This is a genomic window from Ferrimonas sediminicola (genome assembly GCF_005116715.1).
GTDB lineage: Bacteria > Pseudomonadota > Gammaproteobacteria > Enterobacterales > Shewanellaceae > Ferrimonas > Ferrimonas sediminicola.
Map to the genome: position 1 here is coordinate 1 of NZ_SWCI01000002.1, position 57,001 is coordinate 57,001.

Annotated in this window: 51 protein-coding genes and 2 tRNA genes (1 of these 53 cut by a window edge); 23 read left to right on the forward strand and 30 right to left on the reverse strand. The window is 60.6% G+C overall.

All coding sequences use genetic code 11. The features are described 5' to 3' along the window. Window positions 1-259: 259 nt before the first annotated feature. Window positions 260-344 (reverse strand) — tRNA-Tyr (locus FCL40_RS03375). A 279-nt stretch (window positions 345-623) separates the two neighbouring features. Further along, window positions 624-708, reverse strand: a tRNA-Tyr gene (locus tag FCL40_RS03380). 356 nt (window positions 709-1,064) lie between these two features. Between FCL40_RS03380 and FCL40_RS03385 the strand changes: the two genes are divergently transcribed. Together FCL40_RS03385 and FCL40_RS03390 are read left to right on the forward strand one after the other, a co-directional pair. Further along, window positions 1,065-1,550 (forward strand): VC2046/SO_2500 family protein, encoded by a 486-nt coding sequence (locus FCL40_RS03385; protein ID WP_169306987.1) that lies wholly within the window; start codon window positions 1,065-1,067, stop codon window positions 1,548-1,550. A 115-nt stretch (window positions 1,551-1,665) separates the two neighbouring features. Beyond that, the gene (locus FCL40_RS03390) at window positions 1,666-1,950 is read left to right on the forward strand and encodes a DUF406 family protein (protein ID WP_136851393.1); all 285 of its coding nucleotides are present in this window, start codon (window positions 1,666-1,668) and stop codon (window positions 1,948-1,950) included. 64 nt (window positions 1,951-2,014) lie between these two features. Here the strand turns inward: FCL40_RS03390 and FCL40_RS03395 are convergent, their stop codons facing one another. Beyond that, a complete protein-coding gene (locus FCL40_RS03395) occupies window positions 2,015-2,473 on the reverse strand; it encodes a YchJ family protein (protein WP_136851395.1) in 459 nt (152 codons plus the stop codon). Next, window positions 2,470-3,039, reverse strand: coding sequence for a YybH family protein (locus tag FCL40_RS03400; RefSeq protein ID WP_136851397.1), 570 nt, complete (start codon window positions 3,037-3,039; stop codon window positions 2,470-2,472). The genes FCL40_RS03395 and FCL40_RS03400 overlap by 4 nt, the downstream gene beginning before the upstream one ends. A 197-nt stretch (window positions 3,040-3,236) precedes the next feature. On the opposite strand from FCL40_RS03400, the gene smrA reads away from it, so the two are divergent. Then, complete coding sequence (gene smrA / locus FCL40_RS03405) at window positions 3,237-3,818, forward strand: DNA endonuclease SmrA (protein ID WP_136851399.1); 582 nt, start codon at window positions 3,237-3,239, stop codon at window positions 3,816-3,818. 30 nt (window positions 3,819-3,848) lie between these two features. On the opposite strand, the gene minE is transcribed toward smrA, so the two are convergent. From minE to minC, 3 genes are read right to left on the reverse strand one after another with little or no spacing between them, the layout of a single operon-like run. Next, a complete protein-coding gene (gene minE, locus FCL40_RS03410; protein ID WP_136851401.1) occupies window positions 3,849-4,103 on the reverse strand; it encodes a cell division topological specificity factor MinE in 255 nt (84 codons plus the stop codon). Continuing rightward, the gene (minD, locus tag FCL40_RS03415; RefSeq protein WP_136851403.1) at window positions 4,103-4,915 is read right to left on the reverse strand and encodes a septum site-determining protein MinD; all 813 of its coding nucleotides are present in this window, start codon (window positions 4,913-4,915) and stop codon (window positions 4,103-4,105) included. Before minD ends, minE begins: the two co-directional genes overlap by 1 nt. A 24-nt stretch (window positions 4,916-4,939) precedes the next feature. Continuing rightward, a complete protein-coding gene (minC, locus tag FCL40_RS03420) occupies window positions 4,940-5,593 on the reverse strand; it encodes a septum site-determining protein MinC (protein ID WP_136851406.1) in 654 nt (217 codons plus the stop codon). Between the two features lie 125 nt (window positions 5,594-5,718). Here minC and FCL40_RS03425 point away from each other — a divergent pair, with 125 nt between their 5' ends. The 4 genes from FCL40_RS03425 (at window position 5,719) to FCL40_RS03440 (ending at window position 10,185) form a co-directional block, all read left to right on the forward strand. Further along, complete coding sequence (locus FCL40_RS03425; RefSeq protein ID WP_136851408.1) at window positions 5,719-6,003, forward strand: YcgL domain-containing protein; 285 nt, start codon at window positions 5,719-5,721, stop codon at window positions 6,001-6,003. A gap of 20 nt (window positions 6,004-6,023) precedes the next feature. Continuing rightward, window positions 6,024-6,992, forward strand: a complete 969-nt coding sequence (locus FCL40_RS03430) for a lytic murein transglycosylase (protein ID WP_136851410.1) — start codon at window positions 6,024-6,026, stop codon at window positions 6,990-6,992. A gap of 99 nt (window positions 6,993-7,091) precedes the next feature. Continuing rightward, window positions 7,092-7,550 carry a YcgN family cysteine cluster protein gene (locus tag FCL40_RS03435; RefSeq protein ID WP_136851412.1) on the forward strand — a complete coding sequence of 153 codons (459 nt, stop codon included), beginning with the start codon at window positions 7,092-7,094 and terminating at the stop codon, window positions 7,548-7,550. Between the two features lie 760 nt (window positions 7,551-8,310). Then, window positions 8,311-10,185 (forward strand): methyl-accepting chemotaxis protein, encoded by a 1,875-nt coding sequence (locus FCL40_RS03440; protein WP_169306988.1) that lies wholly within the window; start codon window positions 8,311-8,313, stop codon window positions 10,183-10,185. Window positions 10,186-10,232: 47 nt separating this feature from the next. Here the strand turns inward: FCL40_RS03440 and dsbB are convergent, their stop codons facing one another. Both dsbB and nhaB read right to left on the reverse strand, forming a co-directional pair. Next, window positions 10,233-10,784: a disulfide bond formation protein DsbB gene (gene dsbB, locus FCL40_RS03445; RefSeq protein ID WP_136851416.1), complete on the reverse strand. Its 552-nt coding sequence runs from the start codon at window positions 10,782-10,784 to the stop codon at window positions 10,233-10,235. 89 nt (window positions 10,785-10,873) lie between these two features. Beyond that, the gene (gene nhaB / locus FCL40_RS03450; protein ID WP_136851418.1) at window positions 10,874-12,460 is read right to left on the reverse strand and encodes a sodium/proton antiporter NhaB; all 1,587 of its coding nucleotides are present in this window, start codon (window positions 12,458-12,460) and stop codon (window positions 10,874-10,876) included. Between the two features lie 311 nt (window positions 12,461-12,771). On the opposite strand from nhaB, the gene fadR reads away from it, so the two are divergent. Next, entirely contained in the window at window positions 12,772-13,482 is a 711-nt protein-coding gene (fadR, locus tag FCL40_RS03455; RefSeq protein WP_136852216.1) for a fatty acid metabolism transcriptional regulator FadR, read from the forward strand. 47 nt (window positions 13,483-13,529) lie between these two features. On the opposite strand, the gene FCL40_RS03460 is transcribed toward fadR, so the two are convergent. From FCL40_RS03460 to sodB, 4 genes are all read right to left on the reverse strand, one after another. After that, on the reverse strand, window positions 13,530-15,038 hold the full coding sequence (locus tag FCL40_RS03460; protein WP_136851420.1) for a SpoVR family protein: 1,509 nt from the start codon (window positions 15,036-15,038) through the stop codon (window positions 13,530-13,532). A 19-nt stretch (window positions 15,039-15,057) separates the two neighbouring features. After that, a complete protein-coding gene (locus tag FCL40_RS03465) occupies window positions 15,058-16,326 on the reverse strand; it encodes a YeaH/YhbH family protein (RefSeq protein ID WP_136851422.1) in 1,269 nt (422 codons plus the stop codon). Window positions 16,327-16,344: 18 nt separating this feature from the next. After that, entirely contained in the window at window positions 16,345-18,279 is a 1,935-nt protein-coding gene (locus FCL40_RS03470) for a PrkA family serine protein kinase (RefSeq protein ID WP_136851424.1), read from the reverse strand. 739 nt (window positions 18,280-19,018) lie between these two features. Next, complete coding sequence (gene sodB / locus FCL40_RS03475; protein WP_136851426.1) at window positions 19,019-19,603, reverse strand: superoxide dismutase [Fe]; 585 nt, start codon at window positions 19,601-19,603, stop codon at window positions 19,019-19,021. Between the two features lie 188 nt (window positions 19,604-19,791). On the opposite strand from sodB, the gene FCL40_RS03480 reads away from it, so the two are divergent. Further along, window positions 19,792-20,130 (forward strand): Grx4 family monothiol glutaredoxin, encoded by a 339-nt coding sequence (locus FCL40_RS03480; RefSeq protein WP_028111045.1) that lies wholly within the window; start codon window positions 19,792-19,794, stop codon window positions 20,128-20,130. Between the two features lie 65 nt (window positions 20,131-20,195). On the opposite strand, the gene FCL40_RS03485 is transcribed toward FCL40_RS03480, so the two are convergent. From FCL40_RS03485 to rnt, 3 genes are all read right to left on the reverse strand, one after another. Beyond that, window positions 20,196-21,521, reverse strand: a complete 1,326-nt coding sequence (locus tag FCL40_RS03485; protein ID WP_136851428.1) for a Na+/H+ antiporter family protein — start codon at window positions 21,519-21,521, stop codon at window positions 20,196-20,198. A gap of 143 nt (window positions 21,522-21,664) precedes the next feature. Further along, complete coding sequence (locus FCL40_RS18550) at window positions 21,665-21,808, reverse strand: hypothetical protein (RefSeq protein WP_169306989.1); 144 nt, start codon at window positions 21,806-21,808, stop codon at window positions 21,665-21,667. 98 nt (window positions 21,809-21,906) lie between these two features. Beyond that, window positions 21,907-22,587 carry a ribonuclease T gene (rnt, locus tag FCL40_RS03490; RefSeq protein ID WP_136851430.1) on the reverse strand — a complete coding sequence of 227 codons (681 nt, stop codon included), beginning with the start codon at window positions 22,585-22,587 and terminating at the stop codon, window positions 21,907-21,909. Window positions 22,588-22,732: 145 nt separating this feature from the next. On the opposite strand from rnt, the gene FCL40_RS03495 reads away from it, so the two are divergent. Then, complete coding sequence (locus FCL40_RS03495) at window positions 22,733-23,599, forward strand: flagellar protein MotY (protein ID WP_136851432.1); 867 nt, start codon at window positions 22,733-22,735, stop codon at window positions 23,597-23,599. A 107-nt stretch (window positions 23,600-23,706) separates the two neighbouring features. Here FCL40_RS03495 and fadE read toward each other — a convergent pair whose 3' ends face one another. Next, window positions 23,707-26,157, reverse strand: a complete 2,451-nt coding sequence (fadE, locus tag FCL40_RS03500) for an acyl-CoA dehydrogenase FadE (protein ID WP_136851434.1) — start codon at window positions 26,155-26,157, stop codon at window positions 23,707-23,709. Between the two features lie 271 nt (window positions 26,158-26,428). Here fadE and FCL40_RS03505 point away from each other — a divergent pair, with 271 nt between their 5' ends. Further along, window positions 26,429-27,211, forward strand: coding sequence for a class II glutamine amidotransferase (locus tag FCL40_RS03505; protein ID WP_136851436.1), 783 nt, complete (start codon window positions 26,429-26,431; stop codon window positions 27,209-27,211). Here FCL40_RS03505 and FCL40_RS03510 read toward each other — a convergent pair. Beyond that, the gene (locus FCL40_RS03510) at window positions 27,174-27,899 is read right to left on the reverse strand and encodes a DUF3108 domain-containing protein (protein ID WP_136851438.1); all 726 of its coding nucleotides are present in this window, start codon (window positions 27,897-27,899) and stop codon (window positions 27,174-27,176) included. The two genes, FCL40_RS03505 and FCL40_RS03510, sit on opposite strands and share 38 nt — an antisense overlap. A 43-nt stretch (window positions 27,900-27,942) precedes the next feature. Further along, window positions 27,943-28,296 carry an MGMT family protein gene (locus tag FCL40_RS03515; protein WP_136851440.1) on the reverse strand — a complete coding sequence of 118 codons (354 nt, stop codon included), beginning with the start codon at window positions 28,294-28,296 and terminating at the stop codon, window positions 27,943-27,945. A 153-nt stretch (window positions 28,297-28,449) separates the two neighbouring features. Between FCL40_RS03515 and imuA the strand changes: the two genes are divergently transcribed. From imuA to FCL40_RS03540, 5 genes are all read left to right on the forward strand, one after another. Beyond that, the gene (gene imuA, locus FCL40_RS03520; RefSeq protein ID WP_169306990.1) at window positions 28,450-29,115 is read left to right on the forward strand and encodes a translesion DNA synthesis-associated protein ImuA; all 666 of its coding nucleotides are present in this window, start codon (window positions 28,450-28,452) and stop codon (window positions 29,113-29,115) included. Beyond that, window positions 29,115-30,512, forward strand: a complete 1,398-nt coding sequence (locus FCL40_RS03525; RefSeq protein WP_136851444.1) for a Y-family DNA polymerase — start codon at window positions 29,115-29,117, stop codon at window positions 30,510-30,512. The genes imuA and FCL40_RS03525 overlap by 1 nt, the downstream gene beginning before the upstream one ends. Beyond that, complete coding sequence (locus tag FCL40_RS03530) at window positions 30,499-33,591, forward strand: error-prone DNA polymerase (RefSeq protein WP_136851446.1); 3,093 nt, start codon at window positions 30,499-30,501, stop codon at window positions 33,589-33,591. Before FCL40_RS03525 ends, FCL40_RS03530 begins: the two co-directional genes overlap by 14 nt. Before the next feature lie 144 nt (window positions 33,592-33,735). Next, window positions 33,736-33,945 (forward strand): cold-shock protein, encoded by a 210-nt coding sequence (locus tag FCL40_RS03535; RefSeq protein WP_136852217.1) that lies wholly within the window; start codon window positions 33,736-33,738, stop codon window positions 33,943-33,945. A gap of 148 nt (window positions 33,946-34,093) precedes the next feature. Then, complete coding sequence (locus FCL40_RS03540) at window positions 34,094-36,274, forward strand: DUF6351 family protein (protein WP_136851448.1); 2,181 nt, start codon at window positions 34,094-34,096, stop codon at window positions 36,272-36,274. On the opposite strand, the gene trhA is transcribed toward FCL40_RS03540, so the two are convergent. The 5 genes from trhA to FCL40_RS03565 all read right to left on the reverse strand — a co-directional run bounded on the left by trhA (window position 36,271) and on the right by FCL40_RS03565 (window position 41,927). Next, window positions 36,271-36,918, reverse strand: coding sequence for a PAQR family membrane homeostasis protein TrhA (gene trhA / locus FCL40_RS03545; protein ID WP_136851450.1), 648 nt, complete (start codon window positions 36,916-36,918; stop codon window positions 36,271-36,273). The genes FCL40_RS03540 and trhA overlap by 4 nt on opposite strands. 98 nt (window positions 36,919-37,016) lie before the next feature. Further along, window positions 37,017-37,457, reverse strand: coding sequence for a protein-tyrosine phosphatase family protein (locus FCL40_RS03550; protein ID WP_136851452.1), 441 nt, complete (start codon window positions 37,455-37,457; stop codon window positions 37,017-37,019). A 218-nt stretch (window positions 37,458-37,675) separates the two neighbouring features. Next, complete coding sequence (locus FCL40_RS03555; protein ID WP_136851454.1) at window positions 37,676-38,572, reverse strand: DUF808 domain-containing protein; 897 nt, start codon at window positions 38,570-38,572, stop codon at window positions 37,676-37,678. A 92-nt stretch (window positions 38,573-38,664) separates the two neighbouring features. Beyond that, a complete protein-coding gene (locus FCL40_RS03560) occupies window positions 38,665-40,275 on the reverse strand; it encodes a VRR-NUC domain-containing protein (RefSeq protein ID WP_136851456.1) in 1,611 nt (536 codons plus the stop codon). A 23-nt stretch (window positions 40,276-40,298) separates the two neighbouring features. Continuing rightward, complete coding sequence (locus FCL40_RS03565; RefSeq protein ID WP_136851458.1) at window positions 40,299-41,927, reverse strand: amidohydrolase; 1,629 nt, start codon at window positions 41,925-41,927, stop codon at window positions 40,299-40,301. Between the two features lie 210 nt (window positions 41,928-42,137). Here FCL40_RS03565 and FCL40_RS03570 point away from each other — a divergent pair, with 210 nt between their 5' ends. Further along, entirely contained in the window at window positions 42,138-43,901 is a 1,764-nt protein-coding gene (locus tag FCL40_RS03570) for a putative bifunctional diguanylate cyclase/phosphodiesterase (protein ID WP_136851460.1), read from the forward strand. Here the strand turns inward: FCL40_RS03570 and FCL40_RS03575 are convergent. Further along, complete coding sequence (locus tag FCL40_RS03575; RefSeq protein WP_136851462.1) at window positions 43,889-44,773, reverse strand: LysR family transcriptional regulator; 885 nt, start codon at window positions 44,771-44,773, stop codon at window positions 43,889-43,891. The genes FCL40_RS03570 and FCL40_RS03575 overlap by 13 nt on opposite strands. 114 nt (window positions 44,774-44,887) lie before the next feature. Between FCL40_RS03575 and FCL40_RS03580 the strand changes: the two genes are divergently transcribed. Beyond that, window positions 44,888-45,385 (forward strand): lactoylglutathione lyase family protein, encoded by a 498-nt coding sequence (locus FCL40_RS03580; protein ID WP_136851464.1) that lies wholly within the window; start codon window positions 44,888-44,890, stop codon window positions 45,383-45,385. A 112-nt stretch (window positions 45,386-45,497) separates the two neighbouring features. Here FCL40_RS03580 and cls read toward each other — a convergent pair whose 3' ends face one another. From cls to FCL40_RS03595, 3 genes are all read right to left on the reverse strand, one after another. Then, complete coding sequence (cls, locus tag FCL40_RS03585) at window positions 45,498-46,961, reverse strand: cardiolipin synthase (protein ID WP_136851466.1); 1,464 nt, start codon at window positions 46,959-46,961, stop codon at window positions 45,498-45,500. 86 nt (window positions 46,962-47,047) lie between these two features. Next, window positions 47,048-47,899 carry an endonuclease/exonuclease/phosphatase family protein gene (locus FCL40_RS03590; RefSeq protein WP_136851468.1) on the reverse strand — a complete coding sequence of 284 codons (852 nt, stop codon included), beginning with the start codon at window positions 47,897-47,899 and terminating at the stop codon, window positions 47,048-47,050. Window positions 47,900-47,962: 63 nt separating this feature from the next. After that, window positions 47,963-48,811: a helix-turn-helix domain-containing protein gene (locus FCL40_RS03595; protein WP_169306991.1), complete on the reverse strand. Its 849-nt coding sequence runs from the start codon at window positions 48,809-48,811 to the stop codon at window positions 47,963-47,965. Between the two features lie 136 nt (window positions 48,812-48,947). Between FCL40_RS03595 and FCL40_RS03600 the strand changes: the two genes are divergently transcribed. The 3 genes from FCL40_RS03600 to FCL40_RS03610 all read left to right on the forward strand — a co-directional run bounded on the left by FCL40_RS03600 (window position 48,948) and on the right by FCL40_RS03610 (window position 53,468). Continuing rightward, on the forward strand, window positions 48,948-50,936 hold the full coding sequence (locus tag FCL40_RS03600; protein WP_136851472.1) for an SDR family oxidoreductase: 1,989 nt from the start codon (window positions 48,948-48,950) through the stop codon (window positions 50,934-50,936). 130 nt (window positions 50,937-51,066) lie between these two features. Next, complete coding sequence (locus tag FCL40_RS03605; RefSeq protein ID WP_136851474.1) at window positions 51,067-52,191, forward strand: M14 family metallopeptidase; 1,125 nt, start codon at window positions 51,067-51,069, stop codon at window positions 52,189-52,191. 191 nt (window positions 52,192-52,382) lie between these two features. Beyond that, window positions 52,383-53,468: a glycerol dehydrogenase gene (locus FCL40_RS03610; protein WP_136851476.1), complete on the forward strand. Its 1,086-nt coding sequence runs from the start codon at window positions 52,383-52,385 to the stop codon at window positions 53,466-53,468. Here the strand turns inward: FCL40_RS03610 and FCL40_RS03615 are convergent, their stop codons facing one another. Then, window positions 53,469-54,344: a zinc metalloprotease HtpX gene (locus FCL40_RS03615; RefSeq protein ID WP_136851478.1), complete on the reverse strand. Its 876-nt coding sequence runs from the start codon at window positions 54,342-54,344 to the stop codon at window positions 53,469-53,471. It lies immediately after the preceding gene. A 217-nt stretch (window positions 54,345-54,561) separates the two neighbouring features. Here FCL40_RS03615 and FCL40_RS03620 point away from each other — a divergent pair, with 217 nt between their 5' ends. Further along, window positions 54,562-55,647, forward strand: coding sequence for a hypothetical protein (locus FCL40_RS03620; RefSeq protein ID WP_136851480.1), 1,086 nt, complete (start codon window positions 54,562-54,564; stop codon window positions 55,645-55,647). A gap of 2 nt (window positions 55,648-55,649) precedes the next feature. Next, window positions 55,650-55,877, forward strand: coding sequence for a DUF350 domain-containing protein (locus FCL40_RS03625; protein ID WP_136851482.1), 228 nt, complete (start codon window positions 55,650-55,652; stop codon window positions 55,875-55,877). Window positions 55,878-56,606: 729 nt separating this feature from the next. Here FCL40_RS03625 and FCL40_RS03630 read toward each other — a convergent pair. Beyond that, window positions 56,607-57,001, reverse strand: the end of a protein-coding gene (locus tag FCL40_RS03630) for a GGDEF domain-containing protein (protein WP_136851484.1). Its footprint extends 763 nt past the window's final position; the window shows 395 of its 1,158 coding nt (coding positions 764-1,158); its start codon lies beyond the right edge, outside the window; the stop codon is at window positions 56,607-56,609.

The window sequence follows — 57,001 nt, forward strand, 5'->3', positions numbered from 1 at the left end:
TGTTTAGCGTGCTTCTATCCAACACGGTGTCCGTGTGGCCTAGGGATCAGACGGCTCTGATCACCATTACCTTCTGGGGCCACTGGGCACCCCTCCACGGAATTCTCTAGATAGAGTGTTTAGCGTGATTCTATCCAACACGGTGTCCGTGTGGCCAAGGGATCAGACGAGTCTGATCACCATTACCTATTGGGCCACTCGGGAACCCCTTCACGGGGTCTGGTTGTCTGCCGCGGCCATGGGCCAGGGCGACGAATGATGGTGGAGGGGGAAGGATTCGAACCTTCGAAGGCGGAGCCGTCAGATTTACAGTCTGATCCCTTTGGCCACTCGGGAACCCCTCCACGGAATTCTCTAGATAGAGTGTTTAGCGTGCTTCTATCCAACACGGTGCCCGTGTGGCCAAGGGATCAGACGGCTCTGATCACCATTACCTTCTGGGGCCACTGGGCACCCCTCCACGGAATTCTCTAGATAGAGTGTTTAGCGTGCTTCTATCCAACACGGTGCCCGTGTGGCCAAGGGATCAGACGAGTCTGATCACCATTACCTATTGGGCCACTCGGGAACCCCTCCACGGGGTCTGGTTGTCTGCCGCGGCCATGGGCCAGGGCGACGAATGATGGTGGAGGGGGAAGGATTCGAACCTTCGAAGGCGGAGCCGTCAGATTTACAGTCTGATCCCTTTGGCCACTCGGGAACCCCTCCACGGAATTCTCTAGATAGAGTGTTTAGCGTGCTTCTATCCAACACGGTGTCCGTGTGGCCAACGGATCAGACGAGTCTGATCACCATTACCTTCTGGGGCCACAGGGCACCCCTCCACGGAATTCTCTAGATAGAGTGTTTAGCGTGCTTCCATCCAACACGGTGCCCGTGTGGCCGAGGGATCAGACGAGTCTGATCACTGCTACCTTTGGGGGGCGCTAGGAAACCCCACCACGAGTGCGGCGCTATAGTAGCAAAGCGTTCGCATGTGTAAAGCCTTTAGAGCAACTTTTTCCTAAAGTTTTATGTCGTTAGGCCGATAAAGAAACTGAACTCATGATTTTTGGATGTTTTCTATGCAGGCAGAGGCCATATTGGTCAACGAGTGGCAGCTGGGGGATTCCCTGAGCCAAGCCATTCAGACAGACAGACGCAGCGACTTTGGCTTAATGCTAGCCATGTTGTCGCAGGACGTCCGCCTGCACGCCGAATTTCAGCTCCCCAAGGTGAGTCAGCCCGAATCCGAGGACCTGCGCCGGCGCTTCTCTCTGCCGGAACCCGAGCAGACCAAGGCACACTATTGCGATGCCCAGCGCAGCTGCCGTATCGCCAACGCGTTCCACCAGTCCGGCCTGGCCCAGAGCCGACTGCAGCAGTGCCTGGATCCCGATGCACTGGTCTATGAGGGGGAGCACAGCGCCGCCATGCAGTTGGCCCTGGATAACTGCTCCCCCAGCGTCAAGTGCCCCCAGGTGCACCAGTTGGCGGCCCGCCAACCCGGTCACTGGCGTCTCGAGCAGCTGCTGGCCGCCCAGCGTCTCCAGGCCGGAGTCTTGGCCTGACCAATTAACCGAAACGGCCCAAGGGTCGGATCAATGTGATCTCGGTCAATCCGGTGCCCCTATCTTCAAGGCTATACTCTGTTTTGAATCTCCATCAGTTTTTTAGAGGTAACAGATGAGCATTACGAATAAGGGTGCTGGTTGTGACACCTGTGGTTGCTATATGGATATCGGCGCCATCATTGCAGAAGAGGACAACATTCTGACTCTGCCTGTACAGGGGTCTGATGAGCAGTCTGCAATGGGCTTTTTCGATGACTATGTTCAGAAGGCCAAGGCCCGCTTCGCTGATGTGGCTACCGAAACCAAGTGGGATGCGGAGAACCAGCAACTGACCGGTAAACTGATCTTCAGCTGCGCCGCCGAGCGCATCATCTTCGAGATGACCCTGGCCAGCTAAGCGCGCCCATGACTGAAAAAGGAGTGCCTTGGCACTCCTTTTTTACTTTCTAGCCGGCTGCCGATTACAGGCAGCACCTCTTGGCCTTCTTGCCGCTGCCGCAGGGGCAGGGATCATTGCGCCCCAGCTTGACGGCCGGTCGGATCTCGCCACGGCTGTAAAACCAGCGTCCCTCCAGGCGGCGAAACTGGGAGCGCTCCCACAGTGCCAGGATATCCTCTCCCTGGCGGTACCAGGCCCTGAACTCCACCTCACCCTGTTCGCCCTTAGGCGGCGGGGCATCGACGATCTGCAGCCCCACAAACCGGCTCTCCTCACAGCTCCGCGCCAGGACGGCTTCAGTCACATCGTCGCGGGTATCTGGGTCATGAGTATCCAGCAGGTAGGCGGCGGCGCCTTCGACAAAGGCACTGTAGCGGGAACGCATCAGCTGCTCCGGGCTGGCGGCCACGGCCTTGCCGAGCTGGAGCGGCTGACAGCAGCAGTCAAACTGACGCCCGCTGCCGCAGTGGCAATGGCTCATCGGCTTCGGCTCTCTTTATCCTGGGGATCCGCTGGGCGGTACTCCTCATAGAACAGCCCCTGTTTGCGTTCGGCATCCAGGAAGCGGTTGACCTTGGTGCGGTTGGCGGAGTCGCTGATGATGCGCCACTGATTGGTGTCGTCCCTCTGGAAGCTCATGATGAACTTGCCGACGAATTCGCTGGCGGGCTGCTCGGTGCTCCGGTCCGGGGTGTAGACCACCAGGTAGTAGCCGGCATCGGTGACGGTGCCGTCGGACACCAGCCGGTTGACCACCCGGTAGTGAACCTTGAGCTCGGCCCCGCGCTTCTTGATTTTCTTGAACCAGTGGCCAAAGCCCTTGGCAATCTGATCGCGCCCGGACAGCAGTCCCTCCTCCTTGGAGGCACTGATAACACAGGCACCGCTACTGTAGAATTGCACCAGGCGTTCGGTGTCCAGGTCATTGTAAGCCTGGCTGATGTGGCCATAGACCCGGTTAATCTCTTCGTTGATGTCGGCGGCCAGGGCAGGCAGGGCCAACACTAGGGCCAACACCAGGGTCAACATCAGGGCTAGAATGCGCACGTATCGTGCTCCACCATTAATACACACCTCTACTATCGCCGTGGCGGGCAAAATATGTAAAGGTTGAAACCATTACAAAGTTTGACACGAGGGCCTCGGCACCCGTGCGCAAATGCTGAGCGATCACGTCGGGGTGCCCTCAACGCCAAATCTGGATTGGGTATACTATCAGAGTTATCACCTTAGCGGAGGCTAATATGCAGTCAAACGAGATGGATGAATTTTTGCATGCAATGGCCGACGTTAAACCCATAGGCGGTCAGGATAAGCACTCCCTGCGTCAGCCCAAGTCCACTCCCACAGAAGCCCAATTGGCGCGACGACATGCTGCTCAGACCGATGGCAGCGGTGACCGTGATGGGGTCAGTGACCAGGGGGTGGCCCCGGTGGAGCCGGAGGACCCCATCGGTTTTGCCCGAGACGGGGTCCAGCATGGGGTGTACAAGAACCTCAGGCTGGGTAAGTACCAGGTCGACGCCAGGCTTGACCTGCATGGCCTGAGCGTGGCTCAGGCGAAACAGACTTTGTTACAGTTCATCAGGGATTGCCAGAGAGTCGAGGTGCGCACCGCCCTGGTGCTTCACGGAAAGGGGATGCACACCCGACCGTTCAAAGGGCTGCTGAAAAGTTATGTGGCCCACTGGCTGCCGCAGATGCCCGAAGTGCTCGCCTATCATTCGGCCCTCAAGCAGCATGGCGGCAATGGTGCCGTCTACCTGCTGCTCAAGAAGGGAGAGCGTCAGAAGTCGGAAAACCGGGAGCGGCACCAGAAGCGGTGAGGGAGGCCAGCTGGGGTTGCCCTCCTCGGCCTAACGATCTGGCAGAGTGATGTTCAGCTCCAGTACCGACAGATCGGGATCGCGGTTATCCAACTGGACACGGACTGTGTCCGGGCTGACGGACACGTAGTTGGCCAGGACGGCGAGGATATCCCGCTCCAGGGCGGGCAGGTAGTCCGGTCCCTCGCGTCTGGCCCGCTCGTGGGCCACGACGATCTGTAGGCGCTCCTTGGCGGTTTGGGCGCTGTTGCTGCTCTGTTTGCGAAAATAGTCCAGGAACGACATCACTTCCCTCCGAACAGTCGGCGCAACAGTCCCGGCTTCTCAGCGCTGATGAAGCGCATGGGACGCGCGTCCCCCAGGAGCCGGGCGACGGTGTCCTGATAGGCTTGGCCGGCGTCGCTGGCGTCGTCCAGGATCACCGGGGTCCCGGAGTTGGAGGCTTTCAGCACCGCCTGGGATTCGGGAATGACCCCCAGCAGGGGGATAGCCAGAATATCTTCTACGTCGGCCACGCTCAGCATCTCTCCCGACTCTACCCGGACAGGGTTATAGCGGTTGAGCAGCAGGTGCTCGCGAATGGGCTCCTGTCCCAGTTCGGCTCGGCGGGATCGGCTCTGCAGCATGCCGATGATCCTGTCTGAGTCCTGTACCGATGAGACCTCGGGGTTGGTGGTGATGATCGCCTCGTCGGCAAAATAGAGCGCCATCATGGCACCGTTCTCGATGCCCGCCGGGCTGTCACAAAGGATGTAATCAAACTCCTGCTTCAGCCTTTCTAGCACCTGCTCCACCCCCTCCCGGGTAAGTGCGTCCTTGTTGCGGGTTTGCGAGGCGGGCAGAACGAACAGCCGGTCGCATCGCTTGTCTTTGATCAGCGCCTGGTTGAGGTTGGCCTCGCCCTGGGTGACGTTGATGAAGTCGTACACCACCCTGCGTTCGCAACCCATCACCAGGTCCAGGTTACGCAAGCCGATGTCGAAATCGATGATGACGGTTTTGTGGCCTGACATTGCCAGGCCCATGCCGATGGCGGCGGAGCTGGTGGTTTTGCCCACGCCCCCTTTGCCAGAGGTGACTACGATGACCTTCGCCATGTGTTGAGATCCTACTTGGTGTGATTAGAGTGAAACGGGACTGAGGGCGAGCTGGCCCTGAGCCAATCTGGCCAGGGCCGCTTTCTGCCAGTATTCACGGGTGATCTGCTCGCTGAGCCAGAAGTGACCGGCGATGGAGAGCAGTTCCGCCTGTTGATTCAGACAGAGAATCGAAGCGTCCGACTGACCATTGGCGCCGGCGATGGCCTTGCCCCTCAGGGTGCCCAGAACCTGGATGCTGCCATCGGCGATCACCTCGGCACCGGCGCTGACGGAACCGATGATGACCAGATCCCCACCTTCGGCATAGAGCTGCTGTCCCGAACGAATGGAACGTTGCTCCACCCGGGTGGCCTTGGCGCCGCTGCTCCTGCTGCGCGAGCCGGTCAACAGCGGCACACCCGCCTCCCTGGCCTGGAGCTTATGGCCGGCATCAGCCTGGCGTATCCCTAGGGGGTTGAGCCTGGCCCTGCGGACCAGAGACAGCAGCGGGGCCAGCGCCACCCCGGCACCGACCGCCTCCAGATCCAAAACGCAGCTCATGCCATCAAACAGCGAGGGTGCCTGGTTCAGTTGCTGTTGCAGTTGGGCGTCGATCTCCTGCAGGTGGGAACCGGACAGTTTTAGAACGGGTAGGGTAAAACTTGAACTGGTGAATTCGATGCCGTGTTGCTGCATCTTGAAACTTCTCTTAAGGACAGGCCCGGGGGGCCCGGCGAACGCTATTTTTTGGTGGCGGCCATGGTATAGTGGAGGTCACCTTTTCGCAAGCAACCCGGTGGGCGTATTGCCCTGGAAAACAGATGATTTGCGCGATCTATAAAAGTACAAAGAAAGCCGAAACCTACCTCTTCATAAACAAGCGGGATGACTTTTCCCAGGTGCCTCAACCGCTGATGGACACCTTCGGCCGACCTCAGTTTGTGATGATTCTGCCTCTGGCCAAGGTGGGTAAACTGGCTCAGGCCGACATCGACAAGGTCAGGGAGGGCCTGAATCAGCAGGGGTTCTACCTGCAGTTGCCGCCTCCACAGGAGGATCTCCTGAAGACCCACAAGGAGTGGATCAAGTCACAGCAGCAAGAGTGAAGCCAGGTTAGGGAGCGACAATGACACACAAATGGCTAGCAATACTAGGATTGGCGGTGGTTCTGCCGCTGCAGGCTGCCGACAAGGTGAATTTCGAGCAGTACGTAGCCCAGCTTAAGCAGGAAGCGGTGGCGCGTAACTTCAGCCAGGCAACCGTCGACGCCGCGTTCGCCGGCATCAAGTTGCACAAGCGAGCCATCAAGGCGGATCGCAATCAGCCCGAGTTTAAGAAGACCCTGGATACCTATCTGCCACAGGCCGTACCGGACTGGAAGGTCGCCAAGGCGCGCAAGTTGATGGAGCAGCATCGTGAGTTGCTGAAGAGGGTGGGGCGGGCCTACGGGGTCCAGCCCAGGTTTATCGTGGCGCTGTGGGGCGTCGAAACCAACTTTGGCAGCTACACCGGTAACTTTTCGGTTGTTGGTGCCACCGCTTCGCTGGCTTACGAAGGGCGCAGGGAGGCCTTTTTTAAGGACCAGCTGTTTGCCGCGCTGACCATTCTGGAGCAGGGACACATCAGTGCCGAGCAGATGAAGGGTTCCTGGGCCGGAGCCATGGGGCAGTGCCAGTTTATGCCGACCTCCTTCCTGGCTTATGCGGAAGACTTCGATGGGGACGGCAAGAAGGATATCTGGACCAACAAGGCCGATGTATTTGCGTCTGCCGCCAACTATCTGAAGCAGGTAGGGTGGCGGGATGACTTGACCTGGGCCCGCCAGGTGACCCTGACCCAGCCGGTGGCCAAGGAGTTAACTGGTCTCAACGTCAAGAGGACCTTGTCCCAGTGGCAACAGATGGGGGTTCGCCGCTATGACGGTTCCGATCTGCCGACCCGGGATGTTGAAGCGTCCCTGGTTCAGCCTGACGATGCCCAGGGGAGAAGCTATCTGGCTTACGCCAACTACGATGCCTTGATGCGCTGGAACCGCAGTCACTACTTTGTGGCGGCGGTGGGTCATCTCGCCGATCGCATCAAGTTCTCCCAGTAGACGGCAGGGGGGACGCGCTCAGGCTAGTGAAATATTCTGTCATGGCCGTTATAATGCCGCCCCCGACGGGAGAGGTGACGAAGTAGCAGAGGTAGAACGGTGAGCGTAGAGCAACCTTTTTGGCATAAGCCCTTAACCCAGATGACCGAACAGGAGTGGGAAGCGCTCTGTGACGGCTGTGGCAAGTGCTGCCTGAACAAGCTGATAGATGATGATACTGAAGAGGTGTACTTCACCAATGTCGCCTGTCAGCTGCTTAACGACAAAACCTGCGAGTGCAGCCGCTATGACACTCGTTTCAACTATGTTCCCGACTGCTATAAGGTCACGCCGGATAACGTCGGTACCATCGCCTGGCTGCCCACCAGCTGTGCTTATCGCCGCCTCCACGAGGGACGGGGCCTGCCAAGTTGGCACCACCTAGTCGCCGGCAATAAGTCTCAGATGCATAAGCAGGGGATGTCGGTACGTCGTAAGGTGCTCAGTGAGCTGGAGGTCGGTCCGGATCCAGACCTTTTCGGGTTCATCGTGCTTTGGCCTCTCGACGATCTGGACTGACGCGGGTCACTTCCATCAATGAAAAAGGCGTGCTTGGCACGCCTTTTTTGTTTGTATTCAATTCATGGCGGGCCGATACCGCGGCCCCATCCGAAATGGGACTCTGTCTCTCTACCGGTCTGTCGGCGAATTAATGCATATTGACTAATTTGATTGGTGATAGAAAAATTATTGGCTGATCAATTAAATTGATCTAAGAATGCCATGATTATCTATTTAATCGATCGGCGTTTTCCTCCTTATAGGCTACCTTACAGAGAAATAAAATTCACTAAAGGGTCTGTTGCGAGAAAAGAAAATGTGTGGCAGGGCGCACGTCATGGTTACGACGATCTAAATTACCTCCTTAACCAAGTTCAATAACTGGAGAAAATTCTGTCCACATGCATTTGGGAGTGTGATATTACTGTGCCTCCCGTTGGTCCCATGAGTTATCTTTCTGCATGTGACTGAATTATATAGGTTAGCAGATTCTTGGGCGACGGGGGGACTGACGGCGCAGCGGTGTGATGCCCAGGCAATAGCCCCGGCGGCCCTGCGCTGGTCATCCTCGATACAATATCCAAATGCTCTTAACTATCTTAAGAGCAGAGTTCAGCGCGTCTGACCGGCAGAGAGTAATTACTATTGGGCTTTATTGGCGCTTTTTGAAAAATCAAAGAAAGCGTGCGATTAGTCAGTTGGGGTCTGGGCTAAAATAATCCAACCGGATGGGTCTATGAAAGGAATGAGTTTTAAAGCCAGTTTAATGGCTATGTCTATGGGATTACTGGTGTTGGCCTTGGTGGCCACCAGTGCAATATCTGCCAGGAATATGAGCCACGCCGTCAGTGAGGAGGTGAAGTTCTCCATGGAGCAGGCGGTGCGCCATGAGAGCCAGGTGATCAGTGAGCTGGTTGAGCGCGGCCACCGGGCGGTCGATGGGCTGGTGGATCTCTTTGCTCAGCATCCCGACTGGGGAGAGCGGGAGTACCTGTCGGCTCTGCGCGAGGCCGAACTGGTGACCGGCTTGCCGGGGCTGATGCTGGGACAGCAGAGCGGCGAGGCCTACGCCTCCCGGCCATTCAAAGGTTGGCGTGGCGGGGTGCTTGACCCTGGCCAGGATGTTACCGAACGCCGCTGGTACCAAGTGGGGCGTGCCGGTAATGACACCCAGGTAACCGATGTCTATTTTGTCCCCGGTGACACTACCCCCTATCTCTCCATTGTGAAACCCAGCAGCACTGGCGTGGTGGCGGGCAGCCTGGCGATGAGTGAACTTGCCAGGGTGCTCGGCGAGGTGGAACTGGTTCCCGGTACCATCGCCATCCTGGCGGAGCAGAGCGGCAACATCATCGCCACCACCTCTCAGTTTGCGCCGGTGCAGACGCCGCTCTCTGCGGTGCCCGGCCTGGGCAGACAGGCAGCCAGCGTGTTGGCGAATGAGCGGCTCTACTCCGAATACGTGCTCAACGGCATTGATAAGCTGGTGATCTCCAACCGCATCGCCCTGCCTGGCGGCAAAGCGTGGTACTTCCTGATCGCGGTGGAGAAGGACACGGCGTACGCGGCGGTGTCCGAGGCGAACCGGACCGTACTGCTCACCGGCTTGATCAGTGTCCTGGTATCGGCACTGGCACTGGTGGTGGTGTTGCATTATCTGTATCGCCCCATCGTTGCCTTGAGGGAACGGGTGCAGGACCTGGCGGAAGGCGAGGGCGACCTGACCCAGAGACTGGAGGTGCACTCCAGAGACGATCTGGGTCAGATCGCGTCGGGAATCAATACCGTGGTGGCGTCACTGCAGACAATGATGCTGGAGGTGCGCCAGGTGACCGGGGAGTTGGCCCATGGGGTGGAGGTGCTGAAGACCCAGGCGGAGGAGAACGAGGCGATTCTCGCCAGCCATATGTCGGAGACCGACCAGGTGGCCACGGCCATGGAGGAGCTGAACGCCACCGCCGAGACCGTAGCCTCCAGTGCCGCCGAAGCGGCTCAGTACACCCGCGAGGCGAATCAGACCGGAGAGGAGTCCAAGGTGATCGTCGCCCAGGCCCAAAGCTCGGTATCGGCCCTGGTCGGTGAGGTGGAGTCGACCTCCGGCAACATTCAGAGCATGAGTGATGAGACCCAGAGCATCAACTCCATCCTCAAGGTGATCGGGGAGATTGCCGATCAGACCAACCTGTTGGCTCTGAATGCCGCCATCGAGGCGGCCCGTGCCGGTGCCCAGGGGCGTGGGTTTGCCGTGGTGGCCGAGGAGGTGCGGGCCCTGGCCGGGCGTACCCAGCAGAGCACCGCCGAGATCGAGCAGGCACTCGAGGTGTTGTTGCAGGGCTCCAGCCGGGTGGTCAGTGCCATGGCCGGCACCAGGAGGACCTGTGAGGAAACCGCCACTGGCGCCCAGCAGCTCTCTGGCAGCCTGGAGACCATGACCAGTTTTGTGGTGGACATCAATGATCTCAGCGCCCAGATCGCCACCGCAGCCGAGGAGCAGAGCGGTGTGGCCCAGGAGATCAGCCGCAACATGACCGCCATCCGGGAGATGGTGTTAAAACTGTCTGAGAGTGGCAATCAGACCTTGGATGAGGCCAACAGCTTGGCGGCGGTCAATACCCAGTTGCTGGGGATTGTGGGTCGGTTCAAGCTGGATTGAGTCCTACCTAAACAGGGAGGGCTGCCCCGGGGCAGCCCTTTTTCGTGTCAGTGGCAGCTGCCGCCGCAGCACTCGCCGCCGCTCCTCTTCTCCGTCAGGGTGGTTAACCAGAACAGCAGGCAAAGCAGCAGGTGGGCGACAAACAGTCCGATCAGCCACTGAGCCATGGACAGCCCCAGAAAGGACCAGGGAGAGTCGCTGCAGTCACCCGTGGGCATGAATACACTGGGTAGCCATTCATGCAGGGGCGCCCAGGCGGGAAAGTTGGGGATGGCGTCGCAGGTGGAGCCGAACAGTGTCGGTGGCGCAGTCTGCTTGGCGTGCAGGCTCAGGTTCAATGACAGTGCCCAGGCCGAGGCCCCGGCCCAACCCAGAAAGCCGAAGGTCCGCAGCGGCTTGTAACCCGGCCGTATGGCAGTGATCAGGGCGACGGCCAACAAGGAGAATACCGCCAGGCGCACGTAGATGCAGTAGACGCAGGGTTTGAGATCCATGCCGTACTGAAATACCAGGGCGATCAATTCAAGCAGCAGGGCACTGGCCGCAAGCAGCAGCCAGCTGCGTCGTTCACAGGTGAATTGACGGGCTTGGTTCAGCATGGTGACTCCTGAAAAACAATAAAAAAACGCCCTCAAATTGTGAGGGCGTTTTTGTCAGAAGGCAACATGCAGATTTAAATCATTCGCATTTAGTGGCCTGTAATCGCGTTGGCGGCGGCTTCGGCGACAGTATGATGCCCAATCCAGTGCATATCGTAGAAGTACTGGGTCAGGCTATCCAACAGGCCAAACTCGATGGTAGCCAAGCCCACCAGCGACAGGACGATGGTGTAGGGCAGTGCCAGAATCACCATTCTGCCATAGGAGAGCCGAATCAGCGGGGCCAGTGCCGAGGTCAGCAGGAACAGGAAGGCTGCCTGACCATTGGGGGTGGCGACGGAGGGCAGGTTGGTCCCTGTGTTGATCGCTACCGCCAGTACGTCGAACTGGTCACGGGTGATCTTGCCCTCCAGCAGGGCGGCCTTCACCTCGTTGATGTACACGGTTCCCACAAAGACGTTGTCGGATACCATGGACAGCAGGCCGTTGGCGATGAAGAACATGACCGCCTGGGTATTGCCGGAGTAGGAGAGTACCCAGGTGATTACCGGGGCAAACAGCCCCTGCTCAATGATGACGCCCACGATGGAGAAGAAAACGGCCAACAGCGCGGTGAAGGGCAGAGCCTCTTCAAACGCCTTACCCAGGGAGTGCTCATCGATGATGCCGTTGAAGGAGGTGGTCAGGATGATCACCGACAGACCGATGAGTCCTACCGCCGCCAGGTGCAGGGCCAAACCTGCTACCAGCCAGACGCCCACCAGGCCCTGAACGATCAGCATGGCGCGATCCTTGTTGGTGCGGCGCTTGTCCTCATAATCGGCGTAGTCGACCAGAATCTTGCGTACAGACTCGGGCAGCTGTTGACCGTAACCGACGATCTTCAACTTCTCAACCATTACACAGGTCAGCAGACCGGCGGCCAGCACCGGTATGGTTACTGGAGACATGCGTACGAAGAACTCGGCAAAGTTCCAGTTGGCCTGGGCGGCGATGATCAGGTTCTGCGGTTCACCCACCATGGTGCATACCCCACCGAGGGCGGTACCGACACCGGCGTGCATCATCAGGTTGCGCAGAAAGCCACGGAACTGCTCCAGGTCGTCCTTACACAGGTCATCCTGTTCATCGTTGCTGTGGTCGTGATCCTGGGTGAAGTCCTTACCGGACGCCACCTTATGGTAGATGCTATAGAAGCCAATGGCCACGGCGATGATTACCGCGATGACGGTCAGGGCATCCAGGAAGGCCGACAGGAAAGCGGAGAAGAAGCAGAAAGCCAAAGACAACAGGGTCTTGGATCGGACCTTGGTCACCAGCTTGGTGAAGATAAACAGCAGCAGCTGCTTCATGAAGAAGATACCCGCCACCATAAAGATCAGCAGCAGAATCACTTCCAGGTTGGCTTCCAACTCGTGGAGCACGGTCGCCGGAGAGGTCATGCCGATGGCCACTGCCTCGATGGCCAGCAGGCCGCCGGGCTGAAGCGGGTAGCACTTCAGGGCCATGGCCAGGGTAAAGATGAACTCGATCACCAGCAGCCAGCCGGCGATAAAGGGGTCAATTGCAAAGATAATCGGGTTGATTACCAGAAAGGCGATGATTGCCAGTTTGTACCACTTGGGCGCCTGGCCCAAGAAGTTGTGAAAAAAGGCTTGGCGTAAACTCAGTGCCATAGCTCCCTTCCTTACTTAATTTATCGATTTTATTGTGGTGTTGCAGACAGATGGCCGATCATACTCGGATTTGTTGTTAACGTTAACTGACACTGAATATCAAAAATTCTTATTGGTTTTTGATAATGCTAAGGTTCGACCACTTTTTTACAGTTAATCTGGCTGAGAATCCACCGTTTAGCATGTTAAAGTTGTGAACGAACTCAATTTGGTTGAATATTTGGGGCTCGGATCGCATTTTTGGATTTGTGCTTTATTTGCTAAGATAATCCAATTACATCTTGTTCAAGAGTCGTAAGGCCCCCGTGACTATGATAATAAAAGCGCAGAGTCCAGCAGGATTTGCCGAAGAATATATCGTAAAATCTATATGGAACAACAAGTTCGCTCCTGGAACCATCCTGCCGGCGGAACGCGAGCTGTCCGAGCTGATCGGGGTCACCCGAACCACTCTGAGGGAAGTGTTGCAGCGCCTGGCCCGCGATGGCTGGTTGACCATCCAGCATGGTAAGCCCACCCGGGTAAACAACTTCTGGGAGACCTCCGGGCTGAACATCCTGGAGACCATCGCCCGCCTGGATCAGGATGGTGTGCCCGAACTGATGGATCAGCTGCTGTCCGCCCGTACCAACATCAGTGCCATCTACATCCGATCTGCAGTGCGCTATAACCCGGTGCGTGCCCAGGAGGTGTTGTCCCAGTGGAGCGATGTCGACGACGAGCCCGGTGCGTTCTCCGATTATGACTATAACCTCAACCACTCCCTGGCTATGGCATCAGACAATCCCATCTACGCCCTGATCCTGAACGGGTTCAAGGGCCTCTACAGCCGGGTTGGCCGTTACTATTTCAGCCAGGAGGCGGCACGTGAACTGGCTCGTAACTACTACCGAGACCTGCTGAAGTGCGCCGAAGAGGGGGATGCCGATCAGGTGCCGAACCTGGTGCGTAAGTATGGTATCGAGTCCGGTAAGCTGTGGATGAAGATCCGCTCCGATATGCCCAAGGACATTGCCGAGTAGGCGTCAGCCTCCGTCAAAAAAGCCCGCGTATGCGGGCTTTTTGTTGGCTACTCTTCCGTCTTGGTGAGGCTGCGGCCAATGATCTCGGTATGACCGTTCTCCTTCTCCTCCTCCAGGTAGACGTCAAAACCCCACAGGCGGTGGAGGTGCTTCATCACCTCCTCTTTGCTGTCGGCCAGCGGGATGCGGTTCTGGGGTTGATACCTCAGCACCAGTGATCGATCGCCACGCACCTTGACGTTCCACACCTGAATATTAGGCTCCAGGTTGGAGAGGTTGTACTGGGCTGAGAGGTTCTGCCTCAGTTCCCGGTAGCCCTCGTCGTTGTGGATCGCCCCTACCTCCAGATAGCTCTTGCGATCGTCATCCTGGACAGTAAAGAACTTAAACTGGCGCATCACCTTGGGAGAGAGGTATTGGGAGATGAAACTTTCATCTTTGAAATTATTCATGGCAAAGTGCAGGGTGTCCAACCAGTTGGAACCGGCGATCTCGGGGAACCAGCGCTTGTCCTCCTCGTCGGGGTCTTCACAGATGCGGCGGATATCCTGGAACATGGCAAAGCCCAGGGCATAGGGGTTGATGCCACTGTAGTAGGGGCTGTTGTAGTCAGGCTGCATCACCACGTTGGTGTGACTGTGGAGGAACTCCATGATGAACCGGTCGGTGACCAGGCCCTCATCATACAGGTGGTTCATGATGGTGTAGTGCCAGAAGGTGGCCCAGCCCTCGTTCATTACCTGGGTTTGCTTCTGGGGATAGAAGTACTGGGCTATCTTGCGAACGATGCGCACCACCTCCCGCTGCCAGGGCTCCAGTAACGGCGCATTCTTCTCAATGAAGTAGAGCAGATTCTCCTGGGGTTCGGTCGGGAAGCGGGGTGTCTGCTTGTCCTCCTCCTCCGCCGGGGAGGCCGGCAGGGTGCGCCACAGATCGTTGACCTGGGATTGCAGGTAGGCCTCGCGCTCCTTAACCCGCATCTTCTCCTCTCTCAGGGAGATCTCCGCCGGGCGCTTATATCTGTCCACGCCGAGATTCATCAGGGCATGGCAGGAGTCCAGCAGATCCTCGACCGCATCAATGCCGTGGCTCTGTTCACACTCGGCGATGAAGTTCTTGGCGAACACCAGGTAGTCGATGATGGAGTCGGCGTCGGTCCAGGTCTGGAACAGGTAGTTGCCCTTGAAGAAACTGTTGTGACCGTAACAGGCGTGAGCCATCACCAGCGCCTGCATGGTGATGGTATTCTCCTCCATTAGGTAGGCGATGCAGGGGTTGGAGTTGATCACGATCTCGTAGGCCAGTCCCATTTGACCGCGCTTATAGTGTCGTTCAGTTTCAATGAACTTCTTGCCGAAGGTCCAGTGGGAGTAGCCGATGGGCATGCCGACGCTGGCGTAGGCATCCATCATCTGCTCTGCGGAGATCACCTCGATCTGGTTGGGATAGGTGTCCAGCCGGTACAGCCTGGCCACCCGCTCGATCTCCGTGTGATACTGATCGAGCAGCTCAAAGGTCCAGTCCGGTCCGTCTGACAGGGTTCGTTTCTTGGTCATCGGCGTACCCCCAAAGAAATCATGCCGTCTGCTTTTTGAACAGCTCTTTGAATACCGGGAAGATATCTTCCACGGAGCGGATATGTTGCATGGCGAAATGAGGGTGGGCCTGCGCCAGGCTCTCGTACTCTCGCCACAAGGTCTGGTGAGCCCGGTTGGTGATCTCGATATAGGTAAAGTAGCGACAGATGGGCAGCAGCGCCTGGTCCAGCAGTTGCCGGCACAGTGGTGAGTCATCGGCCCAGTTGTCGCCGTCGGAGGCCTGGGCGGCATAGATGTTCCATTCGTTGGCCGGATAGCGCTCCTGCTGAATTTCATGCATCAGTTTCAAGGCGCTGGAGACGATGGTACCGCCGGTTTCCTGACTGTAGAAAAACTCCTGTTCATCCACCTCTTTCGCCTGGGTATGGTGACGGATGAACACCACGTCCAGCTCCTTGTAGGTCCGGGTCAGGAACAGGTAGAGCAGGATGTAGAATCGTTTGGCAATGTCCTTGGTGGCCTGATCCATAGAGCCGGACACATCCATCAGGCAGAACATCACCGCCTTGGAGGTGGGCACCGCCTGTTTGGCGAAGTTGGTGTATTTCAGATCATAGGTGTCCAGGAAGGGGACCGCCTTGATCCTCTGCTTGAGTTCGGTGATCTCCTCTTCCAGGGCCTGGATCTCCTCGGTGCTGGAGCCGGGGGTGTTGGTCAGGGCCTCCAACTTCGCCTCGGCCTCGCGGAGCGCCCGCCGTTTGCCGGAGGTCATGGCGGTACGGCGCGCCAGCGATTCCCTCAGAGAGCGGACGATGTGGATGTTGGAGGGCATCCCTTCCGAGGTGATCCCCGAGCGGACGGTCTTGAACTCCACCAGCTTGTCCAGGGCAGTTTTCTGCAGATTAGGCAGCTCCAGGTCATCAAACAGGATGTCCAGGTACTCGTCCTTGGAGATCTCGAAGACGAAATCGTCGCTGCCTTCACCGCTGTCCGATGCCTGCCCCTGACCGGCCCCCCCGCCCCCGCCCTGGGGCGGTCGGTCGATGCGATCCCCCCGGTGGAACTGGTCGTTTCCCGGGTGCACCACCTGGCGAACGCCGCCGCGGCCGGTGTGAAACACCGGCTCGGAGATGTTTTTGGTGGGCAGGGTGATTCGTTCACCGCTCTCCACATCGGTGACACTTCGGTTGGTGGCTGCATCGGAGACCGCCTGCTTGATCTGCTTCTTGTAGCGTCGCAGGAAGCGCTGGCGGTTAACCGTGCTCTTGCCCTTGGTGTTGAGCCTCTTGTCAATAAAATGGGTCATAGGCACTCTCCCACCGCATCAGGATGACTTGCGTACCCTCAGGTACCATTCGGAGAGCAGGCGAACCTGTTTGCGGGTATAGCCTTTCTCCATCATCCGGTCGACGAAATCGTCGTGTTTCTGTTGCTCATCCGCCGAGGTCTTGGTGTTAAAGGAGATCACCGGCAGCAGATCCTCGGTATTGGAGAACATCTTCTTCTCGATAACGGTGCGCAGCTTCTCGTAGCTGACCCAGTTGGGGTTCTTACCGGCGTTGTTGGCCCGGGCCCGCAGGACGAAGTTGACAATCTCGTTACGGAAATCCTTGGGATTGCTGATGCCGGCGGGCTTCTCGATCTTCTCCAGCTCGGCATTCAGTGCCGCCCGGTCAAACAGCTGACCGGTCTCCGGATCCCGGTACTCCTGGTCCTGGATCCAGAAGTCGGCGTAGGTGACGTAGCGGTCAAAGATGTTCTGGCCATACTCGGAGTAGGATTCCAGATAGGCGGTCTGAATCTCCTTGCCGATAAATTCGACATATTTCGGGATCAGATAGCCCTTGAGGTGTTCCAGGTAGCGTTCGGCCTGCTCTTGTGGAAACTGCTCGCGCTCGATCTGCTTCTCCAGCACATAGAACAGGTGAACGGGGTTGGCGGCCACTTCACTGTGGTCGAAGTTGAACACCCGGGAGAGAATCTTGAACGCGAAGCGGGTGGAGAGGCCGTTCATTCCCTCGTCGACGCCGGCGTAGTCCTTGTACTCCTGATGGGACTTCGCCTTAGGATCGGTGTCCTTCAGGGTTTCACCGTCGTACACCCTCATCTTGGAGTAGATGGAGGAGTTCTCCGGATCCTTCAGGCGGGAGAGCACGCTGAACTGGGCCAGAATGTCCAGTACGCCGGGGGCACACTGGGCACGGCTCAGATCGGAGTTGTCCAAAAGCTTCTCGTAGATCTTCTTCTCTTCGGAGACGCGCAGGCAGTAGGGCACCTTGACGATGTAGACCCGGTCGAGGAACGCTTCGTTGTTTTTGTTGTTGCGAAAACTCTGCCACTCGGATTCGTTGGAGTGGGCCAGGATGATGCCGGAGAAGGGCAGGGCGGACAGCCCCTCGGTACTGTTGTAGTTACCCTCCTGAGTGGCGGTCAGCAGCGGATGCAGCACCTTGATGGGCGCCTTGAACATCTCCACGAACTCCATGATTCCCTGGTTGGCTCGGCACAGGGCACCGGAATAGGCATAGGCATCGGCGTCATTCTGTGCAAAATGTTCCAGCTTGCGAATGTCGACTTTGCCCACCAGAGAGGAGATGTCCTGATTGTTCTCGTCGCCGGGTTCGGTCTTGGCGATGGCAATCTGGTCGAGGATGGAGGGATAGACTTTGGCTACCTTGAACCTGCTGATGTCCCCGCCAAACTCGTGCAACCGTTTGGCGGCCCAGGGTGACATGATGCTTCTCAGGTAGCGCTTGTTGATGTTGTACTCCTGCTGCAGCACCTTGCCATCCTCCTCCAGATCGAACAGGCACAGCGGGGAGTCGTTGACCGGGCTGCGTTCGCCATTGGCGCTGAGGACATAGATGGGAACCTTGGACATCAGCTTCTTCAGCTTCTCGGCCAGGGAGGACTTGCCGCCTCCAACCGGGCCCAGCAGGTAGAGGATCTGTTTAGATTCTTCCAGCCCCTGGGCGGAGTGCTTGAGGTAGGCCACGATCTGTTCGATGGCTTCCTCCATGCCGTAGAACTCTGAGAAGGCCGGGTAACGGGGAACCACCCGGTTGGAGAAGATGCGGGACAGCCTGGGATCCTGAGCGGTGTCCACCATCTCCGGTTCCCCTATGGCTTCCAGTAGCCGCTCGGCGGCACTGCTAAAGGCGTTGTGGTCGGTCTTGCAGAGCTCCAGGTAATCATGGATGCTCATCTCTTCGTCACGGGTTCGTTCATAACGTTGCTGATAGTGCTGTAAAATGGTCATCGGTCACCCCCAGAAATCAGAATTGCCGCGCCGGTGGCAGGGCAGTCATCTCCAACCCTTAGCATTAAGCGTAGACCCAATATTTCGTGTTAGGGCAGCAAACCATAGATTTTTAAGACGAAATATTTCATGGTTTTATCAGGCTCGAGCGGAAAGCTCTGCTCATCTACCTATAAGACCGCACTCAAGGTGCAGGGGTTTCATCTGTATACGATCCAGGTGGCGGAATTGTGCAGAAAATTTGGTTGAAATTGTGGAGGAATCTTTTGCCTTAAAGTGGCGCGAACCGGCTACGAATGGGGTTTTGCTGGTCGGCGAAGGGTGTCACGCAACTGTCACAAATATCCATTAGTAGGTAAGGTAACGTTTTTGCTACAGTGAGCTCGGTTGGTTACACAGGAAGTAGCGTTATGTCAGTGACTCAACACGACCGCGTCTCGATGGAGATGATCTCAACCTACGCCAGATGGTGTGGTATCCACAACAGAGAGCAGTGGCTCGAATACCATCAGCAGCACAGCCGGCCCAGTTGGGTGCCCCATGATCCGGAGCGCTTCTTTTCTCAGTCTGGAGAGTGGCAGGGTTGGGATAAGCTTACCTCAGCAGGGCATTGATGGGGAAAGGCATTTAGCAAAGTAGGGAGCCATTCGGCTCCCTTGTTGTCTCTGACACCGAACCCTCCGGGGGAGAAACGACAAAGGGAGCCGAATGGCTCCCTTGTTCAGTGCGCTGCCAGGCGTTAGCCGGTGAAGTTCTGGTTGACGAACTCCCAGTTCACCAACGCCCAGAAGGCGTTCATGTAGTCGGGACGCAGGTTGCGGTAGTCGATGTAGTAGGCGTGCTCCCACAGGTCGACGGTCAGCAGGGGGGTGACACCCTCCTCGGTCAACGGGGTGCCAGCATTGCTGGTGTTGACGATCTCCAGGCCGCCGTCGGCCTTCTTCACCAGCCAGGTCCAGCTCGAGCCGAAGTTGTTGATGGCCATGTCGGTGAACTTGGCCTTGAACGCGTCGAAGGAACCAAAGGCAGCGTTGATGGCATCGGCAATGGCACCCTTGGCTTCGCCGCCACCGTTGGGGGACAGGCAGTGCCAGTAGAAGGTGTGGTTCCAGATCTGGGCCGCGTTGTTGAAAACACCGCCGCTGGAGCTCTTGATGATCTCTTCCAGAGACTTACCGGCAAACTCGGTGCCTTCGATAAGGCCATTCAGCTTTACCACGTAGGTGTTGTGGTGCTTACCGTGGTGGAAATCCAGAGTCTCGGCAGAGATATGAGGTTCCAGTGCATCCTTGGCGTAAGGCAGTGCAGGTAGTTCGAAAGCCATGTGCGTTCTCCATTTAGCTGTTTTAGCTGTTGGTTTTGTTCCGTATGGGGCTATTGTACTCCCTAACCCTGTGACGTGCATCATGTTCCCAATTGAATGTTCTAACCGGGTTCATCGAAAAAATACATTGGGGTTTGGTTGCACTTTGAATAGAATGAGAATCAAGATCACTACCAAATGTGGTACCCATGGAAACTGTAGAAAAGATTAAGTCACAAATCGCTGAAAATCCGATCATCCTGTATATGAAGGGCTCTCCCAAGCTGCCCAGCTGTGGATTTTCCGCCCAGGCCTCCCAGATGCTGGTGAACTGCGGAGAGGCGTTTGCCTACGTGGACATCCTGCAAAACCCTGATATCCGCGCTGAACTGCCCAAGTACGCCAACTGGCCGACCTTCCCTCAGCTTTGGGTGGAGGGTGAACTGATCGGTGGCTGTGACATCATCCTGGAGATGGCCCGCACCGGTGAACTGCAGAGCCTGGTTACCGAGACCGCGGCCAAGTACAAGGAGCAGGAGGCCGAGTAGGCCTTCTCGCAACGCCGATGAAAAAGGGGCGCCATCTGGCGCCCCTTTTGTTTGCGGGTTTGGGATTACAGCACCATGGCCGCCACCCAGCCCGACGCCAGCAGCGGCAGGTTGTAGTGGAGGAAGGTGGGGACCACAGAGTCCCAGATATGATCGTGCTGACCATCGGCATTAAGGCCGGCGGTGGGACCCAGGGTGGAGTCGGAAGCCGGGGAGCCGGCATCACCCAGGGCGGCGGCGGTACCCACCAGGGCGATAACCGCCGGGGTGGAGAAGCCAAAACCCAGCGCCAGCGGCACGTAGATGGCGGCGATGATGGGAATGGTGGAAAATGAGGAGCCGATCCCCATGGTGATGAACAGGCCTACCAGCAGCATCAAGAAGGCCGCCAGGGCCTTGTCGGTGCCGATCATCGCCTGGATGGAATCCACCAGGGCGGGAACTTCGCCGGTGGCCTTGATCACCGCGGCGAAACCGGCGGCGGCGATCATGATAAAGCCCACGGTCGCCATCATCCGCACCCCCTGGGTGAACAGATCCTGGCTGGAGATCCCCTTGTCCATGCCGCCGAGGTTGAGTACCACGAAGCCCGCCAGGGCACCGAAGATCATCGAGTCCGTATAGAGCTGAATCCCCAGGGTGGCGGCGATGGCCACCATGACCATGGCGATGCGGGTGCCGCTGAGGGGCTGGTGCTCCACATGCTCGCTGCCGTCCAGATCCTTCTCCTCGTACTGCCTGGGTTTGCGGTAGCTGACGAAGGTGGCGGTCAGCAGGCCAAACACCATCCCCAGGGCGGGAATGAACATGGCGCCCATCAGCTCATCGGCCTGCATCTGGAGGCCGTTGCCGACCAGGTTGGCCATCAGGATGTCCTTGAGGAAGATCCCGCCAAAGCCCACCGGCAGCACCATGTAGGTGGTGACCAGACCGAAGGTCAGCACACAGGCAATCAGGCGGCGGTCCAGGTTCAGCTTGTTGAATACGCCCAACAGGGGTGGGATCAGGATGGGGATAAAAGCGATATGGATGGGTACCGCGTTCTGGGAGGCGATGGACATCAGCAGAATCGCCACCAGCAGGGCGTACTTGACCCCGGTAACCGCCTGGTTATCGGGATGACGGCCCAGGCGACCGATGATCGCCCGGGAGAGGCTGTCGGTGATGCCGGTGTGGCTCAGGGCCACGGCGAAGGCGCCCAGCAGAGCGTAGCCCAGGGCAATGGTGGCGCCACCACCCAGTCCGGTGTTGAAGGCATCAATGGTCTCGGCCAGGCTCATATCGCCCAGCAGACCGGCAACCAGGGCGCTGACGGTCAGCGCAATAATCACGTTGACTCTGGCCAGGCTGAGCACCAGGACCAGGAGTACCGCGATGACGACGGCGTTCATTGTTATCTGTTACCTATGGTTGATTGCTATAAAAGGTGAAACGAACCATTTTCAGGGTCAGGAGGGAACTGTCCAGTGAAATATGCACCAGGAGTGCGATTGTGTGACCAAAATCGGCCTTGGTGAGCCGTGATGGGCCGAGGTTAACCGGCCCGCTTGAGACTTTGTTTGTCGAGGTACATCTGCAGGTCCGCTTCGGCAATCAGTTGCTCGGCCGCCGTAGCTGAACCGCCTTGCCACAGGGCCAGGCCAATGCTGGTCACCACGTCCATCTGCTCGACGGTCAAGCTGTGTTATGTGGCGAGAATTTGACGCCATCGAGGTTTTGGGGCCGGATAAGCTGGTCGGGCGATGGAGGGGGCCGTCCAAGGCGGCTCCGGTGCCGTTACTCCTGCCCTTGCGAGTCCTGGGGCTGCCCCTTCTTGATGTTTTCCTCCGGTACCTGCCATCCCCCCAGTGATTTCCACTTGTTGACGATATGGCAGAACAGTTCGGCGGTGCGCTCGGTATCATAGAGGGCGGAGTGAGCCTGCTTGTTGTCAAACTCGACTCCGGCGGTGCGACACGCCTTGGCCAGCACCGTCTGTCCCAGGGCCAGCCCCGACAAGGTGGCGGTGTCGAAGGTGGCGAAGGGGTGGAAGGGCACCCGCTTTATCTTGGCCCGTTCGATGGCGGCATTGAGGAAACCGTGATCAAAGGCGGCGTTGTGGGCCACGACGATGGAACGGTGACAGCCTGCGGCCTTCTGCGCTTTACGTACCGCCTTGAAGATCTCATGCAGGGCTTCCTTCTCCGAGACGGCGCCCCGAAGTGGGTTGTGAGGGTCGATGCCGTTGAACTCCAGGGCGGCGGGCTCCAGGTTGGCTCCCTCGAAGGGCGCTACATGAAAGTGGAGCGTCTGGGCGGGCTTGAGCCATCCGTCGCTGTCCATCTCCAGGGTGACAGCGGCGATCTCCAGTACCGCATCGGTGGCGGCGTTGAAGCCGGCGGTTTCGATGTCGATCACCACGGGGAAGTAACCGCGGAAGCGGTTAACAAGCAGATTTTCTGGTTTAATAGGGGTCATGCCGCCAGCTTTGTTTCTCTCGGGGTGCGCAATTATCGCAAAGCACCGGAATAATGCAAAAAACTTTGGTTGGTGAACATTTGGCCTAAAGCTTTCCGCCAGGGCGCCGATACAGGCGGTAACAGAGAACCTCAGGGTAGCGTAGATGCGATTGAGATATGGTGCAGTGATTGTGGGTGCAATGCTCTCCTGCTCCGCCTCCGGTGGAGTCAGGAACTACGTGGCATCCATCGATCAGTCACACTGGAATCTGGAGACGGCCAGTCCGCTGCAGTGCACCCTGACCCACACCATCCCCAATTTTGGCACCGCGGTATTCAACAGCAGGGCCGGGCGCTCCACCGACCTCAACTTCGTCCTGGAGATGAAGCGCAAGCCGGAGCGGGCCACCCGCGCCAGCCTGCGTTCGGTGGCCCCCTCGTGGCGACCTGGTGTGCCGGCACGGCGCATCGTGGATTTGACCTACCAAGCCCAGTTTGATGCCGAAGTGCCCAAGCAGGCCGCCTGGGTGATGCTCTCCGAGCTGGAGCAGGGGATGCAGCCCACGTTCTACTACCAGGACTGGTATAACCCGGTGAACCAGGTGGCGGTGGGGTTGAGTTCCGCCAACTTCCAGAACAGCTACTTTCAGTTTGTGGCCTGCATCGACAGCCTGCTGCCCTACAGCTTCGAGGATATCGCCTTTACCGTCCTCAACTTCCGGGAAAAAAACGGTGAGTTGACCTCAGACTCACGCCGCAAACTGGAACGGATCCGCGAGTACCTTTCCTATGACCCGACCCTGGAGCTGGTGCTGATCGATTCCTATACCGACAGCTTTGGTTCGGAAGCGGCCAACCTCAAGCTCAGCCATGAGCAGGCGGACAAGTTGAAGCAGTTCTTTGTGGATTCCGGCATCAATGCCGAGCGTATCGTCAGCCAGGGACATGGTGAGAAGCGCCACATCGCCAGCAACACCAGCAACCGTGGTCGGGCCCAGAACCGCCGGGTGGTGATCCGGATGGAGCGTTAACGTTCAGTTTGTGAAGAGGGGGCCTGATGGCCCTTTTTTGGGTCAGCGCCCCAATGACAAAAGAAAAACCCCGGCCTGCCGGGGTTTTTTTGTCAGGTCAGTCGGACTCAGGCAGCCTGGACGGGCTTGCTGGGTTCGACATCGACCGGGTTGGCCTTGAGCTCTTCAGGGGCGAAGTCGTCTACGTTGATGGTTTCCAGTCGACCGGTTTCGGCGTCGCGCAGCAGCTGGGCCTCGTCGGCGGTCAGAACCCCCAGCTCCAGCCCCTTGTCGGCCACCTCATGCAGCTTCCAGAACGGCAGCTTGGTGCCAGCGGCTTTGCACACCTTGTCGAACAGGGGCTCGGCGGCCAGGATGTTGCGCAGGGTCTGCTCCTGGCGGCCCACCGGGTTGTTCTCGTGGGCTTCCAACCACTGGCCGGCAATCAGGCGGTCACGGGCGGCGCAGGGGGTCTGCAGGATCTTGGCCACCTGGTGATCCAGCTTGTCGGAGGTGCGCTTCATCGGCAGGCCCAGGGGGAACATCACAAACTTCAGCAGGCCGCCGAAAGCGGGGAAGTTCTCCAGCAGCTCCACCAGGGAGGTCTGCAGCTTGAATAGGCTGTCCTCGACCGCCCACTGCATCAGCGGGATGTCGTCGCTCTGGCGGCCGTCATCCTGGTAACGCTTGAGAGTGGCGGAGGTCAGGTACAGTTGGCTGAGCAGATCCCCCAGGCGGGCGGAGGTGCGCTCCTTGCGCTTGAGGCTGCCGCCCAGCATCGCCATGGCTAGGTCGGAGAGCAGGGCCAGGTTGGCGCTGAAGCGGTTCATATGCTGATAGTAGCGCTTGGTCACGTCGGAGTAGGGGGCGCTGCTGAAGCGGGCGCCGGTCAGACCGAGCCAGATGCTGCGCACCAGGTTGCTGAACACGAAGCCCACGTGGCCCCATACCGCCTGGTCGAAACTCTCCAGGCTGCGGCCGGAGTCCTTGTCGAACGCCGCTTCCATCTCTTTCAGCACATAGGGGTGGCAGCGGATGGCGCCCTGGCCGTAGATCACCAGGGAGCGGGTCAGGATGTTGGCCCCCTCCACGGTGATGGCAATGGGGGCGCCCTGGTAGCCACGGCCCAGGTAGTTGTTGGGACCCAGACACACCCCCTTGCCGCCGTGAATGTCCATGGCGTCGATGACGCATCGCTGCATCCGGTCAGTCAGGTGCATCTTGACGATGGCGGAGATCACCGAGGGCTTCTCACCCAGGCCCAGGCCGGTGGTGGTCATGGCGTTGACCGCCTCCATCAGATATGCGTTGCCGCCAATGCGGGCCATGGGCTCCTCAATCCCCTCCATCTTGCCGATGGGGGTCTTGAACTGGCGACGGATGCGGGAGTAGGAGCCGGTGGCTGCCGCGGCGGTCTTGATGCCACCCGCGGAGTTGGAGGGCAGGGTGATGCCCCGGCCTACGGAGAGGCACTCAACCAGCATGCGCCAGCCCTTGCCGGCCATCTCGGGACCACCGATGATGAACTCCAGGGGCACGAACACGTCGTTGCCCTGGGTGGGGCCGTTCTGGAACATGGTGTTCAACGGGAAGTGGCGGCGGCCGATGATCACGCCGTCGATGTCGGTGGGGATCAGGGCGCAGGTGATGCCGATCTCCTCCTGGTCACCCAGCAGGCCGTCGGGATCGCGCAGCTTGAACGCCAGGCCCAGCACGGTGGCCACCGGGGCCAGGGTGATGTAGCGCTTGTTCCAGGTCAGGCGCATGCCCAGCACCTCTTTGCCCTGCCATTCGCCCTTGCAGACGATGCCGTAATCGGGGATGGCACCGGCATCGGAGCCCGCCTCGGGGCTGGTCAGGGCGAAGCAGGGGACCTCTTTACCCACCGCCAGGCGGGGCAGGTAATAATCCTTCTGTTCTTCGGTTCCATAGTGCTGCAGCAGCTCACCGGGACCCAGGGAGTTGGGCACGCCGACGGTGGAGGCCAGCACGGAGTCGACGCCGGCCAGTTTCTGCAGAACCTGGGACTGGGCGTAGGGGCTGAACTCCAGGCCACCGTACTTTTTCTTGATGATCATGGCGAAGAACTTGTTGTCCTTCAGGTACTGCCATACCTCGGGAGTCAGATCCGCATCCTGGTGGGAGACGCGGAAGGCGTTCACCATCCGGGACACCTCCTCCACCGGACCGTCCAGGAACGCCTGCTCTTCGGCGCTCAGGCGGGGCATGGGCAGTTGGTGCAGCTTCTTCCAGTCAGGGGCACCGGAGAACAGGTCCGCGTCCCACCAGGTGGTGCCCGCTTCGATGGCATCCTTTTCGGTCTGGGACATCTCGGGCATCACCGAGCGGAACGCCTTCAGGGCTGGCCTGGTCAGCAGGCTCTTACGCAGGGAGGCGATATTGAAGGGGATGGCGATGATGGCGAACAGGATCCAGGCCAGGGAGCCCACGATGCCAAGGCCGGTGCCGATAGCCAGGGCTGCGGCGGCCACCAGGGTAAACAGGGTCAGCGAGGCGCGTCTGTAGATGAGCCCCCCCAACACCAGAATAGAGGCAATGCTCCAAACTAGGGTAGTCACGTTAATTCTCCTTGTGTCACCTGCCGGGAAACGGGCTGCCGGCAAGTTTGCTCTCTGTCACAGTATATGGTCTGGTCTGACCTCTGTCACATAAAAACTAAACGCATGTTTTAAATTCTTCAAGATCTATTTGCGAATATTTGTACAGAGGCGTAGGGCAATGGTGAGAGGCAGGGTGGTGAGCCTTTGAGCAAACGCTGCCCTATCGGGGTGCGTGAACGTTAAAATCTGGTTATTCTTCGTTGTAATAGAGAATGATACGGGTAGAGCTATGTGTGAATTGCTGGCGATGAGCGCCAATGTGCCCACGGACATTGTGTTCAGCTTTACCGGCCTGGTGGAGCGCGGCGGGGTGACCGGCCCCCATAAGGACGGCTGGGGCATCACCTTCTACGAGGGGATGGGGAACCGCACCTTCCGGGACTGCAAGCCCAGTTGCCAGTCCCAGGTGGCCAGCCTGATCAAGGAGTACCCCATCAAGAGTCAGGCGGTGATCAGCCACATCCGCCAGGCCAACCGTGGTCGGGTTTCCCTGGAGAATACCCACCCCTTCTGCCGGGAGTTGTGGGGGCGCTACTGGACCTTCGCCCACAATGGCCAGCTCAGTGGCTACACCGATAAGCTCAAGCCCCAGCGGTTCCAGCCCGTGGGCAATACCGACAGCGAGCTGGCGTTCTGCTATCTGATGGACAAGCTGGCGGAGCGTTTCCCGGAGAAGCCGAAGGAGATGCGTCAGGCGTTCCGCTTTATGGCCCAGGAGGCGGCCAAGCTCAGGGAACTCGGGGTGTTCAACATGCTGCTGACCGACGGCCGTTACCTGTTGGCGCTGTGCAGCAATAACCTGTGCTGGATCACCCGTCGCGCCCCCTTCGGCGAAGCCAGGCTGATCGACACCGACATGGTGATCGACTTCAAGAAGGAGACCACGGAGAAGGACATCGTGACCGTGATCGCCACCCGGCCCCTGACCCACAACGAGCAGTGGCACACCATGGAGGGGGGCGAGTGGCAGCTTTTTAAGGACGGCTTGCCCGTAGCGTCGGGTCGGTCGTGAAGGTCAGCTTGGTGAGCTTCAGTTCCGCCTGCACATCCCCATCCTTATACTGAATCAGGCGCGCCATCACCAGATGGTGCGCCTTGGCCAGCCACAGGTAGGTCTGACGGCTGCTGCCTTCCCCCCGGTCCCGCTCCAGCTTGATGGTCTCCAGGGTGCCGAAGGGCAGGGTCAGGGTGTCCTCGCCCACCACCCTGTAGCGGTACTCACGCTCCTTGGCCTTATAGATGACGGGGTAGCTCATCTCGGTCCTGCCCGCCGCCACGTCCAGCCTCAACTGCTGCTGGTAACTCAGGGGATCGAACCTGGGTTCGCTCCAGGGCAGCCGGGTCTTTGCATCCCGGTACTGGGCATCGATGCGTCCCTGCTCGGGATCGAAGCGGATCCATGCCTTGAAGTCCGGCCCGGTGCCGGAGCGCTTCATCCGGTACAGGGTCGGGCGCACCAGGTCTGAGGCCATCTGGAACTCGCTGGTCTCGGTGCGGGTGTCGGAGAGAAACAGCCAGCCCACCTGACTCTGGTAGCCCAGGCGGTAGTGATCATCGGCCAGCCGCTCCAGCTGGTAGTAGCCGCTGCCCAGCTCCGAGTCGCCACGCCACACCTGGTAATCCGCCCGGTAGGGCAGCAGGGGGTTGGCCTGAATGGCCAGCGCCTGCAGCAGCAGGGCAATCGTCAGCAGGGTTCGCATGGGCACTCCTGAAAAGTGTTCGTCAAAGATCCACGGGCTCTCGTTAAAAGGGTAGTTGCCACAACAGCTCGGCGAGATCCGGCTGCCACTGGTAGCGATTCATATTGATGCGGCTGCCGTTGACCTCCACCCCCTCCTGCCGCAGCCGGTACTGCTGTTCCCGGTACCCCGGCGAGTCCTTGGGCAGGGAGATCCTGCCGCCGGCGCCCAGAACCCGGTACCAGGGCAGGGCCATCTCCTCGGGGACGGTGCGCATCGCCCGTCCCGCCAACCGGGCCCGTCCGGGCAGGCCGGCCAGATCCGCCAGCTGGCCATAGCTGACCACCTTGCCTTCGGGGATCATCAGGCACACCTGCCAGATCCTCTGCTCTCCGGTAAGGGGCTTGGGCTTACTCATCCATCTGTATCCTTCCAACCTCTCTGGAGAGCCAGTGTACTGAATTTTCTTTAAGAGTGCCCAAAGGCCCCACGGGTTCCCCCGGATCCCTTGGATCTGTGGCCAAGATGGTTAATACTGTATATGCGTACAGTATTTTGTTTGGTGCGAAAGATGTTGAAACCCGTTGATTCCCTGCTTAAGCGCGATGACCTGTGGCTGGCCAGCCAGTGGCAGCAGGAACCGTGCGGCATCGCCACCGGTTTTCCCGGCCTGGACCGCCACCTGGCCCGTCAGGGCTGGCCGAACTGTGGTGTGGTGGAGGTGCTGGTGGCCGATCCCGGCAGCGGCGAGGTGTTGCTGCTGCAGAGCCTGATGACGCCGGCACAGGACCAGTGGCTGCTGCTGATCTGTCCCCCCTTCGTTCCCTACGCCCCCGCCTGGAGCCGGAAGTTGGACCTGAGCCGGTTGTTGTGCCTCACCGAGCTGGATCGCAAGGAACAGCTGTGGGCGGCGGAGCAGGCGCTGGCCAGCGGCAGCTGTCAGCGGGTACTGCTGTGGCTCGATGCCCTGTCGGTGAGTGAATCCCGGCGGCTGCAACTGGCGGCGGAACGGGGGGACAGTGTCGCCCTGGTGTTCCTGCCATTGGCGCTGGAGCAGCAGAGCCATCCGGTCGGCCTGCGCCTGAGGCTGACACCCGAGCCCGCTGGCCATCGCCTGCAGATCCTCAAGCAGCGCGGTGGCTGGCCCCAATCGCCCCAGCGGCTGCCCCTGGCCCCCCAGGGCTGGGGGGCGCTCCCCGCCAGGGACGCGGCCACCCTGGTACAAGGGCCCTGGTAATGCTGTGGCTGGGTTTGCACTTCGTGGATCTGCAGCTGCACCATCAGGCGCGGGCGCTGGAGCAGGTGCCCCCCCTGGCCCTGGTGGGCGGGGTGCCTATTCGGGTGCTGCAGCTCAATGAGCTGGCGAGGGCGGTTGGAGTGGCACCGGGGCAGAGCCTGGCCACCGCCTCCGCCCTGTGCCCCGAGCTTCGGCTGCTGGAGCCCATGGCCGACCAAGCCGCCGTGCTGGAGGAGTTGGCGGCCTGGGCCTATGGCTTCAGTGGCCGGGTGGTGCTGGTGCCGCCGGACAGGCTGTTGCTGGAGGTGGGCAGCATGCTGCGGCTGTTCGGCGGCCTGGCCCAGTGGCGTGCCGCCATCAACCTCAGCCTGGCGGCCCTGGGGTTGCCTTGCCGCCAGGGGCTGGGACACACCCCTCAGGCGGCGGCGCTGCTGGCGCGCAGCGGTGAGGATGCCGATACCCTGGAGGAGGAGGCACTACGGGCTCGACTGCTGGCCCTGCCGGTGACCGCCCTGGAGCTGCCGGGAGACAGCACAGAGCGGCTGCTTGGGATGGGGATCCGCCAGGCGGAGCAACTCTACCGCCTGCCCAGGTCAGAACTGGGGCAGCGTTTCGGCAGTGAGCTGCTGCTCTATCTCTCCCGCCTGTGGGGAGAGATGCCCGATCCGCGCCAGGAGTACCAGCCCCCCCCAGGCTTCCATCAGAAGCTGGTGTTGCTGGAAGAGGTGGAGCTGGCCCAGGTGTTGCTGTTTCCCCTGAAGCGGATGCTGGTGGCCCTGGGGGAGTTTCTGCGCCACCGCCAGCTGGCCTGTGACGCCTTTACCCTGACCCTGGTACATCGCCAGGGGCTGGCTCGGCAAGTGGTGCTGCGCCCCGGCTTCGCCGAGCATCGCAGCGAGCAACTGCTGAAGCTGGTGCAGTTGAGGTTTGAGCGCCTGACCCTGTACCAGCCGGTGGTGGAGCTGGCGCTCACCGCGGAGCACTTCAGCGACCTGGAGCCCGCGTCCCGGGGCCTGAGTGCCCAGGTGCTGCCTGGGGGGCCGTCCTCCCCGGCCCGGGAGCTGGTGGCCCAGCTGATGGCCCGCCTGGGAGAGTCCAGGGTCAGGGGGGTGGGCTGCGTGGATGAGATCCGCCCCGAACGGGCCTGGCGCTGGGGGGAACCCGGCGCCCGCAGTGCGCCGGCGCCGCAGCGTCCCCGTCCGCCCTGGTTGCTGGAGGAGCCCCTGGCGGCACAGCGCAGTGACTTGCGGCTGCGTCAGGGGCCGGAACGACTGGAGAGTGGCTGGTGGGACGGTGCTCCCGTGGCCCGGGACTACTACCTGGCCCAGGTGACCGATGGTCGCTGGTGCTGGGCGTTTCGCGATGGTCGGGGGTGGTTTATCCATGGCTGGTTCTGAGCCTGGCTACGCCGAACTGCACTGCCTGAGCAACTACAGCTTCCTGCAGGGGGCCTCCCACCCTGCAGAGCTGGTGGCTCAGGCGGCCAGCCTGGGCTATGACGCCATTGCCCTGACCGACGAGTGCTCCCTGGCGGGGATCGTCAAGGCCTGGGAGGCGGCCCGGGAGCATGGCATCAAGCTGATCACCGGCTGCGAGTTCCGTTTCGGTGAGGCCACCCTGGTGGTGCTGGCCCAGAGCCGCCGCGGTTATGGCCGGCTTTCCGCCCTGATCACCCAGGCTCGCCGGCGCAGCCCCAAGGGGGAGTACGTTATCCACTGGAGCGATCTGGCGCCGGGCCTGGAGGAGTGCCTGCTGCTGCTTAGGCCGGTGGCGGGCACCGAGCGGGCGCGGCTGGATCCGATCCTGGCGACGCTGGTCCCCCTCTACCGGGGGCGACTGTGGTTGCTGGTGGAGCGCCACTTCGCGCCCGATGACGCTACCACCCTGGCCCTGACCGAGGCCCTGGGACAGCGGTGGTCAGTGCCCCTGGTGTGTGCCGGCGGCGTGCGGATGCACGATGTGACCCGCCAGCCGTTGCTGGACCTGCTCTGCTGCGTGCACCATGGTTGTACCCTGGCCCAGGCGGGCTGGCGGCTGGAGGGCAACCGCGAGGCGCATCTCAAGAGCCTGGAAGCCCTGGGACGTCGTTACCGCCGGGAGTGGCTGGCTCAGACCCAGGTGATCGCCGAGCTGTGCCGGTTCGAGCTTGGGGAGCTGCGTTACCAGTACCCGGCTGAGGTAGTGCCCGCCGGGCTGAGCGCCTCCCGCTACCTGCGCCAGGAGACCGAGGCCGGTGCCCGCCGCCGCTACCCCGATGGTGTTCCCGAGAGGGTGGCGGCCCAGATAGAGAGAGAGCTGCAGCTGATCGATGAGTTGGAGTACCACTACTTCTTCCTGACCATCTACGACATCGTCCGCTTTGCCCGGACCCGGAAGATCCTCTACCAGGGACGGGGCTCGGCGGCCAACTCGGTGGTGTGCTACTGCCTGGGGATCACCGAGGTGGATCCCACCCAGGTGAACCTGCTGTTCGAGCGCTTTATCTCCAGGGAGCGCAACGAACCGCCGGACATCGATGTGGATTTCGAGCACCAGCGGCGGGAGGAGGTGATTCAGTACATCTATGGCAAGTATGGGCGGGAGCGGGCGGCGCTGGCGGCCACGGTGATCAGCTACCGCTTCAAGAGCGCGGTGCGGGACGTGGGCAAGGCGCTGGGGCTGGATGAGAGCTACCAGGAGCGCCTGATCAAGCAGGTGGACCGCCGCGACAAGGACACCACCTGGCAGAGCCAGACCCAGGCGCTGATCGGCGAAGAGGGCGTGCCCGCTGGCGCCGCCGCCCACCTGGTTCCCTTGGTGGAGAGCCTGATCGGTTTTCCCCGTCACCTCTCCCAGCATGTGGGCGGCTTTATCATCTCCCAGGGTCCGCTGGCGGAACTGGTGCCGGTGGAGAACGCCGCCATGGCGGATCGCACGGTGATCCAGTGGGACAAAGACGATCTTGAAACCCTGGGGCTGCTCAAGGTGGACGTGCTGGCCCTGGGGATGCTGACCGCCATCCGTCGCTGCTTCGACCTTATAGGCCAGTGGCGGGGCCAGCCCTATGGCATGGATGATGTGCAGCGGGAGCAGCCCCAGGTGTATGACATGCTGTGCCGGGCGGACAGCATCGGCGTGTTCCAGATCGAGTCCAGGGCGCAGAGCAACATGCTCCCCAGGCTGCGCCCAAGGAGTTATTACGATCTGGTGATTCAGATCGCCATAGTCCGTCCTGGTCCCATCCAGGGAGAGATGGTCCACCCCTACCTGCGACGCCGCCATGGCCTGGAGCCGGTGAGTTACCCCAGTGAGGCGGTGCGTGAGGTGCTGGAGCGCACCCTGGGTGTCCCCATCTTCCAGGAGCAGGTGATCAAACTGGCGATGGTGGCCGCCGGATTCTCCGGTGGGGAGGCGGATCGTCTGCGCCGGGCCATGGCCAGCTGGAAGCGCCACGGGGAGTTGGACAAGTTCGAGACCAAGCTGCTGTCGGGAATGGCGGAGCGGGGCTACAGCGAGGCCTTCGCCCGCCAGGTGTTCAACCAGATCCGCGGCTTTGGCGAATACGGCTTCCCCGAATCCCACTCCGCCAGTTTCGCCCTGCTGGCCTATGTGTCCGCCTACCTCAAGTACCACCATCCGGCGGCGTTCTGCTGTGCGCTGCTCAACAGCCAGCCGATGGGGTTCTATACCCCCTCTCAACTGGTGCAGGATCTCCGTCGTCACGGGGTCAGCGTGTTGCCGGTGTCGGTGAACCACAGCGGCTGGGATCATCGTCTGGAGTCGGTGGCCGGCGAAGCCGGGTTGCGGCTGGGCCTGAGGCTGGTGAAGGGACTGTGCGAGGAGGCGGGCAGGGCGGTGGTCTGTGCCCGGCCCGAGGGCGGGTACCGCGACAGCCAGCAACTGGCTTCCCTCAGCGCCCTGGGGCGGCCGGATCTGGAGCGGCTGGCGGCCGCCGATGCCCTCAGGAGCATGGTTGGCCACCGCTACCAGGCCCGCTGGCAGTTGGCGGCGGTGATGGAGCAGTTGCCCCTGTTTGGCGAGGAGCCGCCTCAGAGCCAGGTGACCCTGGCGGCTCCCGAGGCAGAGGAGGAGATGCTCACCGACTTCACCCAGCTGGGGCTGACCCTGGGGGAGCACCCGATGTCGATGCTGCGCCGCCGTGGCCTGATGAAGGGCCAGGTGAATGCCGAGCAGTTGATGGGCTGTCGTCAGGGCCAACCGGTGACTCTGACCGGCGTGGTGGTGGGGCGCCAACGCCCGGGTACCGCCAGTGGCGTAACCTTCATTACCCTGGAGGATGAAACCGGCAATGCCAATGTGGTGGTGTGGAGTCGCACCGCCCAGGCTCAACGCCAGCCTTATCTGACCGCCAGGTTGATGCAGGTGAGTGGCAAAGTAGAGAAGGGGGAGGGGGTGGTGCACCTGATGGCCGGGCGCTTGCTGGACAGAAGTGAACTGTTTGACAATTTCAGGGTGAAATCGCGAAACTTTCGTTAACAAGCTGGTATCATTTTTGAGCTGGGCAGATTAACTGATAAAAAAATCACCAGGGGGTTTGTAAACGCCGATAACCTGAGTATACTTGAACTCGATAACGGGCGGTAAGGACCGTCCGTGCGATTGATTGAAAAAGAGTTAGATATGTCTGAACAAGTTACTGGAACAGTTAAGTGGTTTAACGACGAAAAAGGATTTGGCTTCATCTCCCGTGAAGATGGCAAGGATGTGTTCGTACACTTCTCTGCTATCCAGGGCAATGGACGCCGTACCCTGGTTGAGGGTCAGCAAGTGACCATGACCGTAATTCAAGGCCAAAAGGGTCCTCAAGCTGAGAATGTAAGCGTTATCTAACACTTACCCAAGCAGATTTTTAGGGCCCTTGCCGTCAGGCGAGGGCCTTTTTATTTCCATTTTCATCTGTCTGGCCGGTTCGTCCCCTTGGGGGCGTGCTCCTCTTTGAGCCACACTTACCCCAGGTTGTGTCTCGGGGGAGTGTGCGATGAGGTGGTTTTATTATCTGCTGACTCTGGTACTGGCGATCCTGCTGGGGGTACTGGGTTACTTCCAGTACCTGCGCTGGACTCATCCCTACCATCAGATGCAGGTGAACCGGTTGCCTCCGCCGGTCGACGTGCCTGTGATCGACTACCGGCCTCATCTGGCCCTGGTGACCCGTCCCGATGACACCTACTTCTTCCCCATTCCCCTTGGAGAGGTTGGGCCCAGTCAACCACTCTATGCCGGTCCGCGGCAGTACCCCTTTTTCTGCATGACCCTGCTGGCCGGTTTGGGCCAACCTGCAGTGGATAACCACCAGGGGTATGGTGTTCCCGTGTACGAGGAGCGGGGAGGCCGGCCGGGCAGCCGCATTGTCGGGTATAGCCGCGACTGCGGGCTCCCCAGCCGGCTTAGCTACTACTTTGCCGATATCAGGGGGCAGGTCCGCCGATACGATCCCGGTGCTCCTCCCCCCCCTGAGGCGGTGGCCCAGACCCGGCTGGGCAGTGACTTGGTGCCGGAGATCTACCGGGTGGAGAGTGGCACCATCAACCGTTACATCTATCACATAGCCATGCTGGCCACGCCACAACAGGCCCGAACCGAGGCCCCCTGGTGGAACCGCAAGCTAATCTACCAGTTTCACGGTGGCAGTGGCATCGGTTTCCGTCAGGGACGGGTCAAACCCATCCGGCTGCTGAGCAAACGGCGCGAACAGTTGCGCAGCGGCTATGCGGTGATCACCTCCAGCGGCAACAAGACCAGCTACACCTACGACATGATCCGTGCCGAGGACACCGCCAGGCGGGTCAAGCGTCAATTCACCAGCCTCTACGGCCAGCCCAGGTACACCATCGGCATCGGCGGATCCGGCGGGGGACTGGCCCAGTACCTGATGGCTCAGAATCGTGCGGGTGTATTCGATGGCGCCCTGGCGCTGTACGCCTATCCGGATATGGTGACCCAGACCCTCTATGGCCTGGACTGCGATCTGCTCAATACCTATTACGCCTTTCGCGCCCGGCGCAACCATCGTTGGCAGGACTTTGACAACCGGGTCTCCCTGGAGGGGATGAACGCCAGGGCCGGCTTCGATCATAAGGCGGCCTTCCTTGAGCCGCTCAACCAGCTGCTGCATGGACGCTGGCCCAGTTGGCCCGAGGGATCCAGTGAGTGTATCAACGGTTGGTTCGGCTTGTCGGCCCTGATCCACAACCCCCATCAGGGCTATATTCGCCCCATGTTTTCAGAGCCGATCCAGGCCCGGGGCCACTGGAGCTACTGGGAGGACCTGGTTGAGATCTATGGCCGCGATGCCCGAGGGTACGCCCGCAGTGCCTGGGGCAACATGGGGGTTCAGTATGGGCTGCGCCCCCTGGTCTCCGGGCAACTGACCATGGGCGAGTTTCTGCACCTCAATCGCCACATCGGCAGTTGGCGCAGGCCACACAGGATGGAGGCGGAATCCATCTGGCTGCCATTGGGGAACAAACTGCCCCTGTGGCTCTCCCTGTGGGGCAATCACAACATTACCGAGGGAGCCCCGGCGGAACGGCGGCAACCGGATCCCATCGCCGTGGAGAGGGCCTATCGCAGCGGTCAGGTGTTTGTGGGCAGCAATCCCCTGCCGGTGATCGATCTGCGCCACTACCTGGAGCCGGAACTGGATATGCATCACCTCTCCGCCTCCTTTGAGGCCAGGGCCAGGATTCTGGCCTGGGAGGGGCACAGGGACAACCAGGTGATCTGGGTCTCCCACCGGGACTACACCCCGATCGCCGAGGCGTTTGCGGCGATGGAGGGGTGGCTGGAGGCCAAAGTGCGTGGCGAGCCCAGGCCGGCGGGGCTTGAGGATCAGTGCTTCGATGAGCAGGGCAAGGTGATCTATCGAGGGGAGGATGCCTGGGATGGCGAGTGGAATCACCGGGAGCCCGGCGCCTGCAGTCAGCGTTATCCCCATTTCAGCAACTCCCGCGTCCAGGCGGGCGGCCCCTGGCTGGGCAGCGTGTTTCAGTGCCGACTGATCCCACTGGAACAGGCGGTGGCCCGTGGCCAATACGGCTCCCTGGATGTCGGCCCCTACCTGGCGCGGCTCAAGGCGATCTTCCCCGGAGGCGTGTGTGACCTCACCTCGGCCGATGCGCTGCGTCCGGCCGACCTCAATCCGGCATTGGGCTTTTAGCCGGGGATGACAAACACGGCGATGGCCACACAATGACACACGGCCCCTCCCAGCACACACAGGTGCCAGATGGCATGGGTATAGGGGGTCTGCTTGGCGACGTAGAAGGCCACCCCACCGCTGTAGCACAGGCCGCCTATCCACAGCAGGTTGAAGCCGGCGTCGGGCAGGGACTGGTAGAGGGGATAGATCACCAGCAGGCAGAGCCAGCCCATCACCAGGTAGGTGGTCAGGGCCAGCTTTTTATAGCGATGTACGAAGAACGCCTTGAACAGAATCCCCGCCAACGCCATGGCCCAGATGATGGCCAGCACCAGATCCGCCATCCAGTCGTCCAGGCTGATCACCATCATCGGTGTGTAGGTGCCGGCGATCAGCAGGTAGATGGCGCAGTGATCCAGGCGTTTGAACACCTGCTTGGCGCCGGGGTGGCTGACGGCGTGATAGAGGGTGGAGAACAGAAACAGCAGGATCAGGCTGGCACCATAGATGCTGATGCTGGCGATCTCCCAGGCGTCGAGCACCGGAATCGCCTTGGTAAGCATCAGGGTCAGGCCGACGATGGCGGCGGCAACGCCGAGGCCATGGGTGACCGCATTGGCGATCTCTTCACCGGGGGAGTAGGGTTGGATTTGGCTGTGCATCGGGCTCTCACTGAGATACAGGTCAAACCAGAATGGTAGCAGCAGGAGGTTCAGCTAACAAGTGTTAGCCGAACCGCGTAGGAGATTGAAAATTAGCGTTACTGAATCACCCTGGCCTGTTGCAGCAGACTCATCAACTGGGCCTCATCCAGCTCCAGCTCTGGGATGATCTGCTCGATGGTACCCAGGGCGAGGTCGAAGTCTCCCTGTTGATGGATCAGGTAGGCGGCCAGTCCGGCGGCGGTGCGCTGTCCGCCGCTGCAGTGGACCGCCACCGCCCCTTCGAACTGCTCGATAAAGTTGACCATCTGCTCTAACTGCACCCGGCTGGGGATCTGGCCGCTGGCCACAGGCAGCCACAGAAACGGCAGTTTCCAATCCTGGTAGAGTTGATGGTTGTCCTGATCATCGCACAGTGAGATCACCGCTTGAAATCTGGCCTTGGCCAGGGCCCCCAGTTCATGGGCTTCGGGTTTGCGGATGCCGGCCAGCTTGCCGGGCTCTACCCATCTCGGGGTCAATTCTGCCTCTTGGTTCATGGCGCTCTCCCATTCATGAGTGAGCTCAGTTTAGGGGGCGTATGCTGAATAGAATTTAAACGGAGTTGGCCGAGAGACTGACAACCGCTGAGCTGGTACAGGAGGGGTACAGAAACGGGCCCGGCCGGCGTCACTTTCCTCACAGGATCCAGCGCCTCAGACGGCCGCTGGCGACACCTGGCGAGGAAGGACAACGGCGTGCCGTCGTCCCTGTCGGATCAGCCTCGAACCTTTTGTCCCAGGTGGATCAGTCCCACCAGCCCAAAGCCGGCCAGCAGCCCGGTCAGGCCGTTGAGCAGGGTGGGCACCAGCGCCGACACCACCTGGCCGATGGCCGGGACCAGCGCAGTTTCCGCCGCCGCTTCGGAGATCCACTCGCCGATAAGGTGAACCCCGTGGGTCAGGATGCCGCCGCCCACCAGGAACATGGCGATGGTACCCACCAGGGAGAGTGATTTCATCAGCCTGGGGGCGGCTGCCAGCAGCAGCCTGCCCAGTGACTGGCTGACATCGGAGGGACGTTGACTCAGGTAGAGGCCGGCATCGTCGATTTTGACGATGACCGCCACCAGGCCATAGACTCCGATGGTCATCACCAGGGCGATGGTCGCCAGGGTGGAGAGCTGGGTGATAAAGGGGCTGGCGGCCACCACCCCCAGGGTCAGGACGATGATCTCGGCCGACAGGATGAAGTCGGTGCGGATCGCCCCCTTGATCTTGGTCTGCTCGTACTGGTGCTGATCGCTGCCACTGAGGTCCCGGGGCAGTTGGTGTCCCTCCTTTGACAGCATCTCCAGCACCTTTTCCGCCCCTTCGAAACAGAGGAAGAGTCCGCCGAGCATCAACAGCGGGGTGATCAGCCAGGGGATAAAGGCGCTGATGGCCAGAGCCAGCGGCACCAAGATCGCCTTGTTCAGCAGTGAGCCTTTGGCTACGGCCCAGATCACCGGCAGCTCCCGGTCTGCCTTGACGCCGGAGACCTGCTCTGCGTTGACCGCCAAATCATCGCCGAGCACGCCGGCGGTCTTCTTGGCGGCGACCTTGCTCATGACGGCCACGTCGTCCAGAATTGAGGCGATATCATCCAGTAGGGTGAGAAGACTGGCACCTGCCATGTTGTTGTTTTCCTGTTATAAAAAATCAAATCTGTCGAGGCGGAAAGAGTAGTCCTCATCGTTCCGGCAAGCAAGGGGTAGCCTCGGCAAAGTTACTCAAAACTTACCTGACAAACCGATACCCTGGCCCCCTGACCTTCGAGGAAATTGAGCCAACGGGACTGATTGTCTTGCAGCCTGTCCCCCGGTCCCTTCACCTCCAGCCATCGGGCCTGGCGTCCCTGGACCAGAAACAGGTCCGGATGGCCGCTGCGATTGCCCCTCAGATCGAACAGCAGCCGCTCAAAGCAGGCGCTGAGCAGCGCCCTGGGCAGGCTGTGCAGGGCCTGTTCGGCCAGATCTGCCGGGAACCTGTCCCACTGCACCAGCGGGTTGGCGATTCCCTGCTTGAGGCGGTAGCGCTCCAGCAGCCGCTCAGGCGTCCAGTTCGCCAGCTCGGCCCGGAGGCTGGCCTGGCGTCGAGGGACAAACTCCGGGCGATAGAGATCCCTCGGTCCCTGCTGGTAGGGGTTGACGAACGCGCCGGCCACCGGCGCGAACATCGATGGCCAGATCACCAACCCCAGTAGGCCATTGAGCAGGGCGTTTTCACAGTAAAAGACCCGCCAACCCGCCGCTGCGTAGTGGGCCGCCACCTGCAGCTCCACCCGCTCGCCGCTGTTGGCCAGGACCAGCCTCTCCTGTTTGGGGGCGTGGGTGGTCAGGGGGGACCAGTGCCAATGCCCCTGACGTGCCAACTGCTTGCCCAGGCGTGCCGCCACCGTGGCTTCCTGCTCATCCAGGGGAGAGACCAGCATCCGGGTGACCAGGGTCACGGCCCGCAGCGACCGTTGGCGTTTCAGGGCGATCCGCGCCTGGCGCTCCCGGGATGGGGGCAAGGTGCTTTGGCGGTATAGGACCAAAGCCTGGTCAAACGCCTCCCGGCGTTCCCATTCGCGGGCAACCAGCAGCGCCGTTTTCTGGCGCTTTCGCTCCAGCTCCGGCCAGGGCAGGGGGCCGGGCAGCCCGGGGGCCAGTTGCAGCAGGGCGTCACCATCGCGTTGCTCAAGGCAGCGCTGGCACTCCCGGCTCAGCACCTCCTGGCTCAGCCAGGCCTCCAGGGTTTCCCGGGAGTCTATCTCCAGCCCGTCCGCCGTCAGCGGGTAGCTTTCGAATCGCTGGATGCCGAGATCGCTGACCACAAACTGGGCCAGGTCCTGGTGAAGGTTGCCGAAGTAGAGCAGCCTCAGGGTGTCGAGTATGGCCCGTTGTTCCAGGGCCAGCACCGACAGCCGGTGCTCGGGCAACGGCAGTGGCGCCAGGCTCGCCAGCAGTTCGGTTTTACTCAATCGGGCGTCGGCCTCCGGCACTAAGGCCAGCAGTTCCCTCTTGGTGCACAGGCTGGCCAACTCCTGCCAGCCGGGGGCGGGGTGCCACCGTGCCAGACGCGCGTCGACCAGGGCCTTGGCGCAGTGGTGAAGGTCGGGGATCTCGTCGTACCTGAGCTTGTCCAGCCTGAACAGAGGGCCTTTGCGGGAGAGCAGTCTCACCAGCAGGCGTTGCGGAGCCGGGCCCAGGGCATTGAATCGGATCAGCCAGGCGAGCTCGTCGGCGCTCAGCAGGTGCCGGCACCGGTCCACAACGTGGCGGACCAGGAGGTTGAAGTTGCTCAGGTAGTAGTCGGGCGCCAAGTCGGCACCCGCAGCAGGGAGCGGCGTGTCCATCGGGACAGCTTAGCCGTGAACCGTCAGCGGGCAAACTCCTCGGCAATGAAGACTGGCTCGCCCTCCAGGTAGGTGGCCAGCACCCGGGTTTGCCAGATCTCGTGCACCGGCACCCTGAAGTAGTCTCTGTCCACTAGGACGAAGTCGGCGGCCTTGCCAGGCTCCAGAGAGCCCAGCTTCTCCTCCTGGAAGGCGGCGTAGGCGGCGCCCAGGGTGAAGGCGTGCAGCGCCTCCTCTCGGCTCAGCGCCTGGGCCGGGTACCACCCCTTGGCGGGCTGGCCCTGGTGGTCCTGGCGGGCGATGGCGGCGTACAGCCCCCAGAAGGGGTTGGCGGATTCGATGGGGAAATCGGAACCGCCGGCCAGGGGGATGCCGGCGTCGAGGACGGTGCGCCAGGCGTAAGCGCCGTGGATCCGCTCCGGCCCCAGGCGATCCTCCGCCATATTCATGTCCGAGGTGGCGTGGGTGGGCTGCATGGACGCGATGATCCCCGCAGAGCGAATGGCGCTGAAATCCTCGGCGGCCACCACCTGCAGATGCTCGATGCGGTTGCGTTGCTGCGGTTTACCGTACTGGGCGATCGCCTTGAGCACCTCCCGATTGCCCCGGTCGCCAATGGCGTGAACGTTGACCTGAAAACCGCGGTCGATGACCGTTTTGATCCGCTGCTTCAGTTCGGCCACCGGGTGGATCAGCAGGCCGCGATGGCCCTTCCTGTCACTGTAGTCATCCAGCAGGGCCGCGCCCCGGCTGCCGAGGGCGCCGTCGGCATAGAGCTTGACCGAACGGGCCACCAGGTGGTCTCCCATGTAGGGGGCTGCGACCCGGTTGAGGGTCTCCACGTCAGAGAGCATGGCGTAGATGCGCAGGGGCAGGGCGTCCTGGCCATCCCGTTGCTGATACAGGGCCAGGGTGTCGAAGTCGACGCCGGCATCGTGGACCCCGGTGAGCCCCAGGCTGGCAAGTTGCGCCAGGGCGCGATCCAGTGCCACCCGTTGTTCCTCTCGGCTTCGTCCGGGGATCTTTGCCTCAACCAGTGACATGGCATTGTCCACCAAGATGCCGTCGGCCTCCCCCGCGGCGGTGCGGCCTATCTGCCCCCCCTCCGGGGCGTCGGTGTCCGCGTCGATGCCCGCCAGTTCCAGGGCCAGGCTGTTGGCCCAGCCGGCGTGGCCGTCCACCCGTCGCAGCCACACCGGACGATCGGCCACCACCGTGTCCAGGTCCGAGGCGCTGGGAAAGGCCCGATCCGGCCACAGCTCCTGGTTCCAGCCGCGACCCCGTATCCATTTAGCCTGGGGGGTGGCCTCGGCGTAGGCCTTGATCCTTGCCAGGGCCTGCGCCTTGCTGGTGATGCCGCTGAGATTGAGATCCGCTTGCAGATAGCCCTGGCCCATGACGTGGCCGTGCGCATCGGTCAACCCCGGCAGCAGGGTTCGCCCCCGGCCATCGACCCGGCGGTCGGCATCGATGCCGGAGAACGCCCCGGCCGCGCCGGTGGCGACCACCCGCCCATCTTTTACCTGCAGTGCGCCGAACTTGTGTATCCCCCCATCGGTCAGGGTGTATCCGTTGACATTATCCACCACCAGGGTATCGGCGGCCGAGGTGCAGGCGAAGGCCAGGCTGAGGGAGAGGAACAGGGCACGCATGGGAAATCCTTTTTAACTTATGGCGTTATCTTGTTTTTTAGCTGAGGGACACCCTATCAGCCCCAGGGAAGCCTGTGCAACGCTTTAACCGTGTTCCGGGGACACCGGAATTGAACACGGAGGTGGGAAATTTACTCTAATACATGAAAAATGGGCAATAATTGGCCATAGTGGGGGCAGGGAGTGAGCACCAGCAGGGATGAGGGTGGCATGAGCATGACTGAACAGCAGACTCTAATTGAGCGCGTGCGGGGGAGTGGGCGCAGCAGCGATAGGTTGCAGCGGTACCTGGGGGTGATCCAGGATCTGTTTGCCAACTCCACCGACATGATCTGGGTGACCCATGGCGACCGCTTCATCTGGAGCAATGCCGAGGCGGCCAGGCAGCTTGGGTTTGATTCGCCGCAGCAACTGGTCGGCCTGACCCCCGCCGACATCTCACCGGAACGCCAGCCCGACGGGGCCCTCTCGTCGGTTCGTGCCCTGAAGGAGATCAACTGCGCCCACACTCACGGCCAAAACAGGTTTGAGTGGTGCCACAGCGATCGGCGCGGTGGGATCATTCCCTGCGAGATCATCATCACCGCCATCCCCGTGGTGAATGACGTGGTTATGCTGGCCGTCGGCCGCAACCTGAGGATGGTGAAGGAGGTGGAGCGCCGCCTCGAACTCTCCCAGCGGCTTGACCCCCTGACCGGCCTGCCCAACCGCCGAGCCCTGATGGACGAGATAGAGGCCCAAGTGGCCGACAGTGGTGAGATCAGCCTGGTGTGCATCGGCCTGGATCAGTTTAACCGGGTCAACGAGGAGTTTGGCTTTCGCAGCGGCGACAAGGTGCTCAACCTGGTGTCGCAGCGACTGGCCAAATGCCTGGATAAGCGGGGGATGCTGGCCCGCTTCCACGGGGATACCTTTATGGTGCTGTTGACCCACTGCACGGTCAGCGAAGCGGTCGACCGGGCCGGGGGGCTGCTTGAGCAACTGCGCCGCCCCTTCTCCCTGGGCGGGGTGAGCCTGGGGCTGCAGTGCAGCCTGGGCCTGTCGCTGCTGTGTGAGGCCAAGGACAGCAAAACCCTGTTGCAGCATGCCGAAGCCGCCATGTTTCAGGCCAAGCGCAGCGGCGGCAACCGACTCTGCTGTTACAGCACCCGGTTGGCTGAACAGCAGGCGATGGAGCGTAACCTGGTGAATGAGATCCGCGAGGCGCTGGAGCGACAGGAGTTCTTTCTGATGTACCAGCCGGTGTTTCACCTGGACTCCGGGGTGATCACCGGAGCCGAAGCCCTGCTGCGCTGGCGCCACCCGATGCGCGGCATACTGTCACCGGATGACTTTGTCGATCAGGCGGAGCGCAACGGCCAGATTGTGGAGATTGGCCGTCAGGTGCTGGAGATGGCCTGTCGCCAGATGAAGTTGTGGCTGGACAGGGGATTACCGGTCAGCCAGATGAGCGTTAACATCTCAGTCAGCCAGATAGAGAGCGGCGATCTGGTGGAGCACCTGCTGGCGACTTTGAAGCGGCATCAGGTTCCGCCCGAGATGCTCGAGATCGAGGTGACCGAGTCGATGCTGGCTCACCAGGGTGAGCCGATGGCGGCGCAACTCTGGAAACTGCGTCAGGCCGGCGTGGCCGTCGCCATCGATGATTTCGGCACCGGCTACTCCTCCTTTGGTCGTCTCAAGTCCCTGCCGGTGGACAGGGTGAAGATAGACCGCAGCTTCGTCCGTGAACTGGAGAACGACGAGCGAAACGCCTCCATCATTCAGGCGATCATCGCCCTGGCCCACAACCTGGAGATGGTGGTCACCGCCGAGGGGATCGAGACCGACTATCAGTACCAGTTCCTGCTCAGCCACCGTTGTGAGTGTGGCCAGGGGTTCCTGATCAGCGCACCGGTGACGCCGGTGCGCTTTGAAGACCTGGTGCGTCACCACTGGAAATGCTTGCGTCGTACCATCAATCAGACAAGCTGAGGATTCAGCAGAGGTTTGATGGTGTCGATGACATGGCGCACCCGGGTGGGGTGCGGCTGGTGACGCCGGTAGACCAGGTAGATGGGCTCAGACACGGGGTTGGCCAGTGAGTGCACCGCTACCCTGTCCGGTTCGCCGAACGCCTCCACGGCGTATTTCGGCAGCACGGTGAAGCACAGCCCCCTGGCCACCGGGACCAGCAACATGCCAATGTGGTTGCAGAACCCGCGCCTGGGGAGCTGAGTCAACTGCTGAAACTCACTAAAGTTGGCTCCCAGCAGCAGGCTGATGTGGTGCTCGCCGTCCGGATGAGCCTGGTAGCCCAACCTCATCAGGCTGTCCCAGCAGGGCGTCTGCACCGACCCCGGGGTCACCAGGTAGAGCGGCTCCTCACCGAAGGGCCGGTAGGCCAGCTCCGGTTCATTGCCCATCCGGGTTATCAGCCCCAGATCCAGGTTGCGGCTGAGCAGCTCCCGCTCCACCCCTTCGTTGGGGGCGAAGGTGTAGTCGAGGGTGAGCTCGGGGTGCGCCTGCTGCAGCGCCAGAAGCTCCGGGTAGAGCTTCAGTCCCAGGCTGCCCGGGGAGGCAAAACGGATGGCCCCGGCAAAGGGGTTGTCCGTGGCCAGCTGCTGCTCCAGCAGGGACAGATCCGCCAGGGTACGCTGGGCTTGCCGATAGACCTCGCGGCCGGCCTGGGTCAGCTGAAAGCGCTTGCCCTCCCGTTGCAGCAGCGGCTGGCCAAAGTGGTCCTCCAGCTTGCGCACATGCTGGCTGACGCCGGGCTGGGTCATCGCCAGTTTGTCGGCGGTACGGGTAAAGTGGCCGGTCTCGACCAGGGTGACGTAGGTCTGCAACCAGATCAGGTTGAGCATGCAGGGCGCCTCAATCATTATCTAGTGTTATCATAAGAATCATAAACCATAATTTCAATCGCAGGACCGGTTTGCCTATCCTGTTCCGCACAGTCACTGAACAGGAGAGCCATCATGACTCAGCAATTTCCCCGCACCTTCTCCCACATCGGTATTTCAGTCCCGGATCTGGAGGCGGCGGTCAAGTTCTACACCGAGGTGATGGGCTGGTACCTCATCATGGCGCCAGCCGAGGTCAGCGAAGACGACAGTGCCATCGGCATCATGTGCAACGATGTCTTCGGACCGGGGTGGGGCAGCTTCAAAATTGCCCACCTGGCCACCGGCGACAAGATTGGCATTGAGCTGTTTGAGTTCCCCAATGCCACCGATCCGGAGAACAATTTCGAGTACTGGAAAACCGGCGTCTTCCACTTTTCGGTGCAGGACCCGGATCTGGAGGGACTGGTGGAGAAGATCCTGGCTGCGGGCGGCAAGCAGCGGATGCCGGTGCGCTACTACTACCCAGGTGAGAAGCCCTACCGCATGGTGTACATGGAGGATCCTTTCGGCAATATCCTGGAGATCTACAGCCACAGCTACGAGCTGACCTACTCCTCCGGCGCCTACTGACGCCGCCTGAGTTCTCCAGATCGCTCAGGCGAGAAAGCATCAGACAGAAGGGCCCCAAGGGGCCCTGTGTCGTTTGGGAGGGGGCGTGCGGCTGGCACCCGGTCGGCGCTCGTTACAGCAGCGGGGCAAAGGTATAGAAAAACTGTTCCACCAGTTTCTTCCACAGTGGCCGGTTGGCCCAGTGCACGTCATCGAGCCGATGGCTCTGAGCCAGGTATCGCTGCAGCAGTTGCTCCAGCTTGTGGCAAAGCTCGGGGTCATCCACCGCCAGGGATACCTCCGAGTTGAGCAGCAGACTGCGAATATCCAGGTTAACCGTGCCGATAATGCAGTGATCTCCGTCGATAAGCATCGACTTGGTGTGCAGCAGGCCGCCATTGAAGCGGTAGATGCCAACGCCCGCCCGCAGCAGCTCCGAGAAGAAGGCGCGGCTGGCCCACTCCACCATGAAGGAGTCATTCTTGTCGGGGATGATAAGCTTCACCTCTACGCCACTCTGTGCGGCGGTGCGCAGGGCATCCAGCAGCTGTTCGCTGGGTACGAAGTAGGGGGAGGTGAGTATGATGCTCTTCCTGGCGTGGTAGATGGAGAGCAGCAGCACCTGCTGGATCAGGTTTTCTGGCAGCCCTTGTCCCGACGGAATCACCTGTACCGAGTGACCGGCGTGCTCATGGTTCGGACGCGCCTGCAGTCGGTGGGGATCGATCTCCAGTAGGATGCGGCTGCCGGTTTCATACTCCCAGTCCCAGGCCTGCAGCGCTTGCAGGGAGAGCACCGAAGGGCCGGTAATCCGGATCATGATGTCGACCCATTGGCCGATGCCGGCGGATTGCTTGAAGTAGCGGCTGTCCACCAGGTTCATCGAACCGGTGTAGGCGATCTGCTGGTCGATCACCACAATCTTGCGGTGCTGGCGCAGATCCATCCGTCTCAGGAACATCCTCAGAGGGTTCACACCGAGCGCCTTGACGATCTCGATGCCGGCGGACTCCATCTTGTAGGCCCACAGGCTGTTGAAGAAGTCGCGGCTGCCGGCCCCGTCGAGCAGCACCCGCACCTGAACGCCCCGTTGGCGGGCCTCGATCAGGGCGTTGGCCACTTCGTTGGCGAGACCGCCCGGGTGCCAGATGTAGAACTCCATCTGCACCGACTCCCTGGCGTCACGGATATCCTGGGTGATGCGGCGCAGGATCTCCTGGCAGTTCTCGATCAGTTCCAGATCGTTGCCCATCAGGGCCGGGATCCCCAGGCGCCGCAGGCTCAATTCGTGCAAGGGGCGAGCATGCTGTCCCATGGTCTTGCCCATCTCAGCGGCGTGAAGCAGGCTGCGGTACCATTGCTCGAAGGGGATGGTCATGGCACCGATCCGGCGCTTGCGCTCACGGCCGATGTTCAACTCACCAAACAGCAGGTAGACGATCACCCCGAACAGGGGAATGATGAAGATCAGCAGCAGCCACGCCAGGGAAACGCCGAAGGGGCGCCGCTTGAGCACAATGCGCAGCGACACACCGGCGACCACGATCCAGTATCCGGCGAGAAGGGCGAGGGTGGCAAACTGGTAAAACTGGCTCACATCGTTGGTTAAGTGGCGGTTATGTGAAGCAAATATACACCGAATCGCCTTGGTTGCCAGAGCTTTGTGCCAGTTTTATTGCAAGGTCAACCGCAACTTGGGCTGTACTCGAACTCCACCATCAGCGGAGTGTGATCCGAACTGGTGAATTCACTCAGTACCTGGCTGCTGCCCGGCACCGGCGTCAGCTGGCAGCTGTAGAGGATGTGGTCCAGGGGCTGGCCGAGGAACTGCTTGATCTCTTCCCGGTCCTGGTCACTGAACGCCACTTTGGACAGGCCCTGGCGCCTGGCCAGGGCGGACAGCAGAGTCTGCCGCTGAGAGGACCAGGTGTTGAAGTCGCCGGCAAAGATCACCGGCCCCTGGTGGTTGGCGATCTGCGCCTCCAGCCGGTCCAACTGCTGACGGTAATCGCTGTTGGTGACGAAGTTGATGCCGTGGATGTTCACCAGCATCAGGCTCTGCTTATCGCCCAGGGCCACCTGGGTCAGCAGGGTGGCCTTGGGAGTGTGGGTGATGGGCTCCGCCGGGGTGGTCAGTTTCAGCCGGGCACTGAGGATCGGCGTGGAGGTGAGGCTCATCACGCCGGACTGGCCGCCACCGGACTGTTGCAGGTTGGCACCGAAAGCGTAGTGGTAGGGCGCCATCTCCGGGGCGTCCTCCGGGTGGACATTGGCCTCCTGCAGGGTCAGCAGATCCGGGGTGTAGGCCTGCTGCATCTCGGCAAACTCCCGCTGCCAGCCGGGCTCGCCCAGCTGCTTGTGGACATTCCAGGAGATCAGCGAGAAGCGCTGGGGCAGCGGAGCCGGATCGTCCGTTGCCGCAGTCGCGGCGGGCATAACCCAGGCCTGGGTGGTCGCCGGCGGTGCGGAGGGGCAGCCGCTCAGGCCCAGTGCAAGCAGGCCGGCACTGGTCAGTGATAAAGCGGTGCGAGTCACCCTGAACCCCCTCCATACGCGAATGCGACAAAGGGGTAATGATCGCCTGAGGCGAGGATTTGGTCAATAGGGCAGCAGTGGATGGTCGCAATCGCACCTGTCCACCAGCTGTTGCCACTTGGGATCGCAGTGGTGCTCCTTGGGGAAGATGGCGTGGATCATCAGCTTGGGTTCGGAGACAAAACTGGTGGCGCCGACAGTGTGGAACACGTGCATCCACTGCTCCACGCCGCGGCCGGGGAAATCTGTGGTGGTGACGAATCCGGTAACGTTCATCTGCTTGGAGCCGCGCTGGCGCCAGTCCCTGGGCACCGAGCGCTCCTCCAGCACTCTCTGCAGCAGCTGGCTGGCCCAGGGGTCCTGGTACATCAGTACATCCTGCTGCAGGGTCATCAGCAGGGCACAGACCGTGTCCTCCCAGCCGATGAGGTAGGGCTTGAATCCCTGCTCGGTGAAGATCAGATCCACCATGTTGAAGCTCTCCTTCGCTGCCGTGACCGGGGCGAATCGGCGGACCAGGGTCAGCATGCCCCGGTTGATCATCCGCGCGCTGCCGTACTGGTCAATGATCATCGCCGGAAAGGGCTCGAAACCGCGCAGGGTGGCGATCAGCGATTGGTGTAGCCAGTGGTGTTCGTGGGAGTCGGGTTTGAGGGTGAAGCTGGTGGGGGCGTAACCGGCGGAGGCGAGCAGGTTGTTGGTTTCGCGGACATTGAGTTCGAGGAGCTCGGCGATCTTTTCCACCAGCTCCTGGCCGGGCAGGGATTTGCCCGTCTCCAGGAAGCTGATGTGCCTCAGGGAAGAGCCCACCTTGAGCGCCAGTCCCTCCTGGCTCAGGCCACGAGTCTTTCGCCAAAATTTCAGCAGTCTGCCAAAAGCGCCCTTGGGCATCGTCAGTCCCGCGTCGTGCATCATCAATCCCTTTTATTCATTGATGCAAAAACCATCACATTTACTAGGGCCAATATTACCTCGGAGGTAATAGATAGACTACTAACATACCGCCATTATTAAGAAAGTCATTGTCTACGGATGGAGAAGGGCGGTTATGAGTTACTTTGTTACTGGCGGTACAGGTTTTATCGGGAAATACATTCTGGCCAACCTGGCAAGGCGCGAGGGTGAGATCTTCATCCTGGTGCGGGAGGGCACGGAGGACAAGTTTAAAGAGAACTGCGAGCTGTTGAATCTTGACCCCAGCAGGTTCACGATCATCATGGGCGAACTGGCCGAGCCGATGCTCGGAGTCAGCGATGTCGACAAGGAGAAGATCCACGGTAAGGTCACCGAGTTCATTCACTGCGCGGCGATGTACGACATTACCGCATCGGCCCAGTTAAACCATGACATTAACGTGGGCGGCACTAGAGAAGCCCTGGCCCTGGCCAAGTTTGCCGGCGCCAAGTGTTTCAACCACCTCAGTTCCATCGCCGTTGCCGGCTTCTATCCCGGGGTGTTCAACGAGCAGATGTTCGAACAGGGCGTCGGCCTGGAAGCGAACCCCTACCTCAAGACCAAGTACGACTCCGAGGCGCTGGTTCGCGAGCAGGAGGAGATGGCCTACCGCATCTTCCGCCCCGCCATGGTGATCGGTCACTCCAAGACCGGGGAGATCGACAAGATCGACGGCCCCTACTACCTGTTCAAGACTCTGCAGAAGCTGCGCAACATCCTGCCCAGCTGGATCCCCGCCATCGGCATCAAGGGGGGCGAATTCAACATGGTGCCGGTGGACTACGTGGCCAATGCCATCGATCACATCGTCAGTCAGGAGCAGACCCAGGGTCAGTGCTTCCACCTGGTGGACACCCCCGGGGTGAAGATGATCGAGGCGCTGGATGTGTTCTCCCAGGCGGCCCACGGTTCCCGCCTCTCCGCCGGCATCAGCCCCGGCCTGTTGGACTTCATTCCGGCGCCGATGCGCGGCGCCCTGCTGAGCCTGCCGACGGTGCGTCACCTGATAGATCAGACCCTGGCGGGATTGAAGGTGCCGAAAGAGGCGCTGAAATTACTGGATCTGAAGACCCAGTTTGATGACACCAACACCCGCCGCGCCCTGGCCGGAACCGACATCGCCGTGCCGCCATTGCGTGACTACGCCGGTGTGGTATGGGACTACTGGGAGCGCAACCTGGATCCCAGCCGCATGGGCAGCCGTACCCTGGAGCAGCATATCGATGGCAAGGTGGCGGTGGTCACCGGTGCCAGCTCCGGCATCGGCCGCGCCCTGGCCATTCGCCTGGCCAGCGCCGGGGCCAAGGTGATGCTGGTGGCCCGGGGCATGGAGGAGCTCAAGGCGGTGGAGCAGGAGATCCTGGCGGAGGGGGGCGAAGCCTACAGCTACCACTGCGACCTCAATGATCTGGAGCTGTGCGATCAGGTGATCGACCGCATCCATCAAGACCATGGCGCCATCGATCTGCTGGTGAACAACGCCGGCCGCTCCATCCGCCGTTCGCTGAAGCTCACCTATGATCGCTTCCACGATTTCGAGCGCACCATGCAGCTCAACTACTTCTCGCCGGTGCGCCTGACTATGCGCGCCCTGCCCAAGATGGTGGAGGCGGGCGGTGCCCACGTCATTAACATCTCCACCATCGCGGTGCTCGGCGGCAGCGCCCCGCGTTTCTCCGCCTACGTGGCCTCCAAGGCGGCGCTGGACGCCTGGTCCAAGTCCGCCGGCGCCGAGTACCGGGAGCACAACGTCGCCTTCACCAGTGTGCACATGCCGTTGGTGCGCACACCGATGATCGAGGCCTCGCCCATGTACAAGTTCGCCCCCACCCTGAGCCCCGATGAGGCGGTGGCGATGATCGAGGAGGCGATCCTGGAGCAGCATGTGGAGGTGAACACCGCCATCGGCAGTGCCATGCGCGCCGCCAACATCCTGGCGCCCAAGCTGTATGAGCTGCTGATGTCCACCACCTACAAGATGTTCCCGGACACCGCCGCGGCCCAGGGGCTGCCGGAGGAGGAGGTGAAACCCACTCCCGAGCAGGTGGCGCTGGCGGCGCTGATGTCGGGTAACTATCTGTAGCCCAAAAGCCACACTGTTCCATTGAATTGACACCCGGTCGTCCCTGGCGGTCGGGTGTCTTGCTGTTGGTGCTCCACATCCTGTGTTAGTCTCTGCGACATTCCAGTAAGACCCACACAGGGACAGTTTAATGAAGATCTTCAGCAACTTTGAAAGTGGCGCCATCAACGTGGTCAAGGCGGAGTCCATCGACGACATCCAGCTGACCATCCCCAACGACAACCAGTCCGAGTTCTACCAGTGGTTCCATTTCCGCCTGGAATCCCTGGTGGGTGAGCAGCACAGCATCAAGCTGCTGAACCTGGCCAAGTCCGCCTATCCGGAAGGGTGGGACAACTACCGGGTGGCCGCCTCCTACGACCGTGAGGAGTGGTTCCGCATCCCGGCCGAGTTCGACGGCGACACCCTGACCTTCAAGGTGACCCCTGAGCACAACTCCATCTACTTTGCCTACTTCGCTCCCTACAGCTATGGCCGTCACCAGGATCTGATCCACCACGCCCAGTTGCACCCCGAGTGCACCCTGGAGACTCTGGGTCACACCCTGGACGGCAACGACATGAGCCTGCTGACCATCGGCACCCCGGAGCCCGGCAAGAAGATCGTCTGGGTCATCGGCCGTCAGCATCCTGGCGAAACCATGGCCGAGTGGTTTATCGAAGGCCTGCTCACCCGGCTGCTGGATGACGAAGACAGCGTCGGTCGCACCCTGTTGGGCAACAGCGTGTTCTACGTGGTGCCCAACATGAACCCGGACGGGGCCATCCATGGCCACCTGCGCACCAACGCCATCGGCGTCAACCTCAACCGCGAGTGGGCCGAGCCCTCCATGGCGCGCAGCCCGGAGGTGTTCCTGGTGCGGCAGAAGATGCTCCAGACCGGTGTGGACCTGTTCCTGGACATCCACGGCGACGAAGCGATCCCCTACAACTTCGTCGCAGGCAGCGAGGGTACCCCCTCCTACAGCGAGGAGCGCCAGGCCCTGGAAGACGCCTTCAAGTCGGCGCTGATGGCGATCACCCCCGAGTTCCAGGATGAGTACGGCTATGACAAGGACAAGCCCGGCGAAGCCAACCTGACCGTGGCCTCCAACTGGGTGGCGGAGCAGTTCGACTGCCTCTCCTACACCGTTGAGATGCCCTTCAAGGACCACGACTTCGCCCCGGACGAGGACTATGGCTGGTCGCCCCAGCGCAGCCACCAGTTCGGCCGCGATACCCTGGCGGCGGTGAGTGCGGTAATGGGTCTGGTGTAGTTCCCCTCGAGTCATGGCAACCGATGAGGCCACCTCTTGGGGTGGCCTTTTCTATTTCAGCGCCGGCTGGGGATGACACCCTGGCGAAAAATAATTCTGCAGCTGGCTCACGAACAGCGGCTTTGACCGTTGTTAAGATCCCCCGACAATACAAATGTCTTACGCATCAAAGAAGTTTTGGGGAGATCGAGATGGAGAACATCATTCTGTCGCCGGGTAAGTATGTTCAGGGGAGCGGCGCCATCCGCCGCATCGCCAGCCACGCCCGGGGACGCGCCCTGGTGGTGGCGGACGAGTTGGTGGTGGGGCTGATCCGCGAGGCGGTGCAGGCCAGCTTCGACGACCGCACCCTTAAGGTGGCGTTTGAGCCGTTCGGTGGAGAGTGCTGCAAGGGGGAGATTGAGCGGTTGCAGCAGCGGGTGGCACAAAGTGGCTGCGAGGTCATCATCGGCGCCGGTGGCGGCAAGGCGCTGGATACCGCCAAGGCGGTGGCCCACTTTACTCACCTGCCGGTGGTGATGGTACCCACCATCGCCTCCAGCGACGCCCCCTGCAGCGCCCTGTCGGTGATCTACACCGACAAAGGGGTGTTCGACGAGTATCTGCTGTTGCCGAAAAACCCCGACGTGGTGCTGGTGGACACCGACATCATCTCCCGGGCGCCGACCCGGCTGCTGGTGGCGGGCATGGGCGATGCCCTGGCCACCTATTTCGAGGCCCGCGCCGCCGCCCAGGGGCAGGCCCTGAACCTGGCCGGAGGCGTGCCCACCAACACCGCCCTGGCCCTGGCCCAACTCTGCTATCAGACCCTCATCCGCCAGGGGCCCATGGCCCTGGCGGCGGCGGAAGCCAAGGTGACCACCCCGGCGTTGGAGAACATCGTCGAGGCCAACACCTATCTGAGTGGAGTGGGCTTTGAGAGCGGCGGCTTGGCGGCGGCCCACGCCATCCACAATGGCCTGACCCTGTTGGAGGAGTGCCATCACCTCTACCACGGTGAGAAGGTGGCGTTCGGTACCCTGGTGCAACTGGTGCTGGAGAACGCCCCTCGGGAGGAGATCGTCGAAGTGCTCAGCTTCTGCAATGCGGTGGGGCTGCCTGTCCACTTGTGGCAGCTGGGGATCAGAGAGCTGGACATGGCTAAGCTCAGGAGGGTGGCGGAGCAAGCCTGCGCCGTGGGGGAGACCATCCACAACATGCCGTTCCAAGTGACTCCGGACAAGGTGCTGGCGGCGATCCTGGCCGCCGACCGGCTGGGACGCCGTGGGGTCAGCTGATCACCAGTAGCCCGGGTTTTGAAACGGGGAGGGGGCAGCCTTGAGTGCCATCAGCCGCTCCACCCGCTCCGAGGTGGACGGGTGCGAACGCAGCCAGGCGAGGGGATCCCCCTGTCCGGCAGGCATCAGCATCCCGCGCCACAGAGGCACCTGGTCCCGGGAGAGGTTGAGCAGCGCCGAGGCCAGGGGTTCGGGTGCGCCCAGCAGGCTGGCCGCCCGACGGTCCGCGTCGAATTCCCTCACCCTGGACAGCGCCAGCTGTAACAGGGCACACAGGTGAGGAGTCACCATCAGCAGCAGCAAGGCGGTGATGGAGACCGAGGCCAGGCCGAACAGCATCAGTGGTAACATCAGCAGTGCGCCGAGCCAGGCCAGGCTGGCCAGCATCCGGCACAGCCCGGTGATCATCGCCGCCATCCTCAGCAGGAACGCATCGCTGTGGGCCAGGTGCGCCACCTCATGGGCCAGCACCCCGGCGATCTCGGCGGCGCCGAGCCGACGAAGCAGGCCTTCGGACACCACGATCACCCCGTCACTTTGGCTGCCCATGGCAAAGGCGTTGGCGGTCAGCGACGGTGACCAGTAGAGCCGGGGCGCGGCCTTGAGCTCGGCCCGGCGCGCCAACTCCGCCACCGCCTGTTGCAGGCCTGGGGCGCCCGTCATGGGGACAACCCGCATCATTCGCAGTTGCCACTGGGTGGGAAGGGTCGGCAGCAGCACCGAGACGATGATCAGCATAAACAGCACCAGCCACTCGGTGCCCTCGCCCAGCAGCAGGTGACCGCTGAGCATCAGCAGCAGCGCCATGGCGCCGAGCAGCAGCAGGGTATGGGCGCCGTTCCTCAGGCGGGAACGCAAGTGCAGTCGTGGATCCATCTGGCCTCCTTTTCCATCCCATAGTTAGGTTATGCGGGCAGCGGCCGAGAATATCAAGTGACCTGGCCGATGGCGCCAGAATGAACTCCTGGGTAAGTAAATGCAGAATGCCTATTGAAATCAGTGTTTTTAATATGGTTAAGTGAGCCACCTGTGCGTCTTCCCTGCGAGCCGGGGCGCCCTTGAACCCCAGGACAGAAGAGAGAATCGAGAGACAATGTTTCGAGCGTTATGGTTGCTGATCTGCCTGGTGTTGATTGCCAAGGTGGTGTTCAGTGACCTGAACCGGGGCGCAGAACCTGAACCTCCTGCAGATCCCAGGCTGGCCCAGATCATTGAGCTTGTCGAGCAGGAGAGGGCGGACGCTGCCTATGAGGCGATCGCCGGGTTGCTGCCTGAGATCACCACCGCAGAGGTGAAACAGTACCTCTACAAGTTGAGGGCGAAGATCGAAGTTGACCGCCGTCACTACCACTATGCCGCCGCCTCGCTGACCCTGGCTCAGCAGGCCGGCGATCACTCCATGGTTACCGCGGATCGCATCGACCAGCTCAAGGGGTGGATCGGCAAGATGCAGCAGGAACGGGCCCTGGACGATGGGTACCGCGATGCCAGGAACAATGGCATCGCCGGTGAACTCAAGGGGCAGGTGACCATCCTCTACCTTTATCTCAACGACAACCGCTGGAGTAAGTGGTCGGGGAGGGAGCGCCAGCAAAATCGCCAGTACCTGCAGCAGGTGACCGGCTGGTATCAGCGCCGTGCCCAGGAGTATGGCCTGGCCAAGCCAAGCTTCGACACCCGCTTCTTCTTCCTGACCGCCCCCAAGGGAATCACCAAGGAGTGGTTGCGCTCCAAGCGCTTCTTCAGTGATGCCCAGCAGTTGATCGCCCGGCAATTGGGTTACGGTTCCATGAAGGAGTTTGTCGACACCAAGGCCCCTTCCGGCGAGGTGGCACTGGTGTTCCACTCCAACGGGGAGGCCCGCTCCTTCGCGCTCTCCTGTCGCAACAAGCAGACGGCGCCGCAGTGCCACTACGAGTACGCCATGCTCACCGAGAAGGTGAGCCCCGGCGCACGTCACACCTTTATTCCCCAGGTGCAGGCCCACGAAATGTTGCACCTGTTTGGTGCTGCCGACCTGTATCGTATCCGCAATGCCCGCGACTATGCGGTGACCGACATCATGAACTATTACAGCGACACCCTGGGCCACGCTACCATCGACCCCATTACCGCCTGGTCCATTGGCTGGGCGCAGGTCCCGGACGCCCCCTTCGAGATTGAAAACAAGGAGAAATGAGTATGGAGATCACCTCCGTTGAGCAAAACGCCGTGTTTATGTTCCTCAACCTGAGCTACGCGGTGATCAGCCTGTTTGTCAGCGTCATCGCCCTGGTGATCATCGACAAGTTCGTCTTCCGCCGCATCGACTTCATCGAGGAGATCAAGAGGGGCAACCTGGCGGTGGCCATCTTCCAGTCCACCATCCTGCTGTTTGTCGGCTTCGTGGTCTCCTCGGCCATGAGTTGACCGGCCAAGCAGGGAGTTAAGGACCACAGCACTAAAGCACTACGAATCGGGCACACAACTCGATGTGCCTAGGGTGAGCACTTCTGTGTGGGGGAGGGTAGTTCCCGCCACAGATGATACGTCGGGACCATGGAGAGGGCCCCTGAGGGCTGCGCACGCCACAGACCGGTCATTGGCGTCCCCCGGAAAACGGGTCAACTTCACAGGGAATAAAGCACACTTCGGCTTTCAGGCTCATCTGCCCTAGAAACTGCATCAGGGAGAAAAGGTGTTGTGCAGTTGATCCTAAAGATTGACCATGCATTCGGGCAGGGTGCTAGCCAGTCCAATCTGGGCTGTTTTCATTGTTGCAATACTCACTGCTTGAGAGCTTCGATGAAGGCCTGTTCAGGGTGACAGGGGTCAACCAGCGGTTTCCTTGTGAAAAGCAGAGTGCTGGGGGAGGCAGATTAGGTGACTTGAAGATCACCAAGGTCTCATCGATATCCTCGTGCAACTGGGACAGGTGAAGCAGTCCGTTTCCGGAGCAGCATTTTTGCAGCACCTTATCGCAGATGACGATCTGACTGGTTAACTCGCAGGCGCATCCACTGAGCTTGCACAGCAGCAATTAAATATCGATCATGGCCATTCCCTTGAAATGAAACCACGATCATTATTAGATGTCGGTTACTTTCTTGTTGATTTAACAGGACCCATGTGAAAGGTGCCATCGCAAATAGAAACAAATCATGAATAAACCTCGTGACGATTTCTTCCGTTTTTCTTCGCCTTGTAAAGAGCGATGTCAGCTTGATTAATAACAGACTGCAAGCTAGAGTTTTCTGCAAATGTGGCCACGCCAAGACTGATTGAGATCTCTACCTGTTTACCGTTCAGGTCTACCTTTTCATTATAAACGGACTCCACTAATCTTGCCGCAATTTTAGTGGCTTTATCTCGGGTTAGGTCTGGCAATATCACAACAAACTCTTCACCACCCCAGCGACCAACGGCATCACATTCACGTACATTTCTCTTTATTACATCTGTGATGTGCACCAAACCGATGTCGCCGTTGACATGCCCATAGCTGTCATTGAATCTCTTAAAATTATCCACATCAATTAAGAATAAATGCAGCG

Coding starts and splice junctions, on each gene's coding strand:
- FCL40_RS03385 (WP_169306987.1), top strand. CDS start 1,065: ATGCAGGCAGAGGCCATATTGGTCAACGAGTGGCAGCTGGGGGATTCC.
- FCL40_RS03390 (WP_136851393.1), top strand. CDS start 1,666: ATGAGCATTACGAATAAGGGTGCTGGTTGTGACACCTGTGGTTGCTAT.
- FCL40_RS03395 (WP_136851395.1), bottom strand. CDS start 2,473: ATGAGCCATTGCCACTGCGGCAGCGGGCGTCAGTTTGACTGCTGCTGT.
- smrA (WP_136851399.1), top strand. CDS start 3,237: ATGCAGTCAAACGAGATGGATGAATTTTTGCATGCAATGGCCGACGTT.
- minE (WP_136851401.1), bottom strand. CDS start 4,103: ATGTCGTTCCTGGACTATTTTCGCAAACAGAGCAGCAACAGCGCCCAA.
- minD (WP_136851403.1), bottom strand. CDS start 4,915: ATGGCGAAGGTCATCGTAGTCACCTCTGGCAAAGGGGGCGTGGGCAAA.
- minC (WP_136851406.1), bottom strand. CDS start 5,593: ATGCAGCAACACGGCATCGAATTCACCAGTTCAAGTTTTACCCTACCC.
- FCL40_RS03425 (WP_136851408.1), top strand. CDS start 5,719: ATGATTTGCGCGATCTATAAAAGTACAAAGAAAGCCGAAACCTACCTC.
- FCL40_RS03430 (WP_136851410.1), top strand. CDS start 6,024: ATGACACACAAATGGCTAGCAATACTAGGATTGGCGGTGGTTCTGCCG.
- FCL40_RS03440 (WP_169306988.1), top strand. CDS start 8,311: ATGGGATTACTGGTGTTGGCCTTGGTGGCCACCAGTGCAATATCTGCC.
- dsbB (WP_136851416.1), bottom strand. CDS start 10,784: ATGCTGAACCAAGCCCGTCAATTCACCTGTGAACGACGCAGCTGGCTG.
- nhaB (WP_136851418.1), bottom strand. CDS start 12,460: ATGGCACTGAGTTTACGCCAAGCCTTTTTTCACAACTTCTTGGGCCAG.
- fadR (WP_136852216.1), top strand. CDS start 12,772: ATGATAATAAAAGCGCAGAGTCCAGCAGGATTTGCCGAAGAATATATC.
- FCL40_RS03460 (WP_136851420.1), bottom strand. CDS start 15,038: ATGACCAAGAAACGAACCCTGTCAGACGGACCGGACTGGACCTTTGAG.
- FCL40_RS03465 (WP_136851422.1), bottom strand. CDS start 16,326: ATGACCCATTTTATTGACAAGAGGCTCAACACCAAGGGCAAGAGCACG.
- FCL40_RS03470 (WP_136851424.1), bottom strand. CDS start 18,279: ATGACCATTTTACAGCACTATCAGCAACGTTATGAACGAACCCGTGAC.
- sodB (WP_136851426.1), bottom strand. CDS start 19,603: ATGGCTTTCGAACTACCTGCACTGCCTTACGCCAAGGATGCACTGGAA.
- FCL40_RS03480 (WP_028111045.1), top strand. CDS start 19,792: ATGGAAACTGTAGAAAAGATTAAGTCACAAATCGCTGAAAATCCGATC.
- FCL40_RS03485 (WP_136851428.1), bottom strand. CDS start 21,521: ATGAACGCCGTCGTCATCGCGGTACTCCTGGTCCTGGTGCTCAGCCTG.
- rnt (WP_136851430.1), bottom strand. CDS start 22,587: ATGACCCCTATTAAACCAGAAAATCTGCTTGTTAACCGCTTCCGCGGT.
- FCL40_RS03495 (WP_136851432.1), top strand. CDS start 22,733: ATGCGATTGAGATATGGTGCAGTGATTGTGGGTGCAATGCTCTCCTGC.
- FCL40_RS03505 (WP_136851436.1), top strand. CDS start 26,429: ATGTGTGAATTGCTGGCGATGAGCGCCAATGTGCCCACGGACATTGTG.
- FCL40_RS03510 (WP_136851438.1), bottom strand. CDS start 27,899: ATGCGAACCCTGCTGACGATTGCCCTGCTGCTGCAGGCGCTGGCCATT.
- FCL40_RS03515 (WP_136851440.1), bottom strand. CDS start 28,296: ATGAGTAAGCCCAAGCCCCTTACCGGAGAGCAGAGGATCTGGCAGGTG.
- imuA (WP_169306990.1), top strand. CDS start 28,450: ATGTTGAAACCCGTTGATTCCCTGCTTAAGCGCGATGACCTGTGGCTG.
- FCL40_RS03525 (WP_136851444.1), top strand. CDS start 29,115: ATGCTGTGGCTGGGTTTGCACTTCGTGGATCTGCAGCTGCACCATCAG.
- FCL40_RS03530 (WP_136851446.1), top strand. CDS start 30,499: ATGGCTGGTTCTGAGCCTGGCTACGCCGAACTGCACTGCCTGAGCAAC.
- FCL40_RS03535 (WP_136852217.1), top strand. CDS start 33,736: ATGTCTGAACAAGTTACTGGAACAGTTAAGTGGTTTAACGACGAAAAA.
- FCL40_RS03540 (WP_136851448.1), top strand. CDS start 34,094: ATGAGGTGGTTTTATTATCTGCTGACTCTGGTACTGGCGATCCTGCTG.
- trhA (WP_136851450.1), bottom strand. CDS start 36,918: ATGCACAGCCAAATCCAACCCTACTCCCCCGGTGAAGAGATCGCCAAT.
- FCL40_RS03550 (WP_136851452.1), bottom strand. CDS start 37,457: ATGAACCAAGAGGCAGAATTGACCCCGAGATGGGTAGAGCCCGGCAAG.
- FCL40_RS03555 (WP_136851454.1), bottom strand. CDS start 38,572: ATGGCAGGTGCCAGTCTTCTCACCCTACTGGATGATATCGCCTCAATT.
- FCL40_RS03560 (WP_136851456.1), bottom strand. CDS start 40,275: ATGGACACGCCGCTCCCTGCTGCGGGTGCCGACTTGGCGCCCGACTAC.
- FCL40_RS03565 (WP_136851458.1), bottom strand. CDS start 41,927: ATGCGTGCCCTGTTCCTCTCCCTCAGCCTGGCCTTCGCCTGCACCTCG.
- FCL40_RS03570 (WP_136851460.1), top strand. CDS start 42,138: ATGAGCATGACTGAACAGCAGACTCTAATTGAGCGCGTGCGGGGGAGT.
- FCL40_RS03575 (WP_136851462.1), bottom strand. CDS start 44,773: ATGCTCAACCTGATCTGGTTGCAGACCTACGTCACCCTGGTCGAGACC.
- FCL40_RS03580 (WP_136851464.1), top strand. CDS start 44,888: ATGACTCAGCAATTTCCCCGCACCTTCTCCCACATCGGTATTTCAGTC.
- FCL40_RS03595 (WP_169306991.1), bottom strand. CDS start 48,811: ATGCACGACGCGGGACTGACGATGCCCAAGGGCGCTTTTGGCAGACTG.
- FCL40_RS03600 (WP_136851472.1), top strand. CDS start 48,948: ATGAGTTACTTTGTTACTGGCGGTACAGGTTTTATCGGGAAATACATT.
- FCL40_RS03605 (WP_136851474.1), top strand. CDS start 51,067: ATGAAGATCTTCAGCAACTTTGAAAGTGGCGCCATCAACGTGGTCAAG.
- FCL40_RS03610 (WP_136851476.1), top strand. CDS start 52,383: ATGGAGAACATCATTCTGTCGCCGGGTAAGTATGTTCAGGGGAGCGGC.
- FCL40_RS03615 (WP_136851478.1), bottom strand. CDS start 54,344: ATGGATCCACGACTGCACTTGCGTTCCCGCCTGAGGAACGGCGCCCAT.
- FCL40_RS03620 (WP_136851480.1), top strand. CDS start 54,562: ATGTTTCGAGCGTTATGGTTGCTGATCTGCCTGGTGTTGATTGCCAAG.
- FCL40_RS03625 (WP_136851482.1), top strand. CDS start 55,650: ATGGAGATCACCTCCGTTGAGCAAAACGCCGTGTTTATGTTCCTCAAC.